Origin of the sequence: Pontixanthobacter sp. CEM42 (assembly GCF_017812015.1) — a bacterium.
In the GTDB taxonomy this organism is placed as follows: Bacteria; Pseudomonadota; Alphaproteobacteria; order Sphingomonadales; family Sphingomonadaceae; genus Pontixanthobacter.
Genome location: NZ_JADQTN010000002.1, coordinates 508,938 through 566,608, shown reverse-complemented (window position 1 = coordinate 566,608; position 57,671 = coordinate 508,938). Strand labels below are relative to the sequence as shown.

Here is a 57,671-nt window from a genome sequence, read left to right as displayed (position 1 = left end):
TGCTTGTCATCTTCAGCCGTCGACGCGCCCAACTGGTAAACCGAATCTCGTCCGATCTCATGTGCGAACTCGTTGCAAACCAGCGTATTGTAGGCCTCATTATCGGTAGCTGCGACCAGCACCTGATACGGCGCAAGATCGAGATTATGTTCGGTTGCCTCGTTCAGAATTTCACCATGATAGAATGGCAGCCCGGCTTTGCGCGCCGCTCCGAGTCGTTGCCAGCTTGGATCAACAATCATCACCGGCGTTTTGAGGACGACCATATGTTCAGCGAGCGCAATGCTCCACGGCGTGCTGCCGACAATCAGAAGGCCGGGCCGCGTATCGCCTTTCACTTTCAACCAGCGGGCAACCAGATCGATTGTAAAGCCGTGTGCAATAATTGTCGTGACAACCACTGCGAAGCTCAGGCCGATCAGAATGTTACCATCAGCATAGCCAAGCTCGGTCAAACGCAGCGCAAACAGGCCGCAGATCGCCACCAGCACGATCCCGCGCGGAGCGATCCACGCAAGGAAAAGCCGCTCGTTCCAAGGCACTGAACTGAACGCTAGGCTGAGCAAGATTGTGGCGGGGCGAACCACAAACAGCAGACCAAGCAAGAACAGGATAAAGCCCGGATTCACACGCGGGTCGATATAAGCGAGATCGTCAATCGAAAGCGAGGACGACAACAGGATGAAGATGCCAGACACCAGCAGAACCGCGATGTTTTGCTTGAACGGGTGAATGCTGCGCAGGCTCGACACATGCATATTGGCGAGAGCGATGCCCATAACAGTGACGGCGACCAGACCCGCCTCATGCTCGATCTTGTTCGACAGGACGAACACCGCAACCACTGTTGTGAGCAGGACTGGCACTTTGAGATATTCCGGAATCGCACCGCGCGGGAACGCCCATGCGATAGCCTTGGCCGCTGCATAGCCAAGAAGCCCTGCGATAATGGCCGCGAAAATCATTGGCGGAACAACTTCGAACAATGTCGCGCCTGGACGCTCGCTAATCATACGGAAATATTCGAACGCGATCACGGCACATAATGCACCGATCGGATCATTAACAATGGCTTCCCATTTCAGGATCGCAGCCGGGCGTGTTTGCACCGAAGATTGCCTGAGGAGCGGCATCACTACGGTCGGACCTGTGACCACAAGAATGCCGCCAAACAGGATCGCGACGGGCCAGACCAGGCCTGCAGCCCAGCCAGCCGCACTTCCCAAAGCCCAACCGATAGGCACACCGAAGATAACCAGCCGCCAGACACCATCGCCCGCGTGGCGCAGCTCGCGGTAATCTAGGCTAAGCCCGCCTTCAAAAAGAATCAGAGCAACGCCGATCGCGACCATTGGTTCAAGAAGGTCACCGAATGTTTGCTCGGGGTTGAATAGCGGAGACCCGAATACCAACGCGGCAACCGGACCGGCCAAGAAACCCGCGGCGAGCATAAGCACAATCGCAGGCCATCCGGTTCGCCACGCAAGCCATTGCGCCCCGATTCCCAAAACGCCCACCAGCGCGATGACTAATGCCTGTTCTTCCATTACATGCAGGTCCCCGCCAAAGCTTCATTCACTCGGCTAATGCTTATGCGGCGATTCCTATCTCGAAAGCGAGTCAATTCTTTATAGAAATCAATCACCTCCGAATTGCATCAGAGCCGACACGCTCACATCCGCTCCCGCGAGCTTTGCCGCGCCGCCCAAGTCGGGCAGGTCGATCACAAATAAGGCATCATCGACTTTACCGCCGGCCATACGCAGCAATTGCACCGCCGCCTGCGCCGTTCCGCCAGTCGCAATCAGATCATCAACGATCACAATTCTCTGACCATCAGCGATCGATGTGGGGTCGATCTCCAACCGGTCAGTGCCGTATTCGAGCGCATAATCGACGCCAATAGTGTCTACCGGAAGCTTGCCCGGCTTACGCACCGGGATGAAAGGCAGCTCCAGTTCGACCGCGACAGCGGCGCCGAAGATAAAGCCGCGTGCTTCCATCCCCGCAATTGCTTCCGCCCCGGCATTTCGAGCCATCTCGACCAGATAATTGACTGTTGCCGCCAATCCGGGACCATTACCGATCAACGTCGTAATATCACGGAACTGGATCCCGGCCTCCGGAAAGTCTGGGACCGTACGGACCAGTTCTTTCAATGCATCAGGTGTCATGCGTATACCTCAAACGAAACGCCCCGCGCATCGAGTGGATGCGCGGGGCGGATGGTGTTCATATGAGTCGATGTGATCGTTACTCGGCCTTCTTAGGCTTCGCAGCCGACCAGATCTGTTTCTTGGCAAAGAAAGCGAGGATCGTCGCGAACAGCAGGAAGCCCAAAACAGGCCAACCACTTTGCTTGCGTTCAATCAAAGTCGGCTCAGCGGTCCAAGCAAGGAACGCGGATACGTCTTTCGACATCTGATCCACGGTCGCCGCCGTGCCATCTGCGTAGGTGACTTGATCGTCAATCACGATTGGCTGCGCCATCGCGAGATTGAGATTAGGGAAGTACTCGTTGAAGCTCAGGCCCGGAGGGGTCGAGAAATCGGGGTACTTTGCTTTCAGCTCTTCTGATGGTTCACCGTACCCGGTGAGCAGAGAGTAGACATAGGCAGTGCCGTTAGCACGAGCCTTGGTCATCAGAGAAAGGTCCGGCGGGATTGCATTGTTATTGCCTGCCGCAGCCGCGATGTCATTCGGATATGGCGATGGGAAATAATCAACCGGAGTGCCCGGACGCGTAATCGCTTCGCCAGTGTCCTGATCGATACCCGGTACGGTCCACTCAGCTGCCAGAGCTTTCACTTCATCTTCATTGTAACCGAGATCTGCGAGATCGCGGAACGCAACGAATTTCAGCGAGTGACAAGCGGCACAGACCTCTTTGTACACCTGATAGCCACGCTGCAATTGCGCAGTATCCCACTTACCAAAGGCGCCGTCATGCTCGAAAGAGACGTCCTTCGGTTTTTTATGAAATTCATACTCGGCTGCGCCCACCTTCTCTTCGGTCGCGAAATTATACGCGCCAACAGCGAAGGACCACAGGACGACGACAGTGAAGCCGATGCCGATTAAGAAACCACCAATACGGATCATGATCTGTTCTCTCTCTCGTCCTCAGGCCTTGGCCGCATCGGATGCGGGTAGCTTGGCGTCTTCGTCGGTTCCCAAGACCGCTTCTGTAATCGAATAAGGAAGCGGCTCGGGCTTCTCGATCGAAGAAATCAGCGGCAGGAACACTAGGAAGTGCAGGAAGTAATATGCAGTCGCGATCTGGCTGAGCATCACATAGGGCTCTTCAGCCGGCGCGCCGCCACAAATGAACAGCACAACCATGCACGGGATCAGGCCGAACCAGAAGAACTTGCGGAACATCGGGCGATAATGGCCCGAGCGTACCGGCGATTTATCAAGCCATGGCAGGAAGAACCATACCAGGATCGACGCGAACATTGCGAGGACGCCCCAAAGCTTGGCCGACAGGATGAAGTCCACAGTGAACGCACGCAGGATCGCGTAGAACGGGAAGAAGTACCATTCGGGCAGAATATGCGCCGGCGTCGCCAGCGGGTTAGCCTCGATATAGTTATCGGGGTGACCCAGAATGTTCGGCAGGAAGAACACGAGACCGAGATAGAGGATGAGCGCGACGCCCAGTCCGAAACCATCCTTCGCAGTGTAATACGGGTGGAAAGGCAGTGTATCGCTTTCTTTCTTCACTTCGACACCGGTGGGGTTCGAGGAACCCGGGATGTGCAGTGCCCACACGTGCAGGATCACGACGCCCAGGATCACGAATGGCAGCAAGAAGTGAAGGCTGAAGAAGCGGTTCAGGGCAGCATTGTCGGGCGCATAACCGCCGACCAGCCACACCTGCAGCGGCTCACCAACCAGCGGGATAGCCCCGAATAGTCCGGTAATAACCTTCGCGCCCCAGAAGCTCATTTGGCCCCAAGGCAGCACATAGCCCATGAAGGCGGTTGCCATCATTAGCAGGAAGATAACCACACCCAGCAGCCAGATCATCTCACGCGGCGCTTTATACGAACTGTAGAACAGTCCGCGGAAGATGTGGAAGTAAACCACAATGAAGAAGAAGTGCGCGCCATTGGCATGCGCGTAGCGCATCAGCCAACCCCAGTTCACGTCGCGCATAATGTGCTCGACCTGGAAGAAGGCCACTTCCGAATTGGCCGCATAATGCATCGCCAGCACAACGCCGGTGACGATCTGGACCATCAGGAAGAAACCGGCGAGAACGCCGAAATTCCAGAAATAGCTGAGGTTACGCGGAACCGGATAACCAGCACCGACTGCGTTGTAGACCAGACGGGGAAGCGGAAGCTTCTCGTCAAAGAATTTCATCAAGCCATTGGTTGGCTGATATTCGCGGGCCCAGGGAAAACTCATATCGTTTCTCTTCTCACTTACCCGACTTGGATGACGGTTTCAGAGGTGAATGCATATTCCGGCACTTCGAGGTTGGTCGGTGCAGGTCCTTTGCGGATGCGGCCAGCCGTGTCGTAGTGGGAACCATGGCATGGGCAGAAATAGCCGCCATATTCACCCTTAACTTCACCTTCAGCAGCGCCCAAAGGCACACAACCAAGGTGAGTACAGACGCCCATCGTCACCAGAATATCGCGATGGCCCTCTAGCGTGCGATCATTGAGCGACTGCGCATCGCGGAGACTATCGACAGCAACTGCGTTAGCCGCCTCGATTTCTTCATCGGTCAGACGTTTCACGAACAATGGCTGCTTGCGGAAAATTGCTTTGATCGCCTGGCCCGGCTCAATCGCGCTCACATCGACTTCAGTGCTGCTTTCAGCGAGCACATCTTGCGACGGAGCCATTTGGCTTATCAAAGGAATCAGAACCGAAGCGCCACCAACGCCTGCCGCACTTACCGCAGCGATATTGATAAAGTCACGCCGCCGGACACCATCTTCGCCATGATCCATGGCGGTATCGGGGGTCGCTGTGCCAGTCGTATCAGCCATTCGCTTACCTTGCCCTGCAACTGCGCCGCACCGAATGCCGCGCAAATACTGAATTACCAGCCCGCTCCACGAAAATAGCCCCGTTTCACGGTCAGATAGCGAATGCGCAAAGGCAGCCCGCTAACGCCGGTTTGGGCGCGCTGATAGCGGTGATTGGCCGCCCTGCCAACTGCCTTTTTGGCACTATCTATTCAGTTTCGCGCAATGAATGCAACGCGCGCGCTATTCAGCTATGCCGATCAAGCTGAACTGCCGACCGTAGGTCAACTCATCGCGATGCGTGGCACGCCGGAAGGAATAGTATCGTTCTTCGTTGGAGTATGTGTCCAACCCGAGTGGTTCGATCACGCGGACACCGGCCTCCGCGAGCCGTGAAGCAACATAGGCTTCTAGATCAAATTGGTGATGCCCCCGTTTCCCTGGCTCGAAGAATTGGTCATCTGCGGCCGAGAATTGTGCACGAAAACCGTCATCGACTTCGTAGCTCGCTTGGGAGATGCATGGGCCAATAGAAGCGCAGATTCGACCGGCCTTGGCACCCAAGCCCGCCATCGCCTCAATTGTGGCTTCTATCACGCCACTATGCGCGCCACGCCAACCCGCATGGGCCGCTCCGATGACTCTCGCTTCGTGATCAGCGAACAGGACGGGTGCACAGTCTGCGGTTACGATACCGAGCAATAGTCCTGGCGTCTTTGTGACGACAGCGTCAGCTTTAGGGCGCTCGGCAAAGTCCCAAGGTTGGTTTACGATGACCGCCGTTGGCGAATGTACTTGATAGAGCGATACCAGCTTAGCATCGGGTAAAACTGCGGCGACCGCGCGTTTCCGATTCTCTGTGACCGCAGCGTCATCGTCATCAGCCCCGACGCCGACATTTAAGCCAGCAATCGCGCCGGTCGAAACACCGCCTTGGCGACCCAGAAAGCCGTGTGCGATTCCTTCTAGGCACCCCGCGCGAACGACATCGACCTCAGCCAAGGGATCGGGTGACCTGTTCAAACGTATCGCGCGAGAGATTGTCGGCGGCCTTTATTCGCTCGAGCTCGCCGCGCATCATTGCTGCCCGCGCGGGCTCGATCCTGCGCCAACGCCCCAACGGCGGGACAAAGCGCGCAGCCGTTTGCGGATTGATAGGATCAAGTTCCAGAATGAGGTCAGCAATCAAGCGATACCCCTCGCCATTAGCGGCGTGGAAAGCATGCGGATTGGCTGCAAACGCCATGTAAAGGGAGCGCACTCGGTTCGGATTGCGGATGGTGAAATCCTTATGCTCCGCCAGCGCCTTTACATGTTCAATCGCGTTCGGATGAAGCGAAGACGCCTGCAGCGCAAACCATTTGTCGACCACTAGCTCATTATTAGCATAGCGCCGGTGGAAATGGATCAGCTTGTCCGTCCGCGCGGCAGTGCCGAGGCCGGTGAGCACCATCAAGGCGCCTTGACGATCGGTCATATTGTCCGCCGCGTCATATTGTGCCGCAGCCATTTTCGAAGCACACCCCGGATTGCCAGCCGCCAGATAAACCAACGCCTGTGTTTTAACTTTCCGCGCGCCGCGCGAAGCAGCCTCTTGATCGTAAGGCACGTCGGCAAGCCGCTGATGTAAGGTGGCAAGCCGTTCCTCAAAACGGGCGCCCAGCCACGCCTTCAATCCCTCGCGCTCCGCATGAATACGCGACGGATCAGCAACCAATTGCTGCTCCATCAAATAGGTCAGCCCCGGAAGCATCATCAACTCACCGCGCATCGAATCGTCGAGCGTTTCGTCGGTCAGGACCGCCTCGAACGCTCGCGCGATTGCCAGGCGTCCCGCTTCACGCGATACATCATCCAAGCCATTGCCGGATGCCGTAGTCAAATGTCCGACGACAAGATCCTGCATCGCCTCATAGCGCGCGAACGGATCATCATCCTTGGCGGCGAGGAACACCAGATCCTCATCGGCAATCTCGCGTTCGATTGTAACCGGAGCAGAGAAACCGCGATTGATCGAGAGGACCGGCTTACCGGCAAAGCCATCAAAGTCGAAGCTCTGCTCTTCGGTTTTCAGAACAATCAATTGCTCGCCAGCATGTGCGCCAGTGTTGCGATCGAACAAAGCGATCTTGACGGGAATCGGCATCGGCTTCTTGCCCGGCCGATCCGGTGTCGCGGGAACAGTTTGCCGCAAGGTCAGCGTCGCAATTGTGCCTTGATGCGCCAGATCGACAACGACCTTGGGTGTGCCCGCTTGCGAATACCACAGGCGAAATTGCTTCAGATCGAGACCCGCGCCATCTTCCATCGCAGCGATGAAGTCCTCGCATGTCGCAGCCTCACCATCGTGGCGATCGAAATACAGGTCCGTGCCCTTACGAAACGCCTCTGGACCGCACATTGTGCGCATCATCCGGATGACTTCCGCGCCCTTGTTGTAAACCGTCGCGGTGTAGAAATTGGAGATTTCACGAAAGCTGTCAGGCCGGATCGGATGCGCGAGCGGACCCGAATCTTCGGGAAACTGTGCCGACCGCAAGATCCGCACATCCTCAATCCGTTTTACCGCCTCGCCTTGCATATCCTGACTGAACAGCTGGTCGCGCAGAACGGTAAAGCCCTCTTTCAAGCTCAGTTGGAACCAGTCCTGACAAGTGATCCGGTTGCCCGACCAATTGTGAAAATACTCATGCGCAATAACGCCTTCGACGCCGTCAAAGTCACCATCGGTCGCTGTTTCCGGGTCGGCCAACACATATTTGGTGTTGAAGACATTCAGGCCTTTATTCTCCATGGCCCCCATATTGAAATCACTAACCGCAACGATGTTGAACACATCGAGATCATATTCGCGCCCGAAGGTCTGCTCGTCCCATTCCATCGATTTGATGAGTGAGCGCATCGCATGGCCGGTACGATCCAAATCGCCGTCACGGACATAAATCGCCAAATCGACTTTCTTGCCAGACATGGTGATAAAACTGTCTGTGTTCACGACCAGATCGCCGGCAACCAAAGCAAACAGATAAGACGGTTTGGGCCACGGATCATGCCATTCCGCCCAATGTGTGCCGTCGTCGTTCTCGCCTTCAGCCGCCTTATTGCCGTTCGACAGCAGCACGGGAAATTCGGCCTTCGAGCCAGTCATTGTCACAGTATAGGTCGAGAGAACGTCGGGCCGGTCGGGGAAGAATGTGATCCTACGGAACCCTTCCGCCTCACATTGCGTGCAAAGCATTCCGTTCGAGGCATAGAGGCCCATTAATTGCGTGTTCGCCGATGGATCGATTTCCGTGACGATCTCTATTTCATGCACGTCGCCGGTTAGGGTCAGCTGCAAATTATCGCCATCCATCGCCCATTTATCGGCCTCTGCACCATCCACACGAACCGACAGTGGAGTCAATCCATCGCCATTCAGCAGTAGTGTTGGCGAGGCATCCGCCGCCGGATTGCGTTCAACCTGCAATGTTGCGGTAATGCGCGTGCGCTCGGCGCACAGATCAAAGTGCAACCGTGTCGCCGGCACCAGCCAAGGAAAGGGCTTGTAGTCTTTGCGGTAAATAACCGGCGGCTGTTTCGGCTCGATCGCAGCGTCAGCCATTTCGGGATTTTCATCGGGGGTGCGTGCAATATCCATAAGTGGTGATCTAGGGCCTTTCTTTTGCGCGTCCAGTGCCTAGAACGCGCTGATGGCACATATGTTCATTTTTGGCCTAGGCTACACCGCTTCGCGAATCGCCGAGGCGCTGCGGTCGAGAGGCTGGGTGGTTGAGGCCACGGGCAGCGCAGGTGATGTCGACTTTACCGATGGCTCCGCCGTCCGTGATGCGTTGACGCGCGCCAGCCATGTTTTGTCATCCGTGCCGCCGTCGGATGGCAGCGATCCCGTTCTTGGTCGTTACGGACACGACATCACGCAAGACTGGATCGGGTATTTGTCATCCACCGGAGTGTATGGCGATACACAAGGCGCGTGGGTCGATGAGACCGCCCCGGTTGGCGCCGGACGCCGGACGGCACGGGCCGAATGCGATCAAAGATGGCTGGCCAAAGGCGCGAGGGTTTTCCGCTTGCCGGGCATCTATGGACCCAGTCGCAGCGCATATGATCGCGTGCAGGAAGGCAAGGCCAAGCGGATTGATTTGCCCGGACAGATATTCAGCCGCGTCCATGTCGATGATATCGCGTCGGGGGTGCTAGCCGGGCTCGATGGACCGGCGGGCGCGTATAATCTTTCCGACGATCTGCCTGCTCCGCAGAATGTTGTGATTGAGGAGGCCTGCCGTTTGATGGGTGCCGAACCTCCACCGCTGCAAACACTGGCGGATGCCAACCTCTCCAAAATGGCGTTGGGATTTTATTCCGAAAACCGCCGTGTGGCGAATGGCAAAGCCAAGCGCGTGCTTGGCTGGCAGCCGCAATATCCAGACTACCGCTCGGGCCTTCGCAGTCTGCTCTAACTCTTCCGCGCGCGCAGCGCCAAGACCATTCCCGATAGCGCGAGCACTGCGCCGCCGCCCGCCAGCCAAGACCACTGATAGCCCTCGATGACAGTCGAAATCAGCATTGCGACGGTAATCACCAGTATACTGTTATAGGCTGCGCGGCCCGCCCCTATCTGCCGAACGATGGTGTAGTAAAGCGGGAAGGTGACGACCGAACCGGCAAGGCCGAGCCAAGCGATCCCGGCCCAATATTGCCAGCGATCCGGAAATACTGGCGGACCAGCGGTGAACCACGCCAATGCAAAGTCAATGATCGTGCCGTATAGCAACGACCATGATAGCAGGCTGACCATTGGCAGTTTCGCACCCGTCTCATTGGCCTGAATAACATTGGCGACCGATGCCGCCAGAATCCCACCAATCGCCAGCAACACGCCCAGCCCAACATTGCCGCCAAGCGGCGACAAACGCGCCTCATGCAGTAGCAGCATACTAATCCCGGCGAGCGCCACCATGCTGCCCGCGATGAAGCGCCCAGTCACGCGCTGCCCCAAGAATACGCGACCGAAGAACACATTTGGCACCATCAGAAGGCCAAACATTACCGCGACTACGCCCGATGTCAGATGCAATTCAGCGCGATAGACGAAGTTGAAATTCAGGCAGAACTGGAACAGCCCGATCATCAGCGCGAGCATATGCCCCGCCTTTCCGATCTTCAGGCTTTTGCGCATCGCCAGTGCAATGATGAACATCGCCGGAGTAGCCAAGGCGAACCGCCATGCAATCGACCAGCTTGCCGGAACATCGCCGATCTGGCCGGTGATGACATACCATGTCGAACCCCAAATCAGCGCCACCAGAACAAACGGCAGCGCGATCTGCGGCCGCAGCAATGTGTGCGGGTTGTCGCCCGAATTGGCTTCGGATTCGGGTGGGGTCATAGAGCCGCGATAGCCTTGGCTAACAAAGTCGCATGTTCTTGCGGCGTGTTCCATGCCGTCACGAGCCGCGCGGCATCATCGCCCCAATCGTAGAAATCGAAATTCTGGCTGCGGAGTGCTTCGCGCTCTTCAGATGTACAGCTAAGGAAAATCTCGTTCGCTTCGACCGGATGCATCAGGCGCTCACCCGCCACGCTGGCAATCTCCTGCGCCGCGCCATTGGCTGCGCGCGCATTGTCGAGCCATAGACCGCCATCCAACATCGCCAGTAATTGCGCCGCGAGATAGCGGCCTTTGCTCTGCAAATGCCCGGCTCTCTTGCGGCGATAGCGCGCGACATCGGCTAGGCCGGTATCGAAGAACACAATCGCTTCGGCACTCATCCCGCCATTTTTGACGCAGCCAAAACTTAGCGCATCAACCGGACCCGCTGCATCAGCTGCTGAACCACCCAGAAACGCACAGGCATTGGCAAAGCGCGCCCCGTCCATATGCAGTCCTAACCCGCGCTCTTTCGCCAGTTCGGCAATCGCCGCGATTTGGTCAGGGCTGTAGGCGCAGCCATATTCGCTCGCCTGCGTAATCGAGATTGCCTTTGGTTGAACCTGATGCACATCGTCGCGGATCGGGTCGATCACTGCACGAATATTCTCCGGCGTCAGTTTCGCGCTTTCGCCCTCTGCAAGAAGCAACTTCGCGCCATGCAGGTAGAAGCCCGGTGCTCCGCCTTCGTCCATTTCGATATGTGCTTCACGGTGGCAAACGACACCGCCATGCGGCTGTACCATCGTAGACAGAGCGAGGCAGTTTGCAGCCGTCCCTGTCGCCACCCACAGAACCGCGCACTCACGCCCGAAAACCTCACTGAAGGCAGCATCGAGCCGCTGCGAAACCGCATCGCCATCATAAGGCGAATCCGGCGCATCCGCCGCTTTCATCGCATCCCATAGCGCCGGATGAACCGAAGCGGCGTTGTCGGAGAGGAATTGCATTGTGGCGCTCATAGTGGAACGCCCTTACGCCACAATGCGTTGAGTGCAAGACTATCCAAACTGTTCGCCAATCTGCTCAGGGGCAAAAGCATGACAATCGAAGGACTGACAATTACGCGGCATGAAGAGGACGCAAGCGGCGAATATCACGCACATATTGAAGGTACCGATGCGATTGGCCGTCTGACTTGGGTGCTCCGCAATGGTGCCCGCGTGGCAGAACATACGCTGGTCCCGCGCGAAATTGGCGGCCGCGGTGTTGCAGCCGCTTTGGTCGATGCGCTGGTAGAAGACGCGCGCGAGCACGATTTCAAAATCGTCCCGCAATGCTCCTATGTCGCGAAGAAGTTCGAGCGGAATCCCGAATGGTCAGACCTTCGTGTCTGAAGCTTGGTCGCGGCAGCCAGAGCCCGACCGGGCGACGCGCGGCTAGCGCGAAAGCCTAAGGGAGCGAATGCGACCGCCGGCGATTGAGGCTCAACAAACTAGCCCGCAAGTTCGGAAAAGTCCGTTTGGGCAATGCTGCTCAAGATCGCTGAGCGAAGTTCATATGCACGCTCAACGGGCAAGCCCTCAACTTCAAGCGTCCCGCCAGCCAGGCCGAGTTTCAATGTGGCATAGCCGCGACGCTTGGAAATCGGACCTTGCGCGATCTCGACCGATTGCAGTTTTATCCGCGACGCGACATCCAGCTTCGGTGCCAACCATCCCTGTTTCACAAAGAAATAGCGCGCACCCAGCGCGTTAAAATCAAAGCGCCACAGGAACATTTGCCTCAACGCAAACAACACCCCCGCAACAAGTGCAATTGAAGCAAATGCCGGCGAGGCGGCACCGCTAATCGTCAATCCGGTTGCGACACCGGCAGCAATAAACACAAACACAGCAAGCTCGATAAGCGCGCTATCGAAGCGGTATTTTTTACTGCCACGATGCCATTCGCTGCCTTCTGACGGGTCGAGCGCAAAACCTGATGCATCAGCAATCGGGCGGAGCTCATCTACTTTAGCGAAGGGCGCGACATCATGGCTCGCAGCGCCGCTATCCTGCGCCAGACTCACGACTTTCAATCCGTGCCAACCAAAGCGGCGACGGATAAAACCGGTCGTTATTTTGAGCGCCTGAACGCGGTGAATCGGCATTACGACATCGGTTTTGGTCAGCAGCCCGCGGCGACGGCGGAAGCCCTTGTCGGTCCGCTCAAGCCGGAAGCCCCAATCGCGCAGAAATGTCCGCACTAGCCCGGTCACTGATCCCAAGATCACAAATGTGATCAGCCCGGCAATCGCGCCGATAATCTGACCTACAAGCCCAAGGTTCGAAACCCAGCTGCCCGGTCCTGCCAAGGAGTCTGACCAGAAATCCAGATTCCACAGTTCAATGGATGCGAAGGTTTCGACATATTGGAATAGACCCGCAACCACCGCGAATACGGCCAGCGAGAACTCAAATACGCCGAAGGTGAAAAGCCGCTTCTCATCCATCGCGAACAGCGTTTCGGCGGGCTCTTCCACGCGGGCCTCGCCGTCGCCCTCTGCAACCTCTTCGCTGATGCCATCTTTGCGTGCCTTTACGACTTCGCGAAGACGTTCCCCCTCGGCCTCGGCGAGATAATTGAGCGCGAGCTCGTCCTTCCCGCCTGCTCCGGTCTCAAAGCGCACCTGCACCAATCCCAAGAGGCGCGGGATAAGAGCCTGCTCCAGGCTGACGTCCTGAATCCGCTCAAATGGAACCGAGCGAGCGGCGCGTGACAATATCCCGCTTTCAACGCGAATATCGGTTGCGCCGACTGTGTAGGTGAAGCGGCGCCATGAGAAATAGGACAAGCCGGCTGTGATCGCGGCAATCGCGATGCCAATGCCGATCGCGCCAAAAATCGCCCAAGATTGATCACGCAGAGCAAAGAACCCCGCGACCATCGGGAAGATCGCATTTTGCAGCCCGTTGACCGCTTTGACCGCAAAACTCAGCGGATGCGTCCGCTTTGGTTCAGCCAATTGGGGTTCGGGCAATTGAGGCTCGCCTTGCGTGTCCACGGGAGTGCTCAATCCAGCTCACGCTTGATATGGCTACGGATGTCCTCGCGCATCGCCAGCGCATCCTCGTTACCGAGACCCGGCAAATGGACCGAGGCATTGTGCGATCCGGCCGTGTGCAGCGTCAGCGTGGCAATGCCATACGCACGCTGGAGCGGCCCTTGATTGACGTCGATATGCTGAACCCGCCCGAACGGCACGACGGTATCCGAGTTGAAGAGAATACCCTTCACCACCCGCAGCCGGTCCTCGCCCATGTCATAGCCGCGCGCATGATAGCGGCGCAGCGGAACACGCAGGACCAGAAACACAGCCACCAGAAATACGGGAATCACAAAGATGCCGAAAGGCAGGATTTGCACCGCCTCCAGCACGATTGATCCAATCACAAAGGGCAGCGCGCATAGGAACGCGACAATGCGCGTCACCTTCACATGATTGGGATGCAGCGGCGTGAGCGTATCGTCGGTTTCGTCCATGGTGCCTTAGATGGCTAACACGGCGGCGCTTGGCAAGGTCAAAGCCGCCCTATTTGGCCCGCTGGTTAAATCGCCTACCGATCATCGCCGCGGTAATATTGCTCTTCTGTACATCGGTCGTGCCGCCAGCGATCCCCCAAGCGAAACCGTCGCGCAAGCGCTGCTCCATCGGATATTCCTTTGAGTAGCCATAGCCGCCCATTACTTGCACGCCGAGCTGCGTCACATCGCGAACCATTTCGTTGGAGAAACATTTAGCGAGTGAGCTTTCATAGACGGTGGGCAACCCGTTACCTGCATTCGCAGCAGCACGCCAGATCAGCAGGCGCGCCGCATCGACCTGCATCGCCATTTCAGCGAGTTTCATCTGCACCGCTTGAAAATCAACGATGGGTTTGCCGAACGCCTCGCGTTCCTGCGTGTAAGCCAGCGCATCTTCCAGCGCTCCGGCTGCAACACCTAGACCCATGGTGGCATTGCCGCAGCGTTCCAATCCGAACGCGCTCATCAATTTGCCGAAACCGCCCGCCCCGGTGATAAGGTTGCCTTTGGGCACGCGCACATCGTCGAGGAAAATATCAGCCGACGGTATGCCGCGAAAACCCATCAACTCTTCGGGTTTCCCGAAAGACAAGCCGTCAGCGCCCTTCTCAACCACCACTGCGCCGATGCCCTTCGCGCCCTCAATGCTTTTACCATCTTCGGCAAATCGGCAGTAGGTGATGTAGTAATGCGAGTGTCCAGCACCCGAGCTCCAGCGTTTCTGCCCTCTGAGGACAATATCATTACCGTCCACCTCCGCAGTGGTGGTCAAATCGGTGAGCGCAGTACCGGCATTGGGTTCCGACATCGCGACCGCAACAATTTTTTCGCCGCGGATGACTTCGGGCAGGATTTTCGCTTTCAGGGCATCGGAGCCGAACTGCTCAATCGTCCGGACTGGGCCGGTGAGCGCTTCGAACACCGGAAACGCGACCGCGACAGAAACTTGGGCAAATTCCTCCAGAACGAGCAACGCATCGAGATGGTTAAGACCCATGCCGCCATATTGCTCGGGCAGGTTGATGCCCAGAAACCCGAGCTCACCATAACGGCGCAGCATATCGTCGGGTATAGGCTTGTCGTCCCGCTCCAATTCGCGCGCCAGATCGGGCAGTTCCGCCCGTGCAAATTTGCGCGCCGCCTCCTGCAATTCGCGTTGCTGGTCCGAAAGGCCAAAATCCATCAATTTGCTCCATAAAATGCTGTTTGAAAACGCGGTAGCCGCAATCAGATACTAAGAGAATGAACAAATATTCTTCAGTCAGCGTGGACGTGAGCTTATTCGGAAACACGTCAACTTCGACCAGCTCCGTGACATACACCCAGTGTAGAATTGTCACAGAACGGTAGCGACAAACAGAAATTTATGAGAACTTCATTGTACCCTAAGAAAATTTGGATATTCATGCATTTTCGTACAATTGGGACGGGGCAAATCAAAAATGGGGTCCAGCAGCGAGCAAGCGCGCCGTAACGGAGCAAGAGCACCGGATACTCCGGGAGAATACTTACGGCATTTGATGGCAATTGATAAGCTTTCGGCAAAAACATTGGCCAAAGCGCTCGAATGCCATGCGCAGACTATTTATAACATCACCAATCCAAGCGATCCGCAAAAAATTTCGCACAGAATGGCACTGAAACTGTCGAGTTACTTTGGCCACAGTCCTGAGTTTTGGCGCCAAGACGCGATAGAACCCGAGCAGTTACCTATTACCGTGGCGGCCGGCGGGATGGGTTCAGAGCCCGAGATAGAGAAGTTTGCAGGCGGCGGCCTGCTCGTCGATCATGAAATCAACACGCTGTTGGAGGATGAGAATAGCGGCCTTGCGATTGTCCCTCATAACGAGAGTGCCACCCAGTCGGTGTCCTACGACCTGACCTACGGTCTCAGTATTGAGCACGGGTACAAGAAGTTGACCCGCCCGGAATGGCGCATGGTTCATACGAGGGAATTCAACCCCGATCGCCTCGATAGATGGGAGCGAGACCTTATTGAACCGAAGTTAGATGCGCTCATCGAGAGAAGTGACAATGGCGACGATGACGCCGATCGGTTCTTCTACACGCAAGATTCCGTGACGCTTAAGCCGTTCAAATCAGTTCGTGTGCTTGCCAAGGAGCATCTGAATTTTGGGCCTCAGTATGCAGCTTTTGTTGGTGGGACGACCAAGAACACAATGGACGGATTGCTTGTTGTACCCGGCCTTCAAGTAGACCCCGGTTATCGCGGGCCGATGTTCTTTTTTGTGACAAATTTGAATCCGGAAGCAGTAACGCTTGAGCCTGATCAAAAGTTGGCAACATTGGCCATTTTTCGGCTCACGAAGAAACCTGAGAAAGCCTACAAACGTGAAGTCGAAAAAAGGATGCGCGAAGTCGCTGATGGTATCAGGAAAGGATTGATAGAACTGTTTGATTTTGACAAGCTGAAGTACAGTAAAGGCATTAAAATAACATTCGGTGAGGAAATTATCCAATCTGCCGATGGTACGTCCGCTGACAGCTTTGAGAGCGCGCATTCAATCGCGATCCGATGGATACTGAGCAAACTAGGTTCTGAAGAGATCGCCATCCGAGAGCGCCTAATCGAAGCTGCGTTAGAAGTGCTCGGCGCGGTCCCGCTAGACAGAGAGGCCGCCAAACTCGTGAGCGAATATCTTAGCGTAGATGCAGACCAGCAAAAGCAGCTACTGTCAATTTACGAAGGACCGACCTCCGCAAGTAATGTTCCCGCCAAGACAGCTTTCGAAAGACTTGGCCAGAACCCCATTACCGCACTGCAGGCGATCCTAGCCGATTAATTGTTGAATATACAAATTTCTCCTGTTATTTGACTATGTGATATTTCTGTGGCACACCTCCGGTCGTGGAGAAGGAGCCACACGACATGCAACAGGATAAATCGGACCCAAACCAATCGACCACTAGCCCCGTACGCAAAGCGGCCAACGACAACAGCTATTTCGACCCGACCATCCCCGGTGGAGCAGCGCTCCGCGGCGATCGGGTGCTCTTTCACTTTGTCGATGCAGTGTCCTGTGAAACCCTCGAACAACTAGCGAAAGGCGTCCTCGATAAATTTGGCGGCTGGCCCAGTGACCCCGTGCAGCAAAGGAAGCTGGGCAAGCACGCAAAAAGGGAGCTGAAAAGCGGAGTGCCCGATCTTGTCAGTGATTTACTCAAAGTGCGCCATGGCACCGCCGACGCCATGCATGTAACCGGCCTGCCAGAAGAAACAAATATCGCCCGGGTCCTGATGTTGGCAATGTCGAGATGCGTCGGCGATATCTACAATTTTGCCGGCCAGAACGGCGGCGAGCTGATAATGAAGCTGGTGCCCAAAGCTGATGGCGGTGAAAACAATAACGCCGCCCCTGGTGAATTCGCAATGCATTCCGACGATGCCGCCATTCCCCGCGATGCGCGCGTTCATTGTATTGCCTTGATGGGCCGGAAAAACCCCCCCGGTGTCGCGACTCACTATGCACCGCTTAGTTGGGCGTTGAAGAAAATGGCGAGTGAAAATGGGAACAAAGCCAGGCGGGCGCTACAGGTTCTAAGCGTTCCCCGCTTCCAGTTCGCGTTCCCGATCAGCTTGGGCGCAGGTGAAGGTATCTGGACACGGCCGCGTCCAATTATCTCGATGGGCCCGGACCGTCGTTGGGAAATATCGTTTCCGTCCTACAATACCCGTACGGTCAGTCCCTCAGACACTGAAGGGAAAGAAATGATGGCGTGGCTTTTGCGTTCATTGGAAGCGGTGAAAATTTCCGTCGAAGTACAGCCCGGCTCGTTCTTCGCCTTCTCTAACCTTCGAGGCACACATAGTCGCGACAACATCAGCGGCGGTGACAGGGAGATATGGCGCACTTACGGCATCGAATCCTTAGCTGGATTGCGCAATTTGACAGGTGAACACGGACCTATTTTCCCGATCGAACCGCTCGTTAAGTTAGCCGCAAACGACAATGCATGATCACCATGACGAAACCCCCGCCAAACTAGCGCGATGAACAATCAAGGAGCATGAAGATGACGATCCAACAGCATATCTACAATCAGGACCCAGATCAGATTACCGCCAACACTCAATTGATAGCGGTAAATGGTGATCAGGGCACGCTCAGAATAGCCGTCAAAGAAAATCTGATGCGCGCGTCTGGCGGCGGCGAGCCACGGGACCGTGGCATGGTTTCATTGGCTGCAAATGACAACTGGCCTGTCCGTGACGTTGTCAAGATGGACGGCCTGACTTGGATGGTTTTGGATCAACCATCTACCGTACCGCAAGTCGGCGACCCGTTAACCATAAGGATCGACGGCGATCACCGCGAACGCAGGCGTCGGCTACATACGGCTGTCCACCTGTGCCTCCGCAGCATCTATTGTCAATTCGCCGAAGTCGAGGTTGGTCTGGCAGAGATCGACGAGTCCGCAGAGAGCGCGGTAATCATGGCTTCGGTAGATCGCGACGTAGTTGATCCAGACATCTGGGAAGTAGATCGCCGCTTGCGCTCATACGTCTTGGACAATCGGGCGGTCGAGCCTGTCAAAGCCAAATCCGTTGAGGCGGCGGAAGAAGAGTACGGTGATCTGTTGCGCATCAGCGATCGGTACGCGTTTAAGGGACGCATCCGATTGATCCATATTGATGGCTTGGATCTCAATCCATGTAGCGGACTCCACCACAGATCAAGCAATATCGGGCCATATAGTCTCCGACGAATGTTGGCCGAATCCAAGCAGATAAAGCTTAGACTCGAACTCCGCGCATGCTGGACCTACTGGTATGGAGACTAAGCGCACATAGCGCCGTAATTCGCACGAGCGCGCAACGGTTAAGATCACGAAAACGCAAAAAACCGTTTTCGGCCGGCAAAAACTCGCACTCGGCGGAAGGTGATGGTGCTGCTAGGGAGAATTGAACTCCCGGCCTCGTCATTACCAATGACGCGCTCTACCACTGAGCTACAGCAGCGCTCCAATCAAGGCGCGCCCTATTGTCGCCGCGCCGCCCAAAGTCAAGCCGGATATCTAGCTGGGCTTGAGCAATTTGGCCAATAGCGGCAATAGGTCTCGGTAATGTCAAACAGCGAACAGAAATTGACCCGTGAAGAGCGCCTTGCAGCCAAACTGCGCGAGAATCTGCGACGCCGAAAGACGCAGGCGCGCGAAATAGGTGCCGGAGACGAAGAATCGCTTCCCAAAACGGGCGGCAAAAGCTAACGCCAAGTGCTCCCAAACGCACGTTTTCCCGCTCAGGAGCATCTTCCTTGCCTACACTCATTCTTGTCCGCCACGGTCAAAGCCAGTGGAATCTCGAAAACCGTTTCACCGGATGGTGGGATGTCGACCTGACCGACAAAGGCGTGGCCGAGGCCAAGGCCGCCGGTGTCTTGATGGCAGAGAAAGGCGTTCTGCCAACCACTTGCTTCACCTCGTTTCAGACACGCGCGATCAAGACGCTTAATCTGGCGCTCGAGGAAATGAACCGGATGTGGCTGCCAGTAACCAAGGATTGGCGACTGAACGAGCGGCATTATGGCGGACTAACCGGTCTCAACAAGCAAGAAACACGCGACAAACATGGCGACGAGCAGGTGCATATCTGGCGCCGCAGCTTTGACGTGCCGCCCCCTCCAATGGAAAGCGGCGGCGAGTATGATCTCAGCGCCGATCCGCGTTATGCCGGGATTGATATTCCCAATACCGAAAGCCTGAAGCTGACCATCGAGCGCGTGCTGCCCTATTGGGAAAGCGACATTCTGCCCGTTCTGACGAGCGGCGAGACTGTGATCATTTCCGCTCACGGCAATTCATTGCGTGCTCTGGTTAAGCATCTGTCGGGTATCTCGGATGATGACATCACCGGTCTCGAAATTCCGACCGGTGCGCCGATCATTTACGAATTTGACGACAATATGCAGCCGGGCGAACGGCGCTATTTGAAGGATATGTGATGGCCAAAGTTGCTATCGTTATGGGTAGCCAGTCCGACTGGCCGACCATGCAATGCGCATCAGGCGTATTGGACGAATTGGACGTCGAGACCGATGTACGGATCGTCTCTGCGCACCGGACTCCCGACCGCATGAACGCTTTTGCCAAGAACGCAGCGGACGAGGGCATTACTGTGATTATCGCGGGCGCAGGCGGCGCGGCACATTTGCCCGGCATGATTGCAGCGATGACGCATTTGCCAGTTCTGGGCGTGCCCGTTCAGTCCAAAGCGCTGTCCGGCATGGATAGTCTGCTTTCCATCGTTCAGATGCCAGCAGGTGTGCCTACCGGCACGCTTGCTATCGGAGAAGCCGGTGCAACAAACGCAGGCCTTCTGGCGGCGGCAATTCTGGCCACAAACGATGAGGCCCTGACCGAGCGGCTGAAAGCGTGGCGCGCCGCACGAAGCGAAGCAGTAGCGGAGCGGCCTGTAGACTGATGATTAAGCCTGGGGGGACAATCGGCATATTGGGCGGCGGCCAGCTTGGCCGGATGATGGCGATATCTGCTGCGCAGCTTGGCTACCATTGCATCACCTATGCGCCCGAGCGGGACAGCGTTGCAGCCGAAGTGTGCAGCGATTTCTTTTGCAACAAATGGGATGATCGCGCTGCGCTCGCCGCCTTCGCGCAGCAATGCGATGTGATCACTTGGGAATTCGAGAATGTCCCGGTCGCACCGCTGAAGCCGATTGAAGACCAGATTTTCCCGCACCCACGCGCGCTGGAAACGGCGCAAGACCGGCTCAATGAAAAGCGCTTTGTCGAGAAACTTGGCGGAACGCCTGCTGCTTTCGCGACAATCGACTCGCACGCTGACTTGATGACCGCAGTTGATCGGATCGGCGCACCCGGGATCCTCAAAACACGCCGCGACGGCTATGACGGAAAAGGCCAGTGGCGGATTGATTCCAGCCGCGACGCCGAGGGGCTGCGCCTGCCCGACACCGCGACAATCTATGAAGGTTTTGTCGAGTTCTTCGCCGAATTCTCCGTGATTCTGGTGCGCGGACACGATGGCGAAGTGCGATTCTGGGATAGCGCGGAGAATGTGCACGAAGGCGGCATTCTTGACACTTCCACCCTGCCCGCCAGCGACCGCATTCAGGAACAGGTCGAGCCAGCCCGCAAGCTCGCCGCATCGGTCGCACAAGCGCTCAATTACGTGGGCGTGCTCACCTGCGAGTTCTTTGCCACCCACGAAGGCCCGACCTTCAACGAGATGGCACCGCGCGTGCACAATTCAGGCCATTGGAGTATCGAAGGCGCAGCCACGAGTCAGTTCGAAAATCACATCCGCGCGATTGTGGGATTACCGCTCGGCGACACCGCCACCGTCGCGCCGCGTATCGCAATGCGCAACATCATCGGCAAAGATGCAAAGACAGCGCAGGATATGCTAGCCGAGCCCAATATGCATCTACACCTCTACGGCAAGAAGCAGGCGCGCGACGGCCGCAAAATGGGCCACGCGACCAAGCTGCATCGGGGTGAGATATCCACATGATCCCCACCTGTTGTACTCAGGTACCGAGTGGGTGTTGCAAACAGGACTCACTTGAAACGAACGCTACAATGGATTCTAAGCGAACTATGGGAACATCGGATCAAACAGCGTTACTTACGTCAATCGTCGCGATTGATAAAAAGGGAGCTATAGGCTGTCGCAACGAGCTGCCTTGGAAACTCAAGACAGACATGCAGTTTTTCCGTTCTCAAACGATCGGAAATACGGTTATCATGGGCCGTAAAACGTTTGATTCTATCGGCGGGAATGGCCTCCCACGCCGCACGAATATTGTCCTTTCCCACAATAACGTGCTGTTCGCTAACACAGCCGCGTGCCAACTCGCGCTATCTATTCCCGAGAGCCTGTTTCGCGCCGAGGAAACGGGCAGTGATGAAATCTTCGTCGTCGGCGGAGCGCTCACTTATGGGCAATTTGCGCCTCTAGTTGACCGATATTTGGTCACGATCGTTGATTACGAAGTTCCGGATGCTGATGCGTTTCTAGATCCAAACATTCTAGATACATTTGAGAAATGGGGTCCAACACTCATTTCGGAAACATCAGCGTCATCTGATAACGATGAGCACAACTTTGCTATTTATGAATTTTGCGCACCGGACCACGAAGAGCGCCAAGCGAAACGATTGGAACTAATAGATAGCTTCCGATCAGCGATCAAAAAGCCAAAGAATCACAAACGAGCGGCCAAAGCGCCGGGATTACCGCAGGACGCTTTTGCCTTTTGAACGACCTGCTCAAGATCCATGGGCTAAGTGGTCAGAACTCAACAATCGGCACAATGTGAGGCACTAAATGCGGAAGCTGTTGCTCAACCTCCTGCTGCTGATCGCCGTTTTGGCAATCGCATTCTTCGCCTTCGCGCCGCGCTATTTCGACAGCACCAATAACGCGCTGGACGGCAAGCCGCTCGAGGCTGTTAGCGAAGAGGCGAAAGCGCTCCATAGCACCCTGACAATCGTCGATCTGCATTCCGATACATTGCTGTGGCAACGCAGCGTGCTGGAGCCAGTCGAATACGGCCACATGGATCTACAACGTCTGCAAGAGGGCAACGTTGCGCTGCAGGTGTTCTCGAGCGTGACCAAGACGCCAACGGGCCAGAATTACGACAATAATAGCGCTGATGGCGATAATGTTACCCTGCTCGTCATCGGGCAGTTGCAGCCAGTCCGCACTTGGACGTCGCTGCTCGAACGGTCGCTGTGGCACGCAACCAAGCGGGACCGTGCGGTTAAAGAGTCTGGCAGTGTGTTTGCAAGCGTGAATGATGGCAGTGATCTGGAATCTTTGCTCACCGACCGCGAAGCTGGGGCCAAAGACCGTACCGGCGCACTGCTCAGCATTGAGGGCCTGCACAATCTGGAGGGCAAGGCCGAAAATCTCGACGTGCTCTACGACGCTGGCTTCCGCATGGCTGGCCTGACGCACTTCTTCGACAATGAGCTCGCCGGATCGATGCATGGCGAGGAAAAGGGCGGGCTGACCCCATTCGGTCGCGATATTGTCGAAGCAATGGAAGCCAAAGGCATGATTGTTGACATCGCACATCTGAGCAAGAAGGCGACGGCCGAAGTATTGACCATGGCAACCCGTCCGGTCGTCTCCAGCCATGGCGGCGTGCAGGCGACCTGCGACGTAAACCGCAATCTGACCGATGAAGAAATTATCGGCCTGGCCAAAACCGGCGGTGTGATCGGGGTTGGCTATTGGGAAGGCGCGGTGTGCGACACTTCGCCAGCGGCCATCGTCAAAGCCATGAAGCATATCCGCGACCTGGTCGGGATCGAACATGTTGCGCTGGGCAGCGATTATGACGGCACCATCACCGCACGGTTCGATACCTCGGGGCTAGTCCATGTGACCAATGAACTGCTCAAGCAAGGCTTCATCGAGGAAGAAATCCGCGCGATCATGGGCGAAAACGCAATCCGCGTGATCCGCAAAGGTCTGAAGCCTGCATCCGAGCTCAAACAAAGCATATCTACAGAGGAAGCTGTTGAATAATGCGCTGGCTCGATCACCGTGAAGCTGTGCCTGACAGCCTGCGCGGCGCCATTGTGGCGCTGGGCAATTTTGATGGCTTCCACAAAGGGCATCAGGCTGTTGCTGGCGAAGCGATTAATTGGGCGCGTGAGGAAGGCCGCCCCTCCATCGTGGCAACATTCGATCCGCATCCAGTCCGCTTCTTCAAACCCGATGCAGAGCCTTTCCGCCTGACCACGCTGGAACAGCGGCAAGAGCTGTATCTGGAAGCGGGTGCGACCGCGATGCTGGTGCTGCATTTTGATGGCGCGCTGGCATCAACCACTGCCGAGGATTTTATCGGCGGTCTTCTGGCGAAACAGCTTGGTGTCGCAGGCGTCGTCACTGGCGAGGACTTTACTTTTGGCAAGGGCCGAGGCGGCAATGCGCAGGTGCTCGCCGACGTCGGCGCACAGCACGACATTCGCGCGCGCACCATTGGACCGGTTGGAGATGCCGATGAGGTTATTTCCTCTAGCCGTATCCGCACGGCCTTGCGCGAGGGCAATCCGCAGGAGGCTGCACGCCTGCTCACGCGTCCTTTTGCAATTCGAGGCATCGTAGAACATGGCGACAAGCGCGGGCGCGAAATCGGCTACCCTACTGCCAATCTTTCTATCGAAAGCTATTTGCGGCCCAAATTCGGCGTCTATGCAGTCACAGGCCGTGTGCTCGCCACCGGGCAGGAACTGAAAGGTGCGGCCAATATCGGCATCCGGCCACAATTCGAGCCACCTAAGGAGCTACTCGAACCGTATTTCTTCGAATTTTCGGGCGATCTGTACGGTCAGGAGATTGAAGTGAGCTTCCATCATTTCATCCGCGGCGAAGCAAAGTTCGATACACTTGAGGCGCTGATGGAAGCCATCGACCAAGACTGCAAAAAGGCGGCACAGCTACTCGCATGAAAATCTGGCTCACGCGGATCGGCTTTATCGCCGCGATCATTTTTGTAATCCTGACTGTGGTCAATGCCAGTTGGCTGGCCGATGCGCCGCGCGGGAAGGCGAAGCTGGTCGCGCATCGCGGAATAGCGCAGCACTTCGACCGTGCAGGCGTAGAGCGTGACACTTGCACCGCCGAATTGATCGAAGAACCAGTCCATGACTATCTCGAAAACACCGGCCGAGGGGCGCAGCGGGCGGCAGAAATCGGCGCGGCGATGATCGAGGTCGATATTGCGCCGACTTTGGATAGCCAGCTGATCGCTTTCCACGACTGGACTCTCGATTGCCGCACCGATGGCGCCGGCCCCGTCCGTGAAGCTTCGCTGGAAGGCATCATGAAGCTCGATGCGGGCTACGGCTACACTGCTGACGGCGGCAAAACCTTCCCGCTACGCGGTACGGCTGTGGGCGGCATTCAACCGCTCTCGACATGGATTCTCTATGTCCGCGAGTCGAAGCAGATCATGTTCAATTTCAAATCAAGCGATGCAAAAGAAGCCGATTTGCTCGCGGCAGTGCTGAAAGAGGCGGATCGCGACCCGGTCAAACTACGTTACGCGTTTTACGGCGACCCTGCGCCGGTTGCGCGGATTAAAGAGCTGTATCCCGATGTCTGGGCGTGGAGCCCTGCCGCCGCGAAGCAATGTACGACCGACTATCTTCTGTATGGTTGGACCAGCATCATTCCCGAAAGCTGTAATGACGGCACGCTGATCGTGCCGCTCAATCGTCAGTGGATGTATTGGGGCTGGCCCAATCGCCTCGTCAGCCGGATGGAAGAGGTTGGCGCGCGGATTATCGTGACAGGCCCGCATAGCGCGAATGAGCCCAACACCGGTCTCTCGCTGCCCGAACAGCTCGGTGACGTTCCGCGCAGCTTTAATGGCTATGTCTGGGTGGATGATATCTGGACTGTTGGCCCGGCACTCTATCCTGACCGCGACAATCGCAATCAGGCGCAGCGCGAAGCCGCCTATGCGGGCCTCGAAGCGCGGCGCGAGCGGCAGTAAAACGCCCCGCAAACGCATACGCATACGCAACCACTCTTCCCCCGCGCGGCGCTTTCCTTTAACGGCGCTCCATTATGACTGAAGAACGCGCCACAGAGCGAGATTATAGACCAACGGTTTTCCTGCCGAAAACCGACTTCCCGATGAAAGCCGGCCTTCCCAAGAAGGAACCGGGTATTCAGGCGCGTTGGGAAGAAATTGGCCTGTATGAAAAGCTGCGCGAGGCGCGTGCGGGCCGTGAGAAATTCATCCTCCATGACGGACCGCCTTATGCCAATGGCGATATGCATATCGGCCACGCGCTGAACCATGTTCTGAAGGATACGGTTGTCCGCACGCAAAGCCTGCTCGGCAAAGATGCGCCTTATGTGCCCGGCTGGGATTGCCACGGCTTGCCGATCGAGTGGAAGATCGAGGAACTCTACCGCAAGAAGAAGAAAAACAAGAACGAGGTCGAACCCAAGGAATTCCGCGCAGAATGCCGCGAATATGCCCAGAAATGGGTCGATGTTCAGCGCGGCCAACTGCAGCGACTAGGAATCAATGGAAGGTGGGACAAACCCTATCTAACAATGCGCCCCGAAGCCGAAGGCGCAATTGTCAAAGAACTGCATAAGTTCGCCGAGACCGGCCAACTCTATCGCGGCGCAAAGCCGGTGATGTGGTCACCGGTTGAAGAAACAGCCTTGGCCGATGCCGAAGTCGAATATGCTGACCTGACCGACAGCCCGCAGATCGATGTGGCGTTCGAGATTGTTGAATCGCCGATTCCAGAATTGGTCGGCGCACATGCGGTAATTTGGACGACGACACCTTGGACGATTCCGGTGAACCAGGCTTTGGCTTACGGAGCGGAAGTTCAATACGATCTGCTGGAACTCACAACCCACATCGATGCGCCCGCAGTCACCGGAAAGCGTATTTTGATTGCAAACGATCTTCGAGAGATGTTTGCGGAAAGATTGGAACGTTACGTAAGGTCTTTGCCTGCGGCGGTCGATTGGCCAGCCGACAATCCGATTGTTGAAATCGACGACTTCTTGTTTGACGAAAGTCACTCGGGTGGAGGCTTTCTTCATGTTCGGGGTAAAGACCTAGCCGGAACAATCGCACGCCACCCGATGCACAAGCTTGGCGGGTTTTACGCCAAGCCGCGCCCGTTCCTCGAAGGTGATTTTGTTACCACGGACAGCGGTACCGGTCTTGTCCATATGGCACCCGATCATGGCGAGGATGATTTCGATCTGTGCCGCGCCAACGGTATCGACCCAGTCTTCGCCGTTATGGGCGACGGGCGTTATCGCGACGATTGGTTGTGGCTCGGTGCGGATGATCTCGATGATGAAGGCAAACCGCGCCGTCGCAGCGTGATCAACAAGCCATTCAATTCTCCCGAAGGTCCGATCTGTTCGGATCTGCGCGAGGCAGGCGCGCTTCTCTCTGCCAGCGCCGATTATCATCACAGCTACCCGCATTCATGGCGTTCCAAAGCGAAGGTCGTGTATCGCTGCACCCCGCAATGGTTCATCGCGATTGATGAGGATCTCGAGCACATCTCGCCCAAGACGCCCGAGGAAAAGGGTTGGGAAGGCGAAGGCGGGGCAATCGATCCGTCCGACGAAACCATCTGCGCCGCGCCAACTTTGCGCGAACGCGCGATGGAAGAGATTGAAGCCACTCGCTTCATTCCCGAAAAAGGCCGCAACCGCCTGCGCTCTATGGTCGAGGGTCGCCCCGACTGGCTAATCAGCCGCCAGCGCGCATGGGGCGTTCCGCTGGCGCTGTTCGTACACCGCGAGTCTGGTGAGTTGCTCGTCGATCCGGAAGTAAACCTCCGCATCCAGCAAGCTATCGCGTCCGAAACCGTCGATGCGTGGGAAGAAAGCCGCGCAGCTGAGTTCCTCGGCCCCGATCGCAACCCGGACGATTACGAGATGGTCACCGACATTCTCGACGTGTGGTTCGACAGCGGTTCCACGCACGCCTTCGTGCTCGAGAGCGATGAATGGCCCGAACTGCAATCGCCCGCCGATCTCTATCTGGAAGGCAGCGACCAGCATCGCGGCTGGTTCCAATCCTCACTGCTTGAGAGCTGCGGCACCAGAGGCCGCGCGCCCTACAAAGCCGTGCTGACGCACGGATTCACCATGGATGCCAAAGGCTTCAAACAGTCCAAGTCGCTCGGCAACACTACTGATCCGCTGAAAGTGATGGAACAATATGGCGCGGATATCATCCGGCTGTGGGCACTAAGCGTCGATTTCACCGAAGATCACCGTATCGGCGATGAAATCCTCAAAGGCGTGGGCGACACGTACCGCAAGCTGCGCAACACGTTCCGCTATTTGCTTGGCGCGTTGGATGGCTTTGTCGGCGACATGGGGGATGATACGCAAATCCCTGAGCTGGAAATCTACATCCTGTCCGAATTGGCGGAATTGGACCGTAAGTTGAAGCAAGCGGTCAATGATTTCGACTTCAACACATACACACGTCTGCTCGTCGATTTCTGCAATGAAGACCTCTCCGCCTTCTTCTTCGATATTCGCAAGGACTGCCTCTATTGCGATGACGAAAACGATCCGAAACGCAAAGCGTATCGCACGGTGCTGGACATCCTGTTCCACGCGCTGATCCGATATGCGGCGCCCGTCTTGGTCTATACCGCAGAGGAAGTATGGAAAGCGCGTTATCCTGACGATGATGCGCAAGAAGGCAGCGTACATCTGCTCGAATGGCCTGTCATTCCGGCCGTTCAAGCGGATACTGCGCGCTGGACCAAACTGCGCGAGCTGCGCGAAACGGTGATGGAGGCGATCGAGCCGCTTCGCCGTGAGAAAACCATCCGTTCCGGTCTCGAAGCTGATGTGACTGTGCCCGAAAGCACAGTCCCTGAAGGCTTTACTGACGCTGATCTCGTCGATCTGTTCATCACCGCGACAGTCACCCGCGGCCAAGGGGATGGCGTGACAGTTACGCGCACATCCGATCACAAATGCGGCCGCTGCTGGCGTTTGCTGCCCGAAGTCACCGAAGATGGTGCACTTTGCGGTCGCTGCGACAGTGTGGTTGCTGAATGGGATGCGGCACAATGAGTATTCTCACCAAGCCCCGCATGATCGGCCTTGCGATTGCCTTGATCATCTTTGCCGCGGATCAATGGATCAAAGACTATGTAACCGGCCCGCTGGAGATCAACCGGATCGGCGACTACGTGGAAATCCTGCCATTTTTCGATCTGCGCTTCACGCAGAATTTCGGCATCTCGCTGGGTCTGTTTGAAGCCACGTCGCCCGAAATGCGCTATGCACTGGTCGCGGTCACAGCGCTGATCGCGCTCGTCGTGTTCATTTGGATGCTGCGCGAGAAGGCGTTTGGCGACATTCTTGGCCTATCGCTGATCCTTGGCGGCGCGCTCGGCAATATCGTTGACCGGTACACACTCGGCTATGTCGTCGACTACGCCGATCTGCATTTCGGCGACTTCCGCCCCTTCCTCATTTTCAACGTTGCCGATGCGGCTATCACCATCGGCGTTGTAATCATCCTTGCCCGATCCTTCTTCGTCCGCGATAAGGAAGAGGAACAGGATATCGAACCGGCCCAGACCTGAAATCGGGCCCGTGGAGAGACTACTATGCGTATGACGACCAAAATCATCTTCCTCGGCGCAACCAGCGCTATGCTGGCAGCCTGCGGTAGCAGCGGCGGTATTTTGGGGCGTGAGCGCCCCGACGAGTTCGCCGTTCAGCGCCAGGCACCCTTGGTTGTTCCGCCTGATTTCAATCTGGTCCCACCAGCCCCAGGTGCACCGCGTCCAGCAGAAGGTACTGCATCTGAGCAAGCTCTTGAAGCTCTGTTCGGCGGCCCTGCCCCGCGCAGTTCGGTCGAAACCAGCGCGCTTGATCGTGCAGGAGTCGCTGCTCCAGGCATCCGCTCCTCAGTAGGTGATCCGGACACCAACACCGTCGCTAAAGGCCGCGTAACCCGCGATATTATCGCCGCACCCGAAGGTGATGGTCAGAATAGTCAGGCGATCATTCCGGGTTGAGTTTGTTCTCCGCACGCCATCCGGCGCGCGATTTCCTCGCTTTCGTTCCCTGACGGTCACTTCGCTGCGGGCGGGCCGCGCGGCCCTATGGCTGCCGCGACCAAGAAAAGTTGCCAGATAGATGGTTAGCGCTGATCCGGTCAGCGACTAGCTGACCGCAAGGCCGACCGGCCGTCCGAGCTTATGCGAGGAAGCCAAGCGAGCCGGATGGCTCGCGCCCGGCGACTGAGGTACTAAACAAAAAGGACGCCGGCGCTTGAGGCTAAACAAAAAAGCCCCTCACTCCTCGCCATCCTCCTCCGGCACCTTCGTCACCAGGAGCTTGTCAATCTTCCTGCCATCCATATCGATCACTTCGAAGTTCCAGCCCTGCTCGACGAAACTCTCGCCCTCGAGCGGCAGCTTTTTGATCACCGACAAGACAAATCCGGCAACGGTCGCGAACTCGCGGCTGTCGCCGTAATCTAGGCCTAAACGGTCAGAGAGATCATCGGCTGACATTCCGCCCGAAATGAGCAGCGAGCCGTCTGCCCGCTCAGTCATCGCGGGCGCATCGCCTTCATCCTGATCACTGACAAATTGGCCTACCAGCGCGGTCAGGAGGTCAACCGGCGTCACTATCCCGTCCAGATGGCCATATTCATCATGGACCATCGCCATCGCGATCTCCGCCTGTTGCAACGAACGCAGCGCATCCATCGCATCAAGCTGATCCGGCACAATCTCTGCCTTTTTCATCAGACGTTTGAGGTTGATTGCCTCGCCTGCGACCAACTGCGCCAAAACTTCGCGCACTTTAACCACGCCGAGGATTTTGTCAGGCGATCCATCGGCAACGGGAAGCAGCGAATGCGGGCTTTCGTCAATGGTCTGACGAATGTCTGCCTCGCTCGCATTCACGTCGATCCAATCGATCTCGGTACGCGGCGTCATCACTTCGCGCACGGGGCGTTCCGCTAGCCGCACCGCGCCGGTCAGAATCTGGTGCTGATCCGCCTCAATCGCGCCCGACTGCGTCGCATCGGCGAAAATCATATGAAGCTCTTCAGCAGTCACGCTGGATTGGCCGCCGGGACGAACACCGAACAAACGGATCAGCAAACCGGATGACGTATCCAGAATCCAGACAAGCGGCGCGGCGATCTTAGCCAGCAACGCCATCGGGCGCGCCATAATGAGAGAGATCGGTACGGCCGCCCTTAATGCGAGCTGCTTGGGCACCAATTCGCCAACAACCAGGCTGAAATAGGTCGTCAACGCGATCACCACCGCGAAGCCGGCTTGTTCGGCATACTCCTTTGGCACACCCAACGCTGGCAGTCGCTCTGCCATGGGTCCACCCAAACTGGCTCCGGAATAGGCGCCTGCAATGATGCCGATCAGGGTAATCCCGATTTGCACCGTCGAAAGAAACTTGCCGGGATCTGCCGCTAGCGACATCGCCAGCGCTGCAGACTTGCTGCCCTTATCGGCCGCGCCCTGCAATTGCGTGGTGCGTGCAGAGACAATCGCGAGTTCGGACATCGCGAACACGCCGTTGATAACGATCAAACAGCCAATGATGATAAGGTCGGGCCAAGGAAAAGGAGTCACGCCAAACTCGCTAGCACAAAAGGCGCTCTGCGCCATATGCCATTCATCTGTTCATAGTTAATAGGCTGATCGGGAACACCAATGGCGCTGCGGGATTGATTATGCAGCGGCGCTGGTGGGAGCGCCCCGCCCGAACACGGGCAGGAATGCAATTTAAGGAGGGGAATACCCCATGAAAAAATCAAAAGTCTTCGTTTCGAGCCTCGCTGCTCTGTCACTGGTAACTGTATCGGGCTGCGTCACCGACCCGAATACTGGTGAGCGCAAAGTTTCGCGCACGGCAATTGGCGGTGTCGGCGGTGCAGTGCTTGGCGGACTGCTCGGCGGCGTAATTGGCGGCAAAACCGGACGCATCATCGGCGCGGGTGTTGGCGGTGTCGCTGGCGGCGTAGTCGGCTACAAAATGGACCAGCAGATCAAAGAGCTGAAAGAGCAAACTGCAGGATCAGGCGTAGATGTCACCGAAGTAGATGGCGGTGACGCAATTCTGGTGAACTTGCCTGACGGTGTAACGTTCGATGTGAACAGCTATACTATCAAACCGACCTTCCGGAACACGCTCGACACCGTTTCGGCAAGCCTTCAGCAATATCCGGACAGCTTGGTGGACGTATATGGTCACACCGATTCAAGCGGGTCTGATGCCTATAACCAGCGTCTGTCGGAGCAACGCGCGGAAGCGGTGGCCAATTACATGTCATCGCGCGGCGTGAGCTCGGCACGGATTCGTTGGCAGGGCTTTGGTGAGACGGCGCCGATTGCGGACAATGCCACTGCCGAAGGCCGGTCACGCAACCGCCGGGTCGAAATCAAGATCATTCCGATTTCCCAGGCAGATGTCGAGGCCGCGCAACAAGCGCAGTAACTCTTCCGTCAGACTATCGACTATTAAGGGGGCGGGCATTGATCTGCCCCCTTTTTTCTATGGCGCAGTGAGTGCCTCTGCACGTTCGGCCAAATGGGCGACAGCGTCCTCATGGATCGCGGGCGCGCTAACCATCATACCAAAAGCGCGCGGATCGGGTTTGTTGTAAGCAAAAGGCTTGCCGAACGCGTCTGTGACCGTCGCGCCGGCTTCGCGAGCGATCAAAGTCGCCGCGCCGATATCCCACTCGAATCCCCACCTTAGCGTGGCAACCAGATCAGCTTCGTCAGCTCCGACCATTGCGACCCGCAGCGCAATCGAGTTGGGCTGATCGACCATCGTCAAGATTTGATCTACTTTTTGTAGTGACGCCGCCGGAACCCGCGCTCCCGCAAAATTTTGCCGTGTCGATGCAGTAAGCTTTTCACGGTTCCGCCACGCGCCTTGTCCGGCAATACCGACCCATTTCTCACCGCGTGCAGGCGCATCCAAGACCCCGATCAACGGTCTACCCTCGCTAATCAGCGCAACAGAAACGCACCATCCGGTGCGTCCGCGCAAAAAATCTCTAGTCCCGTCAATCGGATCTACCAGCCAGATGAGCCCCTTCTTGAGCCTCTCGGGGTCATCAACGGTTTCTTCAGACAGCCACCCCGCTGACGGGAGCAATTGTCCCAATTGTTTGCGGAGATAACCGTCCACCTCGATATCAGCGGCGCAAACCGGACTGCCTGGTTCTTTCTCCCAGCTTTCGACTTCATGCCCGTCACCGGGCCACAGGCCGAGCGCAATCCGCCCTGCTTCATCAACAATTTCTTCAAGGCGCGCGCGATCAATCATGCTGATATGCTGTTGGGGTGCCCCATCAAACTTTGCAAGCCAGCACTTTTCAAGCGCGCTGATACATGCTTATGCGCGCTGAACACATTTTCAGATTCTTCTCGCCTTTCATAAAGACGGATACCCCATGAACATTCACGAATACCAAGCCAAAGAACTCCTCGCGAAATACGGAATCGGCATCCCTGCCGGTCATGCTGCGCTGACAGTCGAAGAAGCTGTTGCGGGCGCAGAAAAACTGCCCGGGCCGCTCTATGTGGTGAAAGCGCAGATTCACGCAGGCGGACGCGGCAAAGGTAAGTTCAAAGAGCTTGGCCCTGACGCAAAAGGCGGCGTTCGCCTCGCCAAGAGTATCGACGATGTGAAAGCTGATGCCGCCGACATGCTCGGCAATACGTTGGTGACCATCCAGACCGGCGATGAAGGCAAGCAAGTCAATCGCCTCTATGTGACCGACGGTGTCGATATCGAGCAGGAATACTACCTCGCGATGCTGGTTGACCGGGCAACCGGTCAGGTCGCTATGGTCGCCTCGACCGAAGGCGGCATGGACATTGAAGATGTCGCGCATGAAACGCCCGAGCTGATCACCACGATCACTATCGACCCGGCGCAAGGCTTTATGCCGCATCACGGCCGCGCCGTGGCATTTGCGCTGAAACTGACGGGTGATCTGAACAAGCAGTGTCAGAAACTGGCTGCAAAACTCTACACCGCGTTCATGGAACTCGACACGGAAATGCTCGAGATCAACCCGCTGGTTGAGACCAAAGACGGTCAGCTGCTGGTGCTCGACACCAAGATGAGTTTCGACGGTAACGCGCTTTATCGTCACAAAGATGTCGAGGAAATGCGCGACGAGACCGAAGAAGATCCGGCAGAAGTCGAGGCGAGCGAATATGACCTCGCTTATATCAAGCTCGACGGTAACATCGGCTGTATGGTCAATGGCGCGGGTCTTGCCATGGCGACGATGGACATCATCAAGCTGAACGGCGCGTTCCCGGCCAATTTCCTCGACGTAGGCGGCGGTGCAACCACTGAAAAAGTGACCGCTGCGTTTAAAATCATCCTGAAAGACCCCGCTGTCGAAGGCATTCTGGTCAATATCTTTGGCGGTATCATGAAGTGCGACATTATCGCTGACGGTATCGTTCAGGCCGCGAAGGAAGTGAATCTTTCCGTTCCTCTGGTCGTGCGCCTAGAAGGCACCAATGTGCAAGCGGGTAAGGACATTCTTGCAAACTCAGGACTGCCAATTGTGGCTGCAGACGATCTGGGTGACGCCGCGAAGAAGATCGTCGCGGAAGTTAAAAACGCGGCCTAAGCAGAAACACTTCTGACAAAAGATTGAGCCGTGCCGGTGCAAACTGGCGCGGCTTTTCTTTTGGCTATCTGGTTGACCCCGGTTCCGGCAAGATCGGTGCCGTGGTGTCCTGAAAGGTCAGCCAGTTGCGCCAGATGTCGTGCGTTCGCTGGTCGATCAGGCGGATTTCACAGCGAAGCATCATAGCGTTGCGAATTGTACCCTCCTTCCATTGTTCGTAAACCGCAGCGCACGCCTCTTTACGGTACTCCTTGGCAAGGGACTGGGCCGCGCGCATCAGGCGCTCGCGCTCGGTCATACGCGCACTCAAGCCCGTTTTACCCGCTATCGCGGCTTCAAAATACTGCTCTTCGCGCGTAATCGCCCGGTCACGAACTGCGGCAAGGCACTGATTGATAGCATAAGTTGTCCCGTCGCAACCAGAGGAAGCCTGCTGGGCGCCGGTGCGATCAAAGTTAAATAGCAACTCCTCACCGCTCTGCATTTTTACTGCCGCAACAAGTCCGCCAGCGCTCTCTTCCTCCATGGTGCAGCGTAGCGTCAGACCACGGAAATAGGCGGCGCATGGTTCGATCTCAATTAGCCGGAAGGTGACCATTCCCTCCTTGTCTTCCCAAGCAGTCAAATCAGCATTGAAGTGCTTGAGCCGCATCACCAGCGAGCCATTCTCCTCCATCAAATACATATGCTCAGAAAACTGGATGCCGCTTTCGCCATCTTCTTGGATGAACGTGCCCACCATCGTTGTGCCAACCGGCGGCAGCCAGCTCTCATGCGCAGGATTGCCGCCAATGCCTGTGCCGCTCCATTGGCCGATCAGCCAATCGACATCCGCCAGCGTCGCGGGCGGCGACGGTTGGTCCTTGGGTGCCGTGCGCGTCTCTTGCGCCGATGCCGCCGCACCGCAGAGCAGCATGATCGCTGCTACAATGCTCTTCCATCCGAAATTCGTCATGCCCTCTCCTCCTACGAAAGGGACTAGAATGCGCACGGCCATTGGTAAAGCGCGTGAATGGACTTGACCTTGCCCCCTTCCGGCGCGAAGCGGACACAATAAGGCGGTCGAAAATGGAAACAGTTTCGGTGCCGAGCGTTATATCTTCGAATGCGCGATGCTGCCCGATAAGGGCGTGTCTGGCTTGACGTTTACGTAAACGCAAGGTAGGCCTCGCGCAGAAATTCCACGAGAGGAAAGGTATCTCATGAAAATCCTCGTACCTGTCAAACGGGTGATCGATTACAACGTCAAACCACGGGTCAAAGCCGATGGTACGGGCGTTGATCTTGCAAACGTCAAAATGAGCATGAACCCGTTCGACGAAATCGCTGTTGAAGAAGCGATTCGGCTTAAAGAAGCGGGCAAAGCCGAAGAAATCATTGCGGTTTCGGTCGGTCCGGCCAAGGCGCAGGAAACGCTGCGTACCGCGCTGGCTATGGGTGCCGATCGCGCGATCCTCGTCGAAACTGACGAAGACGTAGAACCACTCGCCGTGGCGAAAATCCTCAAAGCCATCGCGGCAGAGGAAACTCCCGGCCTCGTCATGCTCGGCAAGCAGTCGATTTCTGACGACAGCAACCAGACGGGCCAGATGCTCGCTGCGTTGATGGAACGCCCCCAGGGTACGTTCGCCAACACTGTCGAAGTCGACGGCGACAGCGTCACCGTGAAGCGCGAAGTCGATGGCGGCCTTGAAACCGTCAAGCTGACTATGCCAGCCATCGTCACCACCGACCTTCGCTTGAACGAACCACGCTATGCGTCGCTGCCGAACATTATGAAGGCAAAGAAAAAGCCGCTCGACACCAAAACGCCTGCCGATTTCGGTGTCGATATCGCGCCGCGCCTCACCACCACCAATGTCAGCGAGCCACCGGTTCGCCAGGCGGGTGAAAAGGTTGAAGATGTGGATGCGCTGGTCGCCAAGCTTAAAGCACTGGGAGTTGCATAATGAAAACTCTAGTCCTCGTTGAACATGACAATGCGTCGGTCAAAGACGCTACTCTTGCAGTCGTCACGGCGGCCTCGAAGCTGGGCGAAGTGCATCTGCTCGTTGCTGGCTCAGGCTGCGCAGCGGTTGCTGATGAAGCTGCCAAAATCGCCGGTGTGGGCAAAGTCCACCTCGCTGATGATGCCGCTTACGCCAACCAACTGGCTGAAAACGTAGCGCCCTTGGCCGCCGGCCTGATGGCAGATCATGACGCGTTTCTCGCTCCTGCAACCACCACCGGTAAGAATATCGCACCGCGCGTCGCCGCACTGCTCGACGTGATGCAGATTTCGGACATCATTTCGGTCGAAGGCGATAAGACCTTCACCCGTCCGATCTATGCCGGCAACGCAATCGCGACTGTCGAAAGCAGCGATGCTAAGCTGGTTATCACCGTTCGTGGTACCGCCTTCGACAAGGCGGCTCCGGAAGGCGGTTCAGGCACAGTCGAAGCCGTTTCCGGCGTTGAAGGTTTTGGGGTTGACGCTGGTACATCTAGCTTCGTCAGCGCGGAAATTGCCGAGAGCGAGCGTCCGGAGCTGACCAGCGCCAAGATCATCGTATCGGGCGGACGGGCACTGAAAGATGCTGCCACGTTCGAAGAGTACATCACTCCGCTCGCGGATAAGCTCGGCGCCGGTATCGGTGCTTCGCGTGCTGCGGTTGATGCAGGCTATGTTCCGAATGATTATCAAGTCGGTCAAACCGGCAAGATCGTCGCGCCGGAAGTCTATATCGCTATCGGCATCTCCGGCGCGATCCAACACTTGGCCGGTATGAAAGACTCCAAAGTGATCATCGCGATCAACAAGGATGAAGACGCACCGATCTTCCAAGTGGCAGATATCGGCTTGGTCGCTGACCTGTTCAACGCCGTACCGGAACTTACCGGCAAGCTCTGATCCACCATGGAGCTTGTTACGCTGGAGGCATCCGGTTAGACTAAGCTCATGGATTTAAAGCAAACATTTAGAGCCGGGGTCTGCGCAATCGCAGCCTCCGGCCTTTTTGTATCGCCTGCTTCTGCCCAGGCGCAGCCAATCTCGCTTGCACCAACCTCTGAATGGGCGCTGGAAAGCGCACCCGATCATTGCCGTGTCTCGCGGATGTTTGGAGAGGGCGATACCTCTACAACGCTGTCGTTGGACAAGGGACTAGGCGCTCGAGAGTTGAACCTCAGCCTCGTCAGCCCGATCGTCGACGATCCGTTTAGCCCCTGGGCTTGGTACGAATTCGGCCCGGCGGAGAGACCAAATAACGCCAAACTCGTGCTGACCAAGACCCCTGATGGCAAGCCTCTCGCTACCATATACGGCGCCGCATTTGCACCTCTTATCGAAGAAGAGCCCGGCACATTCCGCCGCGATCCGCTGAGCCAAGAACGGTTCGCAGCGATTGAAACTCTGTCGCTCAAGTTGGTTGCACGGCACCCCTTCTTCCTCGAAGTCGGGCCGATGGACGCGCCGATTGCCTCTCTAGATGCATGTATGAGCGAAAAATACGAGCAATATCTTGTCGAGCACGAGCTTTACACGGTTCACGCAGAACCCACAGCGAGCCCGGGAACATGGATTACCTCCAGTGATTACCCCAAACAGCTGTTGATGAACGGAGCAAGCGCGCTGATCGAATTCGCACTTCTCGTTGATGACAAGGGCACTCCAAACTTTTGCGCTATCAACCCGTCTGGTCGTCCACAAAAGTTCGATGATGCCATCTGTTCGGTATTACTGGAGCGTGCACGCTTTTCTCCAGCGCTCGACAAGGCCGGAAAACCTGTTCCGGATGTGTGGGAGAGCAGGATACGATTTCAGATCGCGAAATGACACCGCTCAGCACGGTAGATTGGGCTTGCCGCATCGCGTGTTACACTTCTTAACTCCAATTAGGATAAGTCGATGATTTCGGAACGAGCATTGAAAGCTAGTATTGGCGCCGTTGCGGTCGCCAGCCTGCTCGCGCCGCCCGCCATTGCCAAGGATGCGCCCGAACCCATACGCCTGAAGCCTTCATCCAAGTGGCATGTCGAATTTGCCGATGATAGCTGCCGGCTCGCGCGCTTCTTTGGCGACGGCGATCAGAAGACGCTATTCTATATCGAGCGCTATGAACCGGGAGATCGCTTCTCGATGGTAGCAGCGGGAGAGCCGTTCAAAAGATGGACACGTAGGTCTGAGGTCATGGTCCGTTTCGGTCCAACTTTTGAGGAGAACGAGTGGACCTATGCGCTTGGTAATGTCGGTGAGCATAAGCCTGCGCTGATCTTCTCATACGTGCGTTTCGACGGGCCAGAGGAAGACAGCGATGACGATGATGAAAGCGAAGGGTTGGAAGCAGTGGCCGATGTTTTCGGACAAACGGTAACCCCCGAAGCAGAAAAGGAGGTCTCATGGATCCAGCTTCGTTACCGCAAAAAACCGCCCGTCATTCTTGAGACCGGATCAATGGGCGATGCGATGAAAGTGATGCGCAATTGCACCGATGATATGCTGCAATATTGGGGCATCGATCTCGAGAAGCATCGCAATCTCGCCAAATTGCCAGAGCCGATCGGCGATGTTGGCAATTGGGTCCGGTCCCGTGATTACCCGAACGACCTACTGCGCAAGGGTTACCAGGGGTTGGTTCAGGCACGGCTCTCGGTCGATGCGAACGGCAGACCTAGCGATTGCCACATCCAACAATCGACCCGGCCCGAGGGCTTCGACATTGCGGTCTGTTTGGGCCTGATGCAGAAAGCCAAGTTTTCACCGGCAGTGACCAAGGATGGGGAGAAAGTTGCATCCTATTGGCGGACTGCAGTCCGGTTCCAAATTCCGCGCTGACCAAATGGCGCTCTAGCCGTAAAACAGTCCGTCGAGAAAATGGATGGTCACGCCGACCAGTCCGCCAACCAATGTTCCGTTGATGCGGATAAATTGCAGATCGCGGCCAACCGCATTCTCGATCCGGTCGGTCAACGTTCGCGCATCCCAACGGCGGACGGTCTCTGATACGAGTTGGACGATTTGGTCGCCGTAGCGCGTGGCCAAACCCACCGCTGTGCGGCGCGCAAAGCGATTTACCTGTGTTTGCAGCTGGCTGTCCTCGCGCAACGCGTCACCCAATTCCGCAAGGCTGCTGCCTAGCTGGCCGCCGAGCACAGTATCGGGATTCCGCGCCATGCGGATCATGCCGGCACGCATGCGTTCCCATACGCCTTCCCACCAACGCGCGACCGCCTCGTTTTCCAGCACTTCGTCCTTCATGCGTTCGACCCGCTCGCGCATTTTGGGATCATGGACCAAATCATGCGCTAACTGGTCCAGGCCCTCCTGAATCTTGTCGCGCAGCGGATGTTCGGGATCGACAAGCACTTCAGCAAGCAATTTGTAGAGGCCGTCGAGAACGGATGCTGACAACCGCCCATCGAGCCCGGTCCAACGGATCACACCATTGGCCCGCTCGCTGATCATCTGACGAACCATCTCTTCATTGTCTTCGAGCGTCAGGCCCGACCAGCGGATGATTGCGTCGATCAACGGAAGGTGCCGCTTATCGGCAATCGCTGTGCTGAGCATTTGCCCGAGCAGCGGCGAAATCTCGATCTTCTTGGCCTGCGACTTGAGACCCGATTTAACCTGGCCGCCGAGCTTATCCGGATCGAGTGACTCGAGCACGCCAGCCAACAGTTCCGCTGCGCCGGACCCGATACGCGATTGCGAACCCTGCGTCGGCTCGGCCAAAAAGCCGCCGACCGCGCGCGCCATGTTCATATTCTGCATGCGCCGCGCAACCACCGACGGGATCAAAAAATTGGTCCTTAGGAACTGCGCCATTGTATCGGCGATCCGGTCCTTGTTTTCCGGAATGATCGCCGTGTGCGGGATTGGAATACCCATCGGATGGCGGAACAAAGCGGTCACCGCGAACCAGTCCGCAAGACCGCCGACCATAGCCGCCTCAGCAAAGGCATGAAGATAACCCCACGCCGGATGCAGATCGAGATATTGCCGCGACAGGACAAACAGCCCGGCCATCAAAACCAGCATCAACGTCGCGGTGATCCGCATACGCTTCGCTGTATCAGGCGGCAGTGTTCCAGAAACGGGGCGCATCATCGCAGGCCGCTTTAGCGCAGCTTTAGGCCGTTTGACACTATCCGAATCCGTCGCAGAAACGTCCGGTGATGCCGGTTGTTCTGAACTACTCGGCAGGGACGGCCTCGGGCTTGCCATCAGTATCGGTGCGGTCATCGCCCGGACGATAGGTCAGGAAGCGGTTGCGCATCCATGGGCCCATGCGCTGCTCCAGACTGTCCGCCAAGCTAAAGCCCGCCGGAACAATCAGCAGCGTCAACACGGTCGACAGGATCAGACCGCCAATCACCACCGTGCCCATCGGAGCACGCCATGCGCCATCGCCAGATAGCGAGAGGGCTGTCGGGACCATACCTGCAGTCATCGCAACTGTGGTCATCACAATCGGCTGTGCACGCTTGTGGCCTGCGTCCATGATCGCCGCGAGCTTGTCAGTGCCGGCTTTCATTTCCTCGATCGCAAAATCGATCAGCAGGATCGAGTTTTTGGAGACAATGCCCAACAGCAGCAAGATACCGATCAGCACTGGCATCGAGGTCGGTTGCCCGACGATCCACACAAGGAATATCCCGCCCAGCGGGGCCAGTGCCAGCGATGCCATATTCACCAGCGGGCTCATCAAGCGCTTATAGAGAAGCACCAGAGTAGCAAAGACCAACAGGATGCCCGCGATCAGAGCGATCTGGAAGTTCTCAAGCAGCTCGGCCTGAAGCTCGTCTTCACCCACCGCATCGCGGATCACGCCCGAAGGCAGACTGGACAATGTGGGGAGCTGGTTGACTTGCTCCATCGCGTCACCGCGCAGCACGCCAGAAGCGAGGTCAGCACCGATGAATACACGGCGGTTCTGATTGTAACGCTGGATCGAAGTTGGACCCGAGCCGAAGGAAATTTCGGCAACGCGGCCAAGCGGCACCGAACCGCCACTCGCAGTTGGAACCGGCAGATTGGCAATTGTCTCAAGATCGCGGCGCGAGCTCTTCGGCAGCTTCACGCGGATCGGGATTTGACGGTCTGACAGCGAGAATTTCGCTGCATTCTGTTCAATCTCACCCATCGTAGCAATGCGGATAGCTTGGCTCAGGGCGACGGTCGTCACTCCGAGATCGGCGGCGATATCGGCGCGCGGACGTACAATGATTTCCGGGCGCGGAATGTCAGCGGTCAAGCGCGGTGCCACAACCGTATCGAGTCCTTTCATCTCCTCGATCAACTGACCTGCAGTTGCCTCGAGAAGTTTGGGATCAGAACCGGCGAGCATGATCGTCAAATCGCGGCCACTGCCCGGACCACCCGGCCCATTCTGGTTCTGGAAGCGCACCTGAGCATCGGCAAATTTCGCGAGTTCAGGTGCCAGATCACGCTCGAAGATGAACGATTTTTTCTCACGGTCAGCCTTGAGCGTAATGAAAATAGTTGCATTGCCTTCACGAACGCGCACCAAAGCACGCTCGACATCGGGCTGTTCATACAACAGGTCGGCAACACTGTCGGCGACTTCCTCGGTCGATTCCAGCGTGGTGCCAGGCACCATCTCGATTTCGACCCGGCTGTTGTCCTGGTCAACCTCGGGTTGGAACTGGAACGGGGTGTTTCCGAACAACAGGATCGTGATCAGGAACGAGAAATAGCCAAGCATGATCATCCACACGCGGTGGTCGAGGAAGCGGGCCTCTAAATAGCGCCAGCCGTCGCGCATGCGTGTACCAAAGACACGCGCGATTACGCCGAGTAGTTTGAGAAGCAGGAAGCCAGCAAAGAAGCCGACTACACTGACCAACGCCAGCTGTAGAAGCTGAAGCGGACGCTCGATCAATGGCCGGATAAAGGAATCTTCCGACGCGGCAGCGGCTCCTGCCAATGTTTCCGGCACAGCCAATCCGGACAATGCACCGTAACTTTGGAACACTGCCATACCGACAACCACAATCAGCGCGATCAGCACGATGATCAGCGTCAGAATATACAGCGCGCGGCGGCGGATCGGCGGCAATGTATCGCGGATTGCGGTCATCTTCGACCGGTCAAGCGACCATGCGAGTACCGACATATAGCGATCCATCCAAGCACCGCCGCCATGGTCGGCGTGACCCTTGGCCTTGAGGAAGTAAGCCGCGAGCATCGGCGTAATCATCCGCGCAACCGCGAGGCTCATCAGAACCGCCGCAACAATCGTCAAACCGAAGTTCTGGAAGAACTGGCCCGTAATACCCGGCATCAAACCAACCGGCAGGAACACCGCGACGATACAGAAAGATGTCGCCACAACCGCCAGCCCGATTTCGTCGGCCGCATCGATGGATGCCTGATAGGCGGATTTGCCCATCCTCATATGTCTGACGATGTTCTCGATCTCCACGATCGCGTCATCCACCAGCACACCGGCAACAAGTCCCAGCGCGAGCAAGGACATCTGGTTCAGGTTGAAGCCCAGCAAATCCATAAACCAGAAGGTAGGGATCGCGGAGAGCGGGATTGCAATCGCTGAGATTACCGTTGCGCGCCAGTCGCGCAGGAAGAAGAACACCACAACAACCGCTAGCACGGCGCCCTCGATCATCGCAGCGATCGAGCTTTCATATTGATCTTCTGTATATTTGACCGTGTTGAAGAGCGGGATGAAGCGAACACCGGGGTTCTCTTCTTCAATCGTAGCAATTTTCTCCAACGCATTGTCAAAGACGGTCACATCGGATTCGCCGCGCGCACGCGACATTGCGAAGTTCACGACCTCTTTGTCGCGGACCTTACTGATCGATGTGCGCTCGCTGAAGCCGTCACGAACAGTCGCGACATCGGCCAGCTTGATCGTCCCCCCGCCACTCACTCTGATCTGGCGCTGTGACAATTCATAAGCACTGGCATTATTGCCGAGTACGCGAACCGACTGGCGCGTCCCGCCAACCTCCGCTTGACCGCCCGCGGCGTCGAGATTGTCGAGACGTAGCAAACCGTTGATCTGGCCTGCGGTCACGCCCAGTGCCTGCATCCGCGCTGGATCGAGAATCACTTCGATCTCGCGGTCCACGCCGGCGAAGCGGTTGACTTCGGCCATGCCGTCAATCGACAGGAGTTGTTTGGCGACTGTGTCATCAATGAACCAGCTCAGCTGCTCAATGGTCATATCGTCCGCTTCGACAGCATAGATGCCGAGGAAGCCGCCAGCGATTTCAACTTTGTTTACGCGCGGCTCAAGAATGCCATCGGGCAAACTGCCGCGCACGCCGTCGACTGCGTTCTTAACTTCGGCAACCGCGTCGTTCACATCCATGCCGACTTCAAATTCAACAAAGGTGTTCGAGCCACCTTCGCGCGCTGTCGAGGAGATATTGCGCACGCCGTTGAGCGAGCGCACCGCAGATTCAACCCGCTGGGTAATCTGGTTCTCAATCTCAGTTGGCGCTGCGCCCGGCTGAGAAATCGAAACATTCACACCCGGGAATTCGATATCCGGATTGTTGACCACGTCCATCCGCGCAAAGCTGAGAATGCCAGCGAACAGAATTGCGGTGAAGAAAACCAGCGGAATCACTGGGTTTCTAATCGACCACGCGGACATGTTGCGAAAATCCATAATCTTAGCTTTCGCTCGTTTCGGCCTTTTGCGGCCTCACTGATTCACCTGGGGTCAAGAAGCCGCCGGCCCGAAGAACGATGGACTCTGTACCATCGAGACCGTCGGTTACGGCAATGCCTTCATTGGTTACAATGCCGGTCGTTACCGCGCGGCGCTGCGCCTTATTCTCTGCATCGATCACGTAGACATAGGCACCCTCGCTGTCGGACAGGATTGCCGATTCGGGCAGAACGGTAGCAACCACGGTTCCGCTTGCGATCGTCGCGCTGGCAAAACCGCCGGGACGAAGCTCTCTCGCATAGGGCAGAGCGATCCGCGCCATGCCTTGGCGGTTTTGCGGATCAATCGTAGGGGACACCTGCCAAACTTGGCCTGTGAAAGTCTTGTCGCTTCCGGTCGGAACAACTTGCGCCGATACGCCCGCAGAAATCTTCGCAAGATCGGATTCGCTTAGGCGCGCCATCATTTCCATCTCGCCGCCTTTAGCGATGCGGAAAAGTGGGCCCGATCCGGCGCTGACCACTTGGCCAGGTTCGGTATTGCGTTCCAGCACAAGGCCGGAAGCAGGTGCCGTCACACTGAGCCTGCTATTGCTTGCGCGAATTTGATTGAGCTGTGCCTTGGCCACATTGACTTGCGCCACTGCCCGATCGCGTGTCGCGGTAAGGCGATCCACATCAGCTTTACTGACAAAGCCGCGCTCGACCAGTTGTAGCGAGCGATCCAGATTGGCCTGTGCCAAGCGAGCATCAGATTCGGCCACTTCAACCGAAGCTGCCGCACTGGCAGCTTGTTGGTTTTGCACTGATCGATCGATTGATGCGAGGACTTGTCCCTGCCGGACCCAAGTACCTGCGTCGACATATACCTGCACGACTTTGCCGCCCGCACCATCAATGCCGACAGGCAATTCGCGGCGCGCAGCTAGCGTTCCTGTCGCAACAATCTCGCCCGCAACTGTGGCGCGGCCCGGCGTGACAACGGTAATTGCCGCGCCCTGCTCCTCACGCTCGTCGGCGACTTCAGCAGTGCCGCCAGTGATCAGGAAATATGCAAGGCCCGCAGCAACGACCAACACAGCCATGATGATCGCAGCCAATTTCACCTTGCTGCGCCCCTCGCTTGGCGCAGTGCCAGCAAGTTTGTCGCTTGAGTATTCGCCGCTATCGGCCTGCACGGTAGTTTCGTAATTCATTGTCTATCCTGATCGTCCATACCGCTTCGAATTGCAGGTGTGTTACACATATATATCACCACATGCAATATCCTGCGTAATCTTAGCCTTTGGCCTTAGACCTGCCGTGTGCCGCAGAGCAATGAATCGCTCGACAGGTGACGTCTAGGGCCGACGAACTGTCGGATTTTAGACACAGAGCGTCTCTGCTGCGCAGAAAAGTCAGCCGAAAACAAAAAGGGCGGGAAAGCCGAAGCTCCCCGCCCTTTTAATTATGCTGGTGCTAGTTTTTAGCGAACGCGCCCGCGCTGGACGAGATTGACGATACCGAGCAGCACGATTGCGCCGACTACAGCAACGCCCAGACCAGTCAGCGAGAATTCTTTCACGCTACCGACAATGCCGAATTGATTGGCGATCACATTACCGATCACCGAACCAACACAACCGACGACGATGTTCCAAAAAATGCCCATCGACGCGTCACGGTTCATGACCATGCTTGCGAGCCAACCGGCCACACCACCAACGATGAGTGCTATGATCCAACCTACCATACTGAATTCCTCCTGTTTATTCTGCTTTGCTTTCAGACCACTAACGGATGAAACAGCAAAGCGGTTCCCCAGCTTTTTCGCCGGGAACAGGGGGTTCAATAGAGAATTTGTCGGGTTTGGCCAATCGGACGGATGATATTGGCCGATTGCGGGTCAGAAGTTGGGGATCAGAAGCTGGAAATCAGGATCCGGGTATCAGTATTTCAGCTGACGCTCATAAAGGTCGCGGTAGTGCTGGATACGCGTGACGCGCAGGCCTTGCATCCCCGAACGGTCCACTGCACGCTGCCAAGAGGCGAATTCTTCCAGCGTTAGTGTGTAGCGCTCAAGCACTTCGTCGATCGTCAGCAATCCGCCATTTACGGCAGCAACGACTTCCGCCTTGCGGCGTACAACCCAGCGTTTTGTCTCTGGCGGAGGCAAATCGTCGATCGAGAGCGGCTCCCCTAGAGGGCCGATAACCTTGTCTGGACGGATTTTCTGATTCTCGATCATTACAACTCTCTGTCGCCTGTTTCCGCATCCTGTGCGGCTGGAGACATCTTTGCCTCGTGGGGTTTGCAATCGGCTAAAGCATCAGGGTTAACGCGGGAGCCGGTTTCGTTAAGGTTCACCGATTGCTCGGTAGAAAAATTTGCGAAGTTCCCGCCACCGGTCATTTTGCGCCGCGCGTAAACGCCGCGCAGATCGCGTGCAGCCGCCAGACGCGCTACGAGAACGGGCCACTCAAGTGGCTGTAATGCAGCGCCTTCTGCCGGTTTTGTAAAACCGTTTTCGGTGAGGTTTCCTTCGAACATGAGACCGCTCTAGGACCCTATAGTCAAGATCAGGTAAAGCGCGGCTTTACTGGTGGTTAGGATTACCGAAGACAAAGTAAACGCGCCCTTCGCTGGCGCACGCAACTGAGTCTGGCGGCGCGTGCATCTCCGGTGTATGGGCGCGCATATGGACGCAACCACCCTCTTTGACCCTGCGCTCGATACGGCAGGATTGTTCGATCTGACACGCCCGGCAAAGGATAGCCGGATCGTTGTTGCGATGTCGGGCGGTGTCGATTCGTCGGTCGTCGCCGCGCTTGCTGCTTCGACTGGTGCGGAAGTGATCGGCATCACTTTGCAGCTTTATGATTATGGGGCTGCGACGGGCCGCAAGGGCGCATGCTGTGCAGGCGATGATATCAGCGATGCCCGCGCAGTGGCGGACCGCCTAGGTGTCGCGCACTATGTATTCGATCACGAAAGCGCCTTCCGCGAAGATGTGGTCGAACAATTCGCCGATGATTATCTGGCAGGCAGAACGCCAGTTCCCTGCATTCGCTGCAATATGGGTCCGAAATTCACCGATCTGCTGCGCATGGCAAAAGAGCTTGACGCAGATTGTCTGGCGACCGGTCATTATGTCCGGCGCATGATGGGACCAGCCGGGCCAGAGCTACATCGCGCTATCGATCCTGCACGCGACCAATCATACTTCCTATATGCGACTACTGAACAGCAGCTCGACTATATTCGCTATCCTTTAGGCGGATTGCCCAAGACGGTCGTACGCGAACTGGCGGAGCAAGCAGGATTACGTAACGCTGCGAAACCCGACAGTCAGGACATTTGCTTCGTCCCCGATGGTGATTACGCCAAGATCGTCCGCTCGCTGCGCCCCGAAGGCGGCGAACCGGGCGCGATTGTCCATGCGCAAACAGGCGAGGAGCTCGGCCGTCACAAAGGCGTGATCCATTATACTGTCGGCCAGCGCCGCGGGTTGGAAATCGGCGGATTGCCAGAACCACTCTATGTCGTCGGTCTCGATGCCGCGAAAGCCGAAGTCCATGTCGGCCCCAAGATTATGCTGGCAGTGCATTCGGCGCAAATCATCGAAACCAACCGCATCGGCCCACTTCCTGACACCCCACTGACTGCAAAAGTGCGCTCACTATCGAAGCCTGTGCCGATCACATTAGAAGGCCCACTTGGCGATGGAGCTGCAACCACTATCCGATTCGAGCAGCCCGAATTCGGCGTGGCTCCGGGACAGGCTGCAGTCATATATGCGGGCGAGCGAGTCGTTGGCGGCGGCTGGATCGACGGAACTGACTAAGCGCGATCAGTCGCGCCACTCCTCCATCACACAGCCATAACCCTCGCGGTAAGTTGCAGTTTCTGAAATGATCAGCGGGAAGCGCGCGGTGACGCTTTTCGCATCGACGTCTTCTTTCAGCGTCACAAATTCCATACCCGGCAGCTGGTCTTTCTTGCAATCGTCCAAGCTGCGCCTCGCCACAAAACGGCACGAGCAAGCGACTCGCGCTGAATAGGCTGCCCCCGCGCCGGCATAGCCTGTGATCGGTGTGCGGTAGAACCACGCGGCAGCTGCCAGCACAATTGCGATCAACAACAGCACCCACGGCCAACGCCGCGATTTCCTGGTCGATTGTGCCGCTCTTGTTTTAGCCATTGCCAAGTGATTTCCTGTGCGCGAGTGATACGCCCATGATTGAACGCAAAGTGTTTCGTACCGCAGCCCTTATCGCGAGCCTTGGCCTGATGCCAAGCCTTACCGCATGTTCGGATGCTCCGCCGGTTGAGCAACCCCTATCAGAAGAAGCCCTGAGCGTTGTTGCTGAGGACGCTGGTGCACCAAAGGATCAGCTTGCACGGCAAATCGATGATCTCTTCACCAAAGAGGAATTGGGCGAAACCCGCGCTTTGCTCGTAATGCATGGCGGAACCATCGCGGCAGAGCGCTATGCCGATGGGTATGATGCGGATACGCGATTTGTAAGCTGGTCGATGGCCAAGACTGTCACTGCGGTAATGATCGGAATGCTCGTCGCTGACGGTCGCTTGCGGCTCGACGAATCAGTGCCCGAACCGCGCTGGAGCCAGACCGGCGATCCGCGTGGAGAAATCACTCTGCGGCAATTGCTCCAGATGCGCTCAGGTCTGCGCCATACCGAAGCAGGCGATCCGCCTTACAATTCTTCCGAGGTACAGATGCTGTTCCGCGAAGGGCGCGACGATATGGCCGATTGGGCTACCTCGCAGCCGCTTGAGGCGGAACCTGGCGCGAAGTTTGAATATTCAAGCAACACTACGGTGATCTTGGCAGACATCGCCGCCCGCGTGCTCACCAAAAGTACCAATCCTGATGCGCGGCGCGAAGCCGTCGATACTTTCCTGCGAACGCGTCTATTTGGACCATTGGGGATGGACTCGATGGTGCCCGAATATGATGCAAACGGTACGCTAATCGGTGGCAGCCTGATGCACGCAACCGCACGCGATTGGGGTAAGTTCGGCGAGTTTCTGCGCAACAAGGGGTCGTTTCGCGGATCGCAGTTGATCCCGCGCAAGTGGATTACGTTCATGACAACACCGAGCCCGCGCTCTGGATTCTACGGCGGACAGACATGGCTTAACAAAGAATCGGGCTTGGACCGTGACGAGCAGCTACAAGATCGCGGACCCGATACGATGTTCGCTGCGATCGGCCATATGGGTCAGTATGTTCTGGTTTCGCCCGAACAGAAGCTGACTGTCGTTAGGCTCGGCCATTCGAGTGCCGACGACCGCAAGCGGATGCTGCAAGAATTGCTCGATGTGGTCGAACTCTATCCCGAAACGTAGAATTTTCCTTCGGCCACCGTGGTGCATTTGCCACCAAGCCAGACTCTGTCTCCATCGAGCCGGCAATTGAGATAACCCCCGCGCTGGGACGCTTGATATGCCGTGAAGCTATCACGCCCCAACCGCTCCGCCCAGAATGGCGTGAGTGCCGCGTGCGCTGAACCGGTTACGCTGTCTTCATCAACACCAGCACCCGGGACGAATACGCGGCTAATCACATCCGTATCTTCGCCCGGCGCGGTGCAGGCAAACTGTTCGACACCAAACTCGCCCAATGCGCGTAGATCAGGATCAAGCGCGCGCACCTGATCGGCAGTCTCAAACAGGAAAAGGTTGTAGAGCGTGTCGTTCCGATGGACGAGAACAGGCTTCCCGCCGAGCAATGCGACGGCTTCGGGATATGGCTTCGGCGCAGTCGGAATAGCAGGCAGTCCAACTTCATAATCCTCACCGGATCTCCTGACCTCAAGGATGCCAGATTTCCTCGTCCGGAATCTAATTCCGTCGCCGCCATCCCGACTTAACAGAACATGGCCGCTGGCGAGCGTGGCGTGGCCGCACAAAGCGATCTCATATGTCGGGGTGCACCAGCGCAATTCCCAATCGGCCTCGCCTGTTTCGTCCTTTACCACGAATGCAGTTTCGGCGAACATGTTCTCGGTGCCGATCTGGATGAGGACATTATCGGGGAGCCATTCATCGAGAACCATCACTGCCGCCTGATTCCCCACAAACGGGCGATCAGCGAACGCATCGATGTGGTAATACGGTATTGCGGTTGCAGAAGGGGAGACCATCAGTCTTTCTCCAATTTTTCAAACTCATTATTTTCGACCAGCGGATTGCCCGGCTCATCGACATGCCCCTCAGGGTCGATGTGGATCAATAGCTCCATATTCGGGAAATGGCTGCCAAGATCGTCTTCCACGCGTTCAATAATGTCATGCGCTTCATCGACAGTCATCGAACCGGGCAAGTCGACATGGAACTGCACAAAATCCTGCGTCCCGCTGGTCCGTGTTCGCAAATCATGGAGATTGCTGAGTTCAGGGTGCTTGGCGGCCAGTTCCACAAAGCGCAACCGCTTCTCCTCCGGCCATTCGCGATCCATCAAATTGTCGACCGCCTCGCTCGCTGCACGCCATGCGCCCCGCAAAAGCCACGCAGCAATTGCCAGACCAAATAGCGGATCTGCTTTTGCGAAGCCTGCGAATTGATCCAGTACGAGGGCGGCGATCACCGCCAGATTAAGAAGCAGGTCCGATTGGTAATGCACATGGTCCGCATTGATCGCGACCGAACCCGTGCGTTTGATCACATGGCGTTGCCACACAAGGAGCCCGAGAGTCGCAATGATCGCTATTACTGACACACCGATGCCTTCGGCGGCCGAGCTTGTCCGCCCGCCCTCTGCGAGCCGAACGACAGCGCGAAACGCAATCGCTGCGGCGGACAGAGCAATCAGCATCACTTGGAACATCGCCGACAGCGACTCGGCCTTGCCGTGACCGAAGCGGTGGTTTTCATCGGCTGGTTGCGCGGCAATCCACACCCCGATCAGCGTCGCAATGCTAGCCACCATATCGAGCGCGCTATCGGCAAGACTGCCCAGCATGGCCGTCGAGCCGGTCTGGATGCTCGCCCATAGCTTCAACCCGACCAAAAAAACCGCGACCGCAATCGATGCAAATGCCGCACTCTTGGTCAGATCGGCGCGTCGGGCGGCTTCTTCACTCATGGGTAAAGCAATGTGTCGCGCCACCCGTCGCCGTCGCGCTCAAAACGGCGGCGATCATGCAAGCGATTGGGGCGATCAAGCCAGAACTCGAATGCGGCCGGTTTTACGGTAAAGCCGGTCCAATGTGGTGGTCGGTCGACTTGCCCACCAGCGAAACGCTCTTCGGCAGCCTTGAAGCGCTCGACAAACGTCGCCCGCTTAGGCAGCGGGCGCGACTGGTCCGATGCGACCGCGCCCAATTGCGAATCACGTGACCGGCTGCGGAAGTATGCGTCAGCGACGTCAGCGCTTATCTCTTCCAAAGCGCCTTCGATACGGATTTGCCGGCGCAGCGATTTCCAATGAAACAGCAACGCAGCCTGCGCATTGGCGCGAATTTCACCGCCTTTGCGGCTTTCTGCATTGGTGTAAAACGTAAAGCCTTCCGGTCCGTGACTTTTAAGTAGCACCATTCGCACAGAGGGGGCTGCATCCGGTGTGGCGGTGGCCAGCGCCATCGCATTCGAATCGTTAGGTTCGCTCTCGCGTGCCTCGGCGAACCATGTGCTGAAGATCGCAAACGGGTCGCTCGAAGGGACAACACTTTGAAGTTGATCAATGCTCATGGCGCTTCCTTACTGTGGCCCGCCCTATGTTGGAAGCATTGGCCGAATGACAACGGCGCTTGCGCCAAGTGACTGTAGCACCTAGCTAACACGCATGGCCGATCCTTATACAACTCTGGGTGTAGCGCGCGGTGCGTCCGAGAAGGACATCAAGAGCGCCTATCGCAAGCTCGCGAAAGAGCTGCACCCTGATAAGAACAAAGACAATCCCAAAGCCACCGAGCGTTTTTCGGCGGCTACCAACGCTTATGATCTGCTGTCTGACAAAAACAAGCGCGCGCAGTTCGATCGCGGCGAGATTGATGCAGATGGCAATCCGACCAATCCGTTTGGCGGAATGGGAGGGGGCTTCGGCGGTGGCCGACGATCGCACCAAGGCGGCTTCAGCGCACGTGATTTCGAGAATATGCAGCCCGAAGGCGTCGATCTCGGCGATATTTTCGAAGGGCTATTCGGCGGCGGCATGGGCGGATCGCGCGGTGCACCCCCGGGCTCTGGGCGTGGCCCCTCGGGATTCGGGCGCGGCCCTTCACCTCCGCCACGTAAAGGCGCGGACATTCCCTATCGCTTGCGCGTGGCTTTCACCGAAGCAGCAAGCCGCGCAGATCAGCGGATCACGTTGGCGGATGGCAAGACCATCGATTTGAAACTGCCAGCCGGTGTCGAAGACGGCACGCAAATGCGGCTCAAAGGCAAAGGCGAGAAAGGTCCGGGTGGAGCTGGTGACGGACTGGTCACTATCTCGATCGACAAGCATGGCTTTTTCCGGCGCGATGGACATGATGTGCGGATGGATTTGCCCATTACACTCAACGAGGCGGTTGACGGCGCGAAGGTGAAAGTGCCCACGGTCGATGGGCCTGTAATGATGACATTGAAGCCGGGCACCAATGGCGGAACTGTGCTGCGCCTCAAAGGCAAGGGCTTCTCCAAGAAAAACGGGCAGCGCGGCGATCAGCTCGTCACGCTTGAAATCATTTTGCCGATAGATCTGCCGGAACTGGCCAAGCGCCTCGATGGTTGGCAAGATGACAGCAATCCGCGCGGCGAAATGGGCATTTGACCCAGCCGTAACTTTCGAGGGGCCCGGTCATCAGCGAACTTCCGCATGCTGACAAACGAACAAGAACGTCTCTGACGCCCGAAGCGCGGCGCAGGAAGCGCGATTTGCTTCGTGACGGACTCCAGCAAACCATGGGCCCGGGCTCTCGCACATTCGAAGTTATCAAGCGCACGGCATCGGGCGCTTGGAATGACGGCTTCATTCATGCGGGCAATCTTGCTTACATGGCGATGCTGGCACTCTTTCCGTTTTTTATCCTCGGGGCTGCGATCTTCTCTGCCATTGGTGAGGAAAGCGAGCGAGCGGCCACGATCGAAGCGATCCTGTTCGCACTCCCACCAGTGGTCGGCAACGTAATCGAGCCTGTCGCGCGCGATGTCATCCAATCGCGTAGCGGTTGGTTGCTTTGGGCTGGCGGCGCGGTTGGCTTGTGGACGGCATCCAGTCTCGTCGAGACGATCCGCGATTTGCTGCGGCGCGCCTATGGGACCGAAGCGACGTTAGCCTTCTGGCGCTACCGGCTGCTGTCTTTCGGCATTATCATGGCTGCGGTGTCGCTGCTGATGCTGTCGCTGATTGCGCAGTTTCTGATTGGTACCGCACAGCAAGTTATCGCAGCCTATCTGCCGTGGTGGGACGATGTGATGTCGCAATTATCGCTGTCACGGATTATCCCAGCGCTCGGCCTCTATGGGTCAATTTTTCTACTGTTCATAACCTTGACGCCAGAGGCATATCGCGGACGGCGATATCCCAAATGGCCCGGGGCGGTCGTAGTCACCCTATGGTGGGTTGGCGTGACCATCGCGTTGCCACCGGTGTTGAAGCAGTTTTTTGCCTATGACCTAACTTACGGCAGCTTGGCCGGAATCATGATCGCGCTTTTCTTTTTCTGGCTTGTCGGCTTAGGGATGGTAGTCGGGGCAGAACTCAATGCGGCGTTGGCGGAACCTTCCGAAGAGGATACAGCGCCGGATGCCGTAACGGAAAAAATGGAAGGTGATTCAGAATGAGCGGATTGATGGCGGGAAAACGCGGCCTGATCATGGGACTTGCCAATGACAAGTCGCTCGCGTGGGGGATCGCCAAGCAACTTCGCGAACAGGGTGCCGAGCTGGCTTTTACTTATCAGGGTGAGGCACTGGCCAAACGCGTAAAACCTCTCGCCGAACAGCTCGGATCAGATTTTACTTTTGAATGCGATGTGTCTGAAATGGATGCGCTTGATACCGCATTCGACACGCTGAAAGGCCGGTGGGAAACAATTGACTTCGTCGTCCATGCGATTGGCTTTTCCGACAAGAACGAGCTGCGCGGAAAATATGTCGATACCAGCCTCGACAATTTTCTGATGACAATGAACATCTCTGCGTACAGCCTTGTGGCCGTAGCCAAACGCGCAGCCGAAATGATGCCCAATGGCGGTTCGATTGTGACGCTGACATATTACGGCGCGGAGAAAGTGATTCCTCACTACAACGTGATGGGCGTAGCCAAGGCAGCACTTGAAACCAGCGTTCAATATCTGGCGAACGATCTGGGGCCGCAGAACATCCGTGTGAATGCGATCTCTGCCGGGCCGATCAAGACACTCGCAGCCAGCGGGATTGGTGACTTCCGCTACATCCTCAAGTGGAATGAGCTCAATTCGCCGCTTCGCCGCAATGTGACGATTGACGATGTCGGTGGATCTGGACTGTATTTCCTTTCAGACCTCTCATCGGGTGTGACCGGCGAAACACATCATGTCGATGCGGGCTACCATGTAGTCGGTATGAAGCAGGAAGATGCGCCCGATATAGCTCTAGACTGAGCGCGTTAAACCACGGGCATCTCAGTTCTGGACGATTTCCAAAGCGTCCAGATTGCCACGGATCGACGACCGACCGGACCATGCACGTGCATGAACCGTCAGCAACACAGACGTGCATTGCGCCGGCGCAGCCCGAACGCGGAAGCCGTGTGGTCGGATGCGGAAGGGTTCGTCGAAGAAAGGCTCTTCGGCGCCGGGGCAACGCAATTGAAGGCGCACGTCTTTCACTTGCTCTGCCGGTGCGAGTGTATGCGCAACACGGATCGTGAACGGACCCGTCGGCGACGTGACGAGCCGTTCCGCAATGGGACCACCTTTGCCGCCCCTGACAAATATCTCCAACTCGGTCGCGCTGCCGCCCAATTGCGCCCGAAAGCCGGCTTCGTCTGCCAGTTTCCAGTCGAAGGGCGGGAATTCGGAAATCCAATCAAGCGTGGCATTTTCGCCCGGAACCGTGGTGTCGCGTCCGGTGGCCGAGGCAAAAATACGGCGTGCTTGTTCTACTTCGCCGGCCGCGACAAGGCCGTCAATCAAGCGTCGATCCACCTCCGGATCGACCTTGCCCTGAGACAAGCGCAGCTTTGCTAGGTTTGGAATCGCCGCCGGATTTCGCGAAGCCGCTTTCAGGAAATCATCATGCCACTCTTCGTCGCGATCAAGAATACCCGCCAGAGCTGGTAAGGCCGCGTCGTCACCCAGCGCCTGCATCAAAATCGGAAAGAAGCTGGCCTTCTGCTCCGGGTGAACGCGCAGGATGCTGTTGAGCGTATCCAATGTGCCAACATAGTCTTTGCGGGCCACTTGGCCCTCCAGGACCAAGCCCTGAAGCAAGAGGTCACGCCGGTTGAGCTCGGTCGCGGCGTTCAGAAGCTGTTGTTTGTCGGTGGCGTCGGATTCACCAATGGCTAGGATCGCCAAGGCTTTAGGGGCCAGAGGATCATGGGCAAAGGCACGACGTGCCGTTTCTGCTGCTGCCATGGCAGCAGGGACAATGTCCGCCTCTGTTTTGACGGTCGATGTAAATTCACGCGCAGCGAGTTGCTCCACCGCAAGTCCGTTGAGCGGGAACAATTGCGCCGCATAGATCGGTTGCTTGCGAGTGAGAACACTGCTCGCAGCCTGAAGGAATGCCAGCGCGGCGATGATCAGAACAAGCACCGTAACCGCGACTAAACGAGCAGGCCGTATCGCCATCTTAGCTCTCTAAGCGGCTTCGTTCGTCCGCACCGTCGCCATAACCGTAGCCATAACCGTAGCCATAACCATAACCATAGCCATAGGCCGAGTTGCGCTGATCAAGCTTGGTCACCAGCGCTCCAAATATTCGGGCATTGGCCGATTTGAGTCGTAGCAGAGCGTTCTCAACGGCGCGGATATTTACCCCGTTGGATTCGATCACATAGACAACGCCTTCGACCGATTTGGACACCTCAAGCGCGTCGGCAAGGCCCAACACAGGCGCGCCGTCGACAATCACTTGGTCATAGGTTTCAAGCGCCTTTTCAACGACGTCTTTCAAACCTGGTCCAGCGAGCAGCTCAACTGGGTTTGGTGGGCGAAGGCCCGTCGGCAAGATGTCAAAGCCATGCGGGTCAACAGGCACAACAGCGGCTGAAAGTTGATCGTTGCCGCTCAGCATGGAGCTAAGCCCCAGATCGGAATTCGAGTTAATACCGATGAAGTCGCTCAGACCCGAATGCCGCAGATCGGCATCGATCAACAGTACCTTCTTGCCCAATTGGACAAAACTGCGCGCCAGAGCGACCGAGGAAATACTCTTACCTTCATTCGGCCGCGTACTGGTCAGCATGAGCGAGCGCGGCGCACCGTTGGACGTAAGGAACGCCATATTCGTCCGTGCAGCAGCATAAGCCTCGCTGATTTCCGAACTACGCCGTTGCAATTCTTCCACGATATCGTCCGATTCGACGCGCGGGATAAGGCCAAGCGGTGACAGGCCAAGACGGCGGCTAACATCCGATGGGTCGCGGACCGTCTGATCCATCGTTTCGCGAATATAGACCAATGCCGCGGCAACGAGCAGCGCAGCCACCAACCCAATAAGCAAATTGCGAATCAGCGACGGTGCGTACGGTCCACCTGGCGGTGTCGCCGAATCGATCAGCGCCATGTTGTTCTTGCCAGCGCCCGCAGCTTCGAGTTCCTTATAACGCTGCAACAGCGCGTCATACAGTTGGCGGTTAGTATCAACTTCGCGCTTCAAGATGCCGTATTGAATGCCCTGACCCTGCTGGCCTAGGAAGGTATTCTTCGACTCTTGTAGCTTGGCACGGAGCGAATCTTCTTGCAGGCGCGCCTTGTTGAAAGCTGCCTGAAGGTCGCGATTATCAACTGCACTTTCGCCGTCAAGCGCTTGCCGCAAAGATGCGATTTCCGCTTCTTTGGAGCGAATTTCAGGATAGGCTGGGCCGAATTTTGAACGCAACTCAGCCAGTTGCGACTGCGCTTCTGCCAAGCGGCTACGTAAGCCAGCGGCGGCTGCGGCGCCGGTTTCATTTCGCGCACCGGCCCGAAGTGCGCTCTGTGCTTGAATCCGTTCCGTAGTAGCCTGCGCCAAAGCCTCATTGAGCGCGGTTAGTTCCGCGCCAACAAGCGTCTGCGTTGCCGTTTCAGAGCCTTCGCCATCGCCGCCGGCCGCCAAAATCACAATACCATTGGCATTAGCGTAATCGATCAGTTCACGTTCGGACAGAGCCAGTCGTTCACGCAGTTCTTCAATCTGCTCTTCGAGGAATTCGCGCGCCTCGATATTGGCGCCAAAGCGTTTCTCATAATTAGCGTCGAGGAATTCCTTGGCCCACAGATTTGCGATGCGCGAAGAGACCTCAGCGTTCGAACTGGAAAAGCTGATATCAACCAAGTTGGAACTGGTGACCGGGGCAATCGTAATATTGCCGCGCAAGATATTCTGCAGTCGAGCAGGCGACAAATTACCTGATTCTTTTAAGTCGAACGCAGCAAGAAACTGCTCATCACGTGCCAAATTGCCGGCTTCGACCACGCGCTGAGCGAGGAATTTCGACTCGAGCAGTTCATATTGCGTGGCGAGATATTGAAGGGTTGCCCCCCGGTTTTCGATCTCGATCGGTTCCGCATCAGTGATGTTCTGCCGGACCAGCGAAATCTCGATCCGCGAGGTCGCTCGGAACTTTTCAGTTGCAATCAAAGTGGCGGCTAAGCCAGCAATAAGGCCGAGAGCGATAATGCCAAGCAGCCAATATTTCAGGTTGAGCGCCTGAATCCAAAAACGCTCCAGATCAATCGAGAACGTGTTGGGCGTCTCGTCCACAGGGCCAGTCGGATAGCCATTATCGACGGA

54 protein-coding genes and 1 tRNA gene (2 of these 55 cut by a window edge) are annotated in these 57,671 nt (G+C 56.8%); 27 read left to right on the top strand and 28 right to left on the bottom strand.

The annotated features are described in order from the left end of the window. The 7 genes from J9777_RS12725 to pepN form a co-directional block, all read right to left on the bottom strand. Positions 1-1,547, bottom strand: the 5' portion of a protein-coding gene (locus tag J9777_RS12725) for a sodium:proton antiporter (RefSeq protein ID WP_209349184.1). The gene continues 337 nt to the left of window position 1, outside the view; the window shows 1,547 of its 1,884 coding nt (coding positions 1-1,547); it begins with the start codon at positions 1,545-1,547; its stop codon lies beyond the left edge, outside the window. A 90-nt stretch (positions 1,548-1,637) separates the two neighbouring features. Further along, on the bottom strand, positions 1,638-2,174 hold the full coding sequence (locus J9777_RS12720) for an adenine phosphoribosyltransferase (protein ID WP_209349183.1): 537 nt from the start codon (positions 2,172-2,174) through the stop codon (positions 1,638-1,640). A gap of 79 nt (positions 2,175-2,253) precedes the next feature. Beyond that, on the bottom strand, positions 2,254-3,102 hold the full coding sequence (locus J9777_RS12715) for a cytochrome c1 (RefSeq protein WP_209349182.1): 849 nt from the start codon (positions 3,100-3,102) through the stop codon (positions 2,254-2,256). A 21-nt stretch (positions 3,103-3,123) separates the two neighbouring features. After that, positions 3,124-4,416 (bottom strand): cytochrome b/b6, encoded by a 1,293-nt coding sequence (locus J9777_RS12710; protein WP_209349181.1) that lies wholly within the window; start codon positions 4,414-4,416, stop codon positions 3,124-3,126. A gap of 17 nt (positions 4,417-4,433) precedes the next feature. Continuing rightward, complete coding sequence (gene petA, locus J9777_RS12705) at positions 4,434-5,009, bottom strand: ubiquinol-cytochrome c reductase iron-sulfur subunit (protein ID WP_209349180.1); 576 nt, start codon at positions 5,007-5,009, stop codon at positions 4,434-4,436. Positions 5,010-5,231: 222 nt separating this feature from the next. Next, positions 5,232-5,990, bottom strand: coding sequence for a peptidoglycan editing factor PgeF (pgeF, locus tag J9777_RS12700; RefSeq protein WP_209349179.1), 759 nt, complete (start codon positions 5,988-5,990; stop codon positions 5,232-5,234). Next, positions 5,983-8,628: an aminopeptidase N gene (gene pepN, locus J9777_RS12695; protein WP_209349178.1), complete on the bottom strand. Its 2,646-nt coding sequence runs from the start codon at positions 8,626-8,628 to the stop codon at positions 5,983-5,985. Before pepN ends, pgeF begins: the two co-directional genes overlap by 8 nt. A 52-nt stretch (positions 8,629-8,680) precedes the next feature. On the opposite strand from pepN, the gene J9777_RS12690 reads away from it, so the two are divergent. Next, entirely contained in the window at positions 8,681-9,451 is a 771-nt protein-coding gene (locus J9777_RS12690; protein WP_209349177.1) for an SDR family NAD(P)-dependent oxidoreductase, read from the top strand. On the opposite strand, the gene J9777_RS12685 is transcribed toward J9777_RS12690, so the two are convergent. Together J9777_RS12685 and J9777_RS12680 are read right to left on the bottom strand one after the other, a co-directional pair. Beyond that, entirely contained in the window at positions 9,448-10,380 is a 933-nt protein-coding gene (locus J9777_RS12685) for a DMT family transporter (RefSeq protein WP_209349176.1), read from the bottom strand. The genes J9777_RS12690 and J9777_RS12685 overlap by 4 nt on opposite strands. After that, the gene (locus J9777_RS12680) at positions 10,377-11,372 is read right to left on the bottom strand and encodes a beta-eliminating lyase-related protein (RefSeq protein WP_209349572.1); all 996 of its coding nucleotides are present in this window, start codon (positions 11,370-11,372) and stop codon (positions 10,377-10,379) included. Before J9777_RS12680 ends, J9777_RS12685 begins: the two co-directional genes overlap by 4 nt. A 96-nt stretch (positions 11,373-11,468) precedes the next feature. Here J9777_RS12680 and J9777_RS12675 point away from each other — a divergent pair, with 96 nt between their 5' ends. Further along, the gene (locus J9777_RS12675; protein ID WP_209349571.1) at positions 11,469-11,759 is read left to right on the top strand and encodes a GNAT family N-acetyltransferase; all 291 of its coding nucleotides are present in this window, start codon (positions 11,469-11,471) and stop codon (positions 11,757-11,759) included. 98 nt (positions 11,760-11,857) lie between these two features. Here J9777_RS12675 and J9777_RS12670 read toward each other — a convergent pair whose 3' ends face one another. From J9777_RS12670 to J9777_RS12660, 3 genes are read right to left on the bottom strand one after another with little or no spacing between them, the layout of a single operon-like run. Continuing rightward, complete coding sequence (locus J9777_RS12670) at positions 11,858-13,408, bottom strand: PH domain-containing protein (protein ID WP_348632000.1); 1,551 nt, start codon at positions 13,406-13,408, stop codon at positions 11,858-11,860. A gap of 8 nt (positions 13,409-13,416) precedes the next feature. Beyond that, positions 13,417-13,887 (bottom strand): PH domain-containing protein, encoded by a 471-nt coding sequence (locus J9777_RS12665; protein WP_209349175.1) that lies wholly within the window; start codon positions 13,885-13,887, stop codon positions 13,417-13,419. Between the two features lie 49 nt (positions 13,888-13,936). Continuing rightward, the gene (locus J9777_RS12660) at positions 13,937-15,112 is read right to left on the bottom strand and encodes an acyl-CoA dehydrogenase family protein (RefSeq protein WP_209349174.1); all 1,176 of its coding nucleotides are present in this window, start codon (positions 15,110-15,112) and stop codon (positions 13,937-13,939) included. Positions 15,113-15,449: 337 nt separating this feature from the next. On the opposite strand from J9777_RS12660, the gene J9777_RS12655 reads away from it, so the two are divergent. The 3 genes from J9777_RS12655 (at position 15,450) to J9777_RS12645 (ending at position 18,732) form a co-directional block, all read left to right on the top strand. Continuing rightward, a complete protein-coding gene (locus tag J9777_RS12655; RefSeq protein ID WP_209349173.1) occupies positions 15,450-16,733 on the top strand; it encodes a hypothetical protein in 1,284 nt (427 codons plus the stop codon). A gap of 86 nt (positions 16,734-16,819) precedes the next feature. Then, entirely contained in the window at positions 16,820-17,908 is a 1,089-nt protein-coding gene (locus J9777_RS12650) for a hypothetical protein (RefSeq protein WP_209349172.1), read from the top strand. A 56-nt stretch (positions 17,909-17,964) separates the two neighbouring features. Further along, positions 17,965-18,732, top strand: coding sequence for a hypothetical protein (locus tag J9777_RS12645; RefSeq protein ID WP_209349171.1), 768 nt, complete (start codon positions 17,965-17,967; stop codon positions 18,730-18,732). 103 nt (positions 18,733-18,835) lie between these two features. Here the strand turns inward: J9777_RS12645 and J9777_RS12640 are convergent. Continuing rightward, positions 18,836-18,910: transfer RNA gene (locus J9777_RS12640), tRNA-Thr, on the bottom strand. Between the two features lie 104 nt (positions 18,911-19,014). On the opposite strand from J9777_RS12640, the gene J9777_RS12635 reads away from it, so the two are divergent. The 11 genes from J9777_RS12635 (at position 19,015) to J9777_RS12585 (ending at position 29,492) form a co-directional block, all read left to right on the top strand. Then, complete coding sequence (locus J9777_RS12635) at positions 19,015-19,158, top strand: hypothetical protein (protein WP_209349170.1); 144 nt, start codon at positions 19,015-19,017, stop codon at positions 19,156-19,158. Between the two features lie 47 nt (positions 19,159-19,205). After that, the gene (gene gpmA / locus J9777_RS12630) at positions 19,206-19,892 is read left to right on the top strand and encodes a 2,3-diphosphoglycerate-dependent phosphoglycerate mutase (RefSeq protein WP_209349169.1); all 687 of its coding nucleotides are present in this window, start codon (positions 19,206-19,208) and stop codon (positions 19,890-19,892) included. Then, the gene (gene purE, locus J9777_RS12625) at positions 19,892-20,371 is read left to right on the top strand and encodes a 5-(carboxyamino)imidazole ribonucleotide mutase (protein WP_209349168.1); all 480 of its coding nucleotides are present in this window, start codon (positions 19,892-19,894) and stop codon (positions 20,369-20,371) included. Before gpmA ends, purE begins: the two co-directional genes overlap by 1 nt. After that, the gene (locus tag J9777_RS12620) at positions 20,371-21,438 is read left to right on the top strand and encodes a 5-(carboxyamino)imidazole ribonucleotide synthase (protein ID WP_209349167.1); all 1,068 of its coding nucleotides are present in this window, start codon (positions 20,371-20,373) and stop codon (positions 21,436-21,438) included. Before purE ends, J9777_RS12620 begins: the two co-directional genes overlap by 1 nt. Positions 21,439-21,506: 68 nt before the next feature. Continuing rightward, positions 21,507-22,187 (top strand): dihydrofolate reductase, encoded by a 681-nt coding sequence (locus tag J9777_RS12615; RefSeq protein WP_209349166.1) that lies wholly within the window; start codon positions 21,507-21,509, stop codon positions 22,185-22,187. Between the two features lie 67 nt (positions 22,188-22,254). Then, a complete protein-coding gene (locus J9777_RS12610; RefSeq protein WP_209349165.1) occupies positions 22,255-23,466 on the top strand; it encodes a dipeptidase in 1,212 nt (403 codons plus the stop codon). Then, on the top strand, positions 23,466-24,392 hold the full coding sequence (locus J9777_RS12605; protein ID WP_209349164.1) for a bifunctional riboflavin kinase/FAD synthetase: 927 nt from the start codon (positions 23,466-23,468) through the stop codon (positions 24,390-24,392). Before J9777_RS12610 ends, J9777_RS12605 begins: the two co-directional genes overlap by 1 nt. Next, positions 24,389-25,441 (top strand): glycerophosphodiester phosphodiesterase family protein, encoded by a 1,053-nt coding sequence (locus tag J9777_RS12600; protein ID WP_209349163.1) that lies wholly within the window; start codon positions 24,389-24,391, stop codon positions 25,439-25,441. Before J9777_RS12605 ends, J9777_RS12600 begins: the two co-directional genes overlap by 4 nt. 74 nt (positions 25,442-25,515) lie before the next feature. Beyond that, entirely contained in the window at positions 25,516-28,536 is a 3,021-nt protein-coding gene (gene ileS / locus J9777_RS12595) for an isoleucine--tRNA ligase (protein WP_209349162.1), read from the top strand. Continuing rightward, positions 28,533-29,054, top strand: a complete 522-nt coding sequence (gene lspA, locus J9777_RS12590; RefSeq protein WP_209349161.1) for a signal peptidase II — start codon at positions 28,533-28,535, stop codon at positions 29,052-29,054. Before ileS ends, lspA begins: the two co-directional genes overlap by 4 nt. A 30-nt stretch (positions 29,055-29,084) precedes the next feature. Continuing rightward, entirely contained in the window at positions 29,085-29,492 is a 408-nt protein-coding gene (locus J9777_RS12585) for a DUF3035 domain-containing protein (RefSeq protein ID WP_209349569.1), read from the top strand. 279 nt (positions 29,493-29,771) lie between these two features. Here J9777_RS12585 and J9777_RS12580 read toward each other — a convergent pair whose 3' ends face one another. Then, on the bottom strand, positions 29,772-31,085 hold the full coding sequence (locus tag J9777_RS12580) for a hemolysin family protein (protein ID WP_209349160.1): 1,314 nt from the start codon (positions 31,083-31,085) through the stop codon (positions 29,772-29,774). Positions 31,086-31,257: 172 nt separating this feature from the next. On the opposite strand from J9777_RS12580, the gene J9777_RS12575 reads away from it, so the two are divergent. Continuing rightward, positions 31,258-31,950, top strand: coding sequence for an OmpA family protein (locus tag J9777_RS12575; RefSeq protein ID WP_209349159.1), 693 nt, complete (start codon positions 31,258-31,260; stop codon positions 31,948-31,950). Between the two features lie 57 nt (positions 31,951-32,007). Here J9777_RS12575 and J9777_RS12570 read toward each other — a convergent pair whose 3' ends face one another. After that, positions 32,008-32,790, bottom strand: a complete 783-nt coding sequence (locus tag J9777_RS12570) for a 3'(2'),5'-bisphosphate nucleotidase CysQ (protein ID WP_209349158.1) — start codon at positions 32,788-32,790, stop codon at positions 32,008-32,010. A gap of 127 nt (positions 32,791-32,917) precedes the next feature. Between J9777_RS12570 and sucC the strand changes: the two genes are divergently transcribed. Then, the gene (gene sucC, locus J9777_RS12565; protein ID WP_209349157.1) at positions 32,918-34,117 is read left to right on the top strand and encodes an ADP-forming succinate--CoA ligase subunit beta; all 1,200 of its coding nucleotides are present in this window, start codon (positions 32,918-32,920) and stop codon (positions 34,115-34,117) included. 64 nt (positions 34,118-34,181) lie between these two features. On the opposite strand, the gene J9777_RS12560 is transcribed toward sucC, so the two are convergent. Next, on the bottom strand, positions 34,182-35,072 hold the full coding sequence (locus J9777_RS12560) for a DUF6265 family protein (RefSeq protein ID WP_209349156.1): 891 nt from the start codon (positions 35,070-35,072) through the stop codon (positions 34,182-34,184). 247 nt (positions 35,073-35,319) lie between these two features. Between J9777_RS12560 and J9777_RS12555 the strand changes: the two genes are divergently transcribed. The 4 genes from J9777_RS12555 to J9777_RS12540 all read left to right on the top strand — a co-directional run bounded on the left by J9777_RS12555 (position 35,320) and on the right by J9777_RS12540 (position 38,930). Continuing rightward, positions 35,320-36,066: an electron transfer flavoprotein subunit beta/FixA family protein gene (locus J9777_RS12555; RefSeq protein WP_209349155.1), complete on the top strand. Its 747-nt coding sequence runs from the start codon at positions 35,320-35,322 to the stop codon at positions 36,064-36,066. Next, on the top strand, positions 36,066-37,007 hold the full coding sequence (locus tag J9777_RS12550; protein WP_209349154.1) for an electron transfer flavoprotein subunit alpha/FixB family protein: 942 nt from the start codon (positions 36,066-36,068) through the stop codon (positions 37,005-37,007). Before J9777_RS12555 ends, J9777_RS12550 begins: the two co-directional genes overlap by 1 nt. A 48-nt stretch (positions 37,008-37,055) precedes the next feature. Beyond that, positions 37,056-37,931 (top strand): hypothetical protein, encoded by an 876-nt coding sequence (locus J9777_RS12545; RefSeq protein WP_209349153.1) that lies wholly within the window; start codon positions 37,056-37,058, stop codon positions 37,929-37,931. A 72-nt stretch (positions 37,932-38,003) separates the two neighbouring features. After that, a complete protein-coding gene (locus tag J9777_RS12540) occupies positions 38,004-38,930 on the top strand; it encodes a TonB family protein (RefSeq protein WP_209349152.1) in 927 nt (308 codons plus the stop codon). Between the two features lie 12 nt (positions 38,931-38,942). Here the strand turns inward: J9777_RS12540 and J9777_RS12535 are convergent, their stop codons facing one another. The 6 genes from J9777_RS12535 to J9777_RS12510 form a co-directional block, all read right to left on the bottom strand. Beyond that, positions 38,943-40,205: a DUF445 domain-containing protein gene (locus J9777_RS12535; protein ID WP_245228731.1), complete on the bottom strand. Its 1,263-nt coding sequence runs from the start codon at positions 40,203-40,205 to the stop codon at positions 38,943-38,945. Between the two features lie 85 nt (positions 40,206-40,290). Continuing rightward, positions 40,291-43,758 (bottom strand): efflux RND transporter permease subunit, encoded by a 3,468-nt coding sequence (locus J9777_RS12530; RefSeq protein ID WP_209349151.1) that lies wholly within the window; start codon positions 43,756-43,758, stop codon positions 40,291-40,293. Positions 43,759-43,762: 4 nt separating this feature from the next. Continuing rightward, the gene (locus J9777_RS12525) at positions 43,763-44,956 is read right to left on the bottom strand and encodes an efflux RND transporter periplasmic adaptor subunit (RefSeq protein ID WP_209349150.1); all 1,194 of its coding nucleotides are present in this window, start codon (positions 44,954-44,956) and stop codon (positions 43,763-43,765) included. 269 nt (positions 44,957-45,225) lie between these two features. Then, positions 45,226-45,492, bottom strand: a complete 267-nt coding sequence (locus J9777_RS12520) for a GlsB/YeaQ/YmgE family stress response membrane protein (RefSeq protein WP_209349149.1) — start codon at positions 45,490-45,492, stop codon at positions 45,226-45,228. 195 nt (positions 45,493-45,687) lie between these two features. After that, positions 45,688-45,987: a DUF1153 domain-containing protein gene (locus J9777_RS12515; protein WP_160605021.1), complete on the bottom strand. Its 300-nt coding sequence runs from the start codon at positions 45,985-45,987 to the stop codon at positions 45,688-45,690. Next, the gene (locus J9777_RS12510; RefSeq protein ID WP_209349148.1) at positions 45,987-46,289 is read right to left on the bottom strand and encodes a hypothetical protein; all 303 of its coding nucleotides are present in this window, start codon (positions 46,287-46,289) and stop codon (positions 45,987-45,989) included. Before J9777_RS12510 ends, J9777_RS12515 begins: the two co-directional genes overlap by 1 nt. A 148-nt stretch (positions 46,290-46,437) precedes the next feature. On the opposite strand from J9777_RS12510, the gene mnmA reads away from it, so the two are divergent. After that, entirely contained in the window at positions 46,438-47,583 is a 1,146-nt protein-coding gene (gene mnmA, locus J9777_RS12505; protein ID WP_209349147.1) for a tRNA 2-thiouridine(34) synthase MnmA, read from the top strand. 6 nt (positions 47,584-47,589) lie between these two features. Here the strand turns inward: mnmA and J9777_RS12500 are convergent, their stop codons facing one another. Beyond that, positions 47,590-47,940, bottom strand: coding sequence for a hypothetical protein (locus tag J9777_RS12500; RefSeq protein ID WP_209349146.1), 351 nt, complete (start codon positions 47,938-47,940; stop codon positions 47,590-47,592). Positions 47,941-47,975: 35 nt separating this feature from the next. On the opposite strand from J9777_RS12500, the gene J9777_RS12495 reads away from it, so the two are divergent. After that, entirely contained in the window at positions 47,976-49,112 is a 1,137-nt protein-coding gene (locus J9777_RS12495) for a serine hydrolase (protein WP_209349145.1), read from the top strand. Here J9777_RS12495 and J9777_RS12490 read toward each other — a convergent pair. Genes J9777_RS12490 through pdxH form a run of 3 tightly spaced genes read right to left on the bottom strand, consistent with a single transcriptional unit; the run spans position 49,097 to position 51,455 of the window. Then, the gene (locus J9777_RS12490; protein ID WP_209349144.1) at positions 49,097-49,909 is read right to left on the bottom strand and encodes a PhzF family phenazine biosynthesis protein; all 813 of its coding nucleotides are present in this window, start codon (positions 49,907-49,909) and stop codon (positions 49,097-49,099) included. The two genes, J9777_RS12495 and J9777_RS12490, sit on opposite strands and share 16 nt — an antisense overlap. Continuing rightward, a complete protein-coding gene (locus tag J9777_RS12485) occupies positions 49,909-50,850 on the bottom strand; it encodes a cation diffusion facilitator family transporter (protein WP_209349143.1) in 942 nt (313 codons plus the stop codon). Before J9777_RS12485 ends, J9777_RS12490 begins: the two co-directional genes overlap by 1 nt. Beyond that, positions 50,847-51,455, bottom strand: coding sequence for a pyridoxamine 5'-phosphate oxidase (gene pdxH, locus J9777_RS12480; RefSeq protein WP_209349142.1), 609 nt, complete (start codon positions 51,453-51,455; stop codon positions 50,847-50,849). The genes J9777_RS12485 and pdxH overlap by 4 nt, the downstream gene beginning before the upstream one ends. A 94-nt stretch (positions 51,456-51,549) precedes the next feature. On the opposite strand from pdxH, the gene J9777_RS12475 reads away from it, so the two are divergent. The 3 genes from J9777_RS12475 to fabI all read left to right on the top strand — a co-directional run bounded on the left by J9777_RS12475 (position 51,550) and on the right by fabI (position 54,331). Next, positions 51,550-52,518: a DnaJ C-terminal domain-containing protein gene (locus tag J9777_RS12475; protein WP_209349141.1), complete on the top strand. Its 969-nt coding sequence runs from the start codon at positions 51,550-51,552 to the stop codon at positions 52,516-52,518. Between the two features lie 131 nt (positions 52,519-52,649). Further along, the gene (locus tag J9777_RS12470; RefSeq protein ID WP_209349567.1) at positions 52,650-53,531 is read left to right on the top strand and encodes a YihY/virulence factor BrkB family protein; all 882 of its coding nucleotides are present in this window, start codon (positions 52,650-52,652) and stop codon (positions 53,529-53,531) included. Continuing rightward, positions 53,528-54,331: an enoyl-ACP reductase FabI gene (fabI, locus tag J9777_RS12465; RefSeq protein ID WP_209349140.1), complete on the top strand. Its 804-nt coding sequence runs from the start codon at positions 53,528-53,530 to the stop codon at positions 54,329-54,331. The genes J9777_RS12470 and fabI overlap by 4 nt, the downstream gene beginning before the upstream one ends. 21 nt (positions 54,332-54,352) lie before the next feature. Here the strand turns inward: fabI and J9777_RS12460 are convergent, their stop codons facing one another. Beyond that, positions 54,353-55,525, bottom strand: coding sequence for a hypothetical protein (locus tag J9777_RS12460; protein WP_209349139.1), 1,173 nt, complete (start codon positions 55,523-55,525; stop codon positions 54,353-54,355). Position 55,526: 1 nt separating this feature from the next. Continuing rightward, a protein-coding gene (locus J9777_RS12455; protein ID WP_209349138.1) for a polysaccharide biosynthesis tyrosine autokinase crosses the window boundary here: on the bottom strand, positions 55,527-57,671 show its 3' portion. The gene runs 15 nt beyond the window's last position; 2,145 of the gene's 2,160 nt are visible here — the last part of the coding sequence; its start codon lies off the right edge, out of view — the gene reads right to left on this strand; its stop codon occupies positions 55,527-55,529.

Bases quoted from the DNA above. Each gene is read 5' to 3' on its own strand.
- J9777_RS12500 (WP_209349146.1), bottom strand. From the start codon at position 47,940: ATGGCTAAAACAAGAGCGGCACAATCGACCAGGAAATCGCGGCGTTGG.
- J9777_RS12585 (WP_209349569.1), top strand. From the start codon at position 29,085: ATGACGACCAAAATCATCTTCCTCGGCGCAACCAGCGCTATGCTGGCA.
- J9777_RS12495 (WP_209349145.1), top strand. From the start codon at position 47,976: ATGATTGAACGCAAAGTGTTTCGTACCGCAGCCCTTATCGCGAGCCTT.
- J9777_RS12680 (WP_209349572.1), bottom strand. From the start codon at position 11,372: ATGCAATTCCTCTCCGACAACGCCGCTTCGGTTCATCCGGCGCTATGG.
- mnmA (WP_209349147.1), top strand. From the start codon at position 46,438: ATGGACGCAACCACCCTCTTTGACCCTGCGCTCGATACGGCAGGATTG.
- J9777_RS12715 (WP_209349182.1), bottom strand. From the start codon at position 3,102: ATGATCCGTATTGGTGGTTTCTTAATCGGCATCGGCTTCACTGTCGTC.
- J9777_RS12485 (WP_209349143.1), bottom strand. From the start codon at position 50,850: ATGAGTGAAGAAGCCGCCCGACGCGCCGATCTGACCAAGAGTGCGGCA.
- J9777_RS12600 (WP_209349163.1), top strand. From the start codon at position 24,389: ATGAAAATCTGGCTCACGCGGATCGGCTTTATCGCCGCGATCATTTTT.
- J9777_RS12475 (WP_209349141.1), top strand. From the start codon at position 51,550: ATGGCCGATCCTTATACAACTCTGGGTGTAGCGCGCGGTGCGTCCGAG.
- J9777_RS12555 (WP_209349155.1), top strand. From the start codon at position 35,320: ATGAAAATCCTCGTACCTGTCAAACGGGTGATCGATTACAACGTCAAA.
- J9777_RS12655 (WP_209349173.1), top strand. From the start codon at position 15,450: ATGGCAATTGATAAGCTTTCGGCAAAAACATTGGCCAAAGCGCTCGAA.
- J9777_RS12645 (WP_209349171.1), top strand. From the start codon at position 17,965: ATGACGATCCAACAGCATATCTACAATCAGGACCCAGATCAGATTACC.
- J9777_RS12665 (WP_209349175.1), bottom strand. From the start codon at position 13,887: ATGGACGAAACCGACGATACGCTCACGCCGCTGCATCCCAATCATGTG.
- J9777_RS12615 (WP_209349166.1), top strand. From the start codon at position 21,507: ATGGATTCTAAGCGAACTATGGGAACATCGGATCAAACAGCGTTACTT.
- pepN (WP_209349178.1), bottom strand. From the start codon at position 8,628: ATGGATATTGCACGCACCCCCGATGAAAATCCCGAAATGGCTGACGCT.
- J9777_RS12570 (WP_209349158.1), bottom strand. From the start codon at position 32,790: ATGATTGATCGCGCGCGCCTTGAAGAAATTGTTGATGAAGCAGGGCGG.
- J9777_RS12660 (WP_209349174.1), bottom strand. From the start codon at position 15,112: ATGGATTTTGGCCTTTCGGACCAGCAACGCGAATTGCAGGAGGCGGCG.
- J9777_RS12490 (WP_209349144.1), bottom strand. From the start codon at position 49,909: ATGGTCTCCCCTTCTGCAACCGCAATACCGTATTACCACATCGATGCG.
- petA (WP_209349180.1), bottom strand. From the start codon at position 5,009: ATGGCTGATACGACTGGCACAGCGACCCCCGATACCGCCATGGATCAT.
- J9777_RS12460 (WP_209349139.1), bottom strand. From the start codon at position 55,525: ATGGCGATACGGCCTGCTCGTTTAGTCGCGGTTACGGTGCTTGTTCTG.
- J9777_RS12520 (WP_209349149.1), bottom strand. From the start codon at position 45,492: ATGGTAGGTTGGATCATAGCACTCATCGTTGGTGGTGTGGCCGGTTGG.
- fabI (WP_209349140.1), top strand. From the start codon at position 53,528: ATGAGCGGATTGATGGCGGGAAAACGCGGCCTGATCATGGGACTTGCC.
- J9777_RS12535 (WP_245228731.1), bottom strand. From the start codon at position 40,205: ATGATGCGCCCCGTTTCTGGAACACTGCCGCCTGATACAGCGAAGCGT.
- J9777_RS12690 (WP_209349177.1), top strand. From the start codon at position 8,681: ATGGCACATATGTTCATTTTTGGCCTAGGCTACACCGCTTCGCGAATC.
- J9777_RS12560 (WP_209349156.1), bottom strand. From the start codon at position 35,072: ATGACGAATTTCGGATGGAAGAGCATTGTAGCAGCGATCATGCTGCTC.
- J9777_RS12575 (WP_209349159.1), top strand. From the start codon at position 31,258: ATGAAAAAATCAAAAGTCTTCGTTTCGAGCCTCGCTGCTCTGTCACTG.
- J9777_RS12605 (WP_209349164.1), top strand. From the start codon at position 23,466: ATGCGCTGGCTCGATCACCGTGAAGCTGTGCCTGACAGCCTGCGCGGC.
- J9777_RS12635 (WP_209349170.1), top strand. From the start codon at position 19,015: ATGTCAAACAGCGAACAGAAATTGACCCGTGAAGAGCGCCTTGCAGCC.
- J9777_RS12550 (WP_209349154.1), top strand. From the start codon at position 36,066: ATGAAAACTCTAGTCCTCGTTGAACATGACAATGCGTCGGTCAAAGAC.
- sucC (WP_209349157.1), top strand. From the start codon at position 32,918: ATGAACATTCACGAATACCAAGCCAAAGAACTCCTCGCGAAATACGGA.
- J9777_RS12720 (WP_209349183.1), bottom strand. From the start codon at position 2,174: ATGACACCTGATGCATTGAAAGAACTGGTCCGTACGGTCCCAGACTTT.
- J9777_RS12530 (WP_209349151.1), bottom strand. From the start codon at position 43,758: ATGGATTTTCGCAACATGTCCGCGTGGTCGATTAGAAACCCAGTGATT.
- purE (WP_209349168.1), top strand. From the start codon at position 19,892: ATGGCCAAAGTTGCTATCGTTATGGGTAGCCAGTCCGACTGGCCGACC.
- J9777_RS12525 (WP_209349150.1), bottom strand. From the start codon at position 44,956: ATGAATTACGAAACTACCGTGCAGGCCGATAGCGGCGAATACTCAAGC.
- ileS (WP_209349162.1), top strand. From the start codon at position 25,516: ATGACTGAAGAACGCGCCACAGAGCGAGATTATAGACCAACGGTTTTC.
- J9777_RS12620 (WP_209349167.1), top strand. From the start codon at position 20,371: ATGATTAAGCCTGGGGGGACAATCGGCATATTGGGCGGCGGCCAGCTT.
- J9777_RS12470 (WP_209349567.1), top strand. From the start codon at position 52,650: ATGGGCCCGGGCTCTCGCACATTCGAAGTTATCAAGCGCACGGCATCG.
- J9777_RS12545 (WP_209349153.1), top strand. From the start codon at position 37,056: ATGGATTTAAAGCAAACATTTAGAGCCGGGGTCTGCGCAATCGCAGCC.
- J9777_RS12540 (WP_209349152.1), top strand. From the start codon at position 38,004: ATGATTTCGGAACGAGCATTGAAAGCTAGTATTGGCGCCGTTGCGGTC.
- J9777_RS12685 (WP_209349176.1), bottom strand. From the start codon at position 10,380: ATGACCCCACCCGAATCCGAAGCCAATTCGGGCGACAACCCGCACACA.
- J9777_RS12710 (WP_209349181.1), bottom strand. From the start codon at position 4,416: ATGAGTTTTCCCTGGGCCCGCGAATATCAGCCAACCAATGGCTTGATG.
- J9777_RS12610 (WP_209349165.1), top strand. From the start codon at position 22,255: ATGCGGAAGCTGTTGCTCAACCTCCTGCTGCTGATCGCCGTTTTGGCA.
- J9777_RS12650 (WP_209349172.1), top strand. From the start codon at position 16,820: ATGCAACAGGATAAATCGGACCCAAACCAATCGACCACTAGCCCCGTA.
- pdxH (WP_209349142.1), bottom strand. From the start codon at position 51,455: ATGAGCATTGATCAACTTCAAAGTGTTGTCCCTTCGAGCGACCCGTTT.
- J9777_RS12515 (WP_160605021.1), bottom strand. From the start codon at position 45,987: ATGATCGAGAATCAGAAAATCCGTCCAGACAAGGTTATCGGCCCTCTA.
- J9777_RS12510 (WP_209349148.1), bottom strand. From the start codon at position 46,289: ATGTTCGAAGGAAACCTCACCGAAAACGGTTTTACAAAACCGGCAGAA.
- lspA (WP_209349161.1), top strand. From the start codon at position 28,533: ATGAGTATTCTCACCAAGCCCCGCATGATCGGCCTTGCGATTGCCTTG.